Here is a 57,671-nt window from a genome sequence, read left to right on the forward strand (position 1 = left end):
CCTCCTGTACTTTCCATGCCAACAGCTTGTACTTGAAAAGATGTGAGAAAATCATGACATTGTTGTAAACCTTCTGTCGTTGTATCAAAGCGAGCCTTTTCACGTTTGGGACGAATACTAGTGAGAGAGCCGTGTAAGATACAGACAGCTATCATAGCTTGGTGAATATCTATGCCTGCACAAGATGTATAGATGATATCCATAGTCGTTTCCTCCTAACTAATGATGAGGACTTGTCTCTCTAATAGTAGTCGTATTTTTATACTCATGCTTCTTAGGCGATACTTTGGGGTTCTCGTAGATAGAGTGGATTAGTTTGTCCCTAGATAGATTTTATCATTAAGTTATCAACCACAAAGCCCTCACTAAGAGTATCGCACTTAGCGAGGGCTTTGCCTATTGGTTATCATTGTTTTGTGGGTGTGGGATCTGCCATCGTGCTGGTTTGTCCCACTCTCTTTGATTATTTGTGCGCTCCACACATCCACTTCTCTTAGCTTTGACCAATTTCTATTAGCTATAGCTTGATTGAAAAAGGGATAGGACGATTCAAGAAGCTGCTGAAAGAAAAAGAACTAGAGTTTATCAAATTGACTTAACGATGTTCTAACCTTATTCAACTCACTATAAAAACCGTCTGGAATCACCAGACGATTTCTTTTAGGGTAGTATGATTAAGCCCAAAGAGCCTTAACCTTAGCTTGAACTTCTTCATTTTCAAGGAATTCATCATAGGTTTCACCAATTCGGTCAATAACACCGTTTTTAGAAATCACAACAATGTGGTTAGCAATCGTTTGAATAAATTCATGGTCATGGCTGGCAAAGATAACCGATTCTTTGAAATCTTTAACCCCATCATTCAAACTAGAAATAGACTCTAAGTCCAAGTGGTTCGTTGGATCATCAAGAATGAGCACGTTTGATTTAAGTAACATCAATTTAGACAACATCACGCGCACTTTTTCCCCACCAGAAAGAACATTAACAGACTTCTTAACTTCATCTCCTGAGAAGAGCATGCGGCCAAGGAAACCACGCAAGAAAGTATCATCATCTTCACCTTTAGCAGCAAATTGACGAAGCCATTCCAAAATTGGCTCACCTGAAGCAAAATCTTTCGTATTATCCTTAGGAAGATAAGACTGAGAAGTGGTTACTCCCCATTTAATGGTTCCTTCGTATTCAATATCCCCCGCTAAAGCTCGCATAAGAGCTGTCGTTTGGATATCATTCTCACCGATAATCGCAGTCTTATCTCCTGGACGAAGAATAAAGCTGATATTATCAATGATGGTTTCTCCATCAACTTTAACAGAAAGGTTTTCTACAGTTAGCAGGTCATTACCAATTTCACGCTCAGCTTTGAAATTGATAAATGGGTACTTACGACTTGATGGAACAATTTCTTCCAATTCAATCTTATCAAGCATTTTCTTACGAGAAGTCGCTTGTTTTGATTTAGATGCATTTGCAGAGAAACGTGCAATGAAGTCTTGAAGTTCTTTGATTTTTTCTTCAGCTTTGGCATTACGGTCTGCTTGAAGTCGCGCAGCCAATTCAGAAGACTGTTTCCAGAAATCGTAGTTACCGACAAATAGTTTAATTTTACCAAAATCAAGGTCAGCCATGTGGGTACATACTTTATTCAAGAAATGGCGATCATGGGACACAACAATAACGGTATTTTCAAAATCAATTAGGAAATCTTCAAGCCATGAAATAGATTGAATATCAAGACCATTGGTCGGCTCATCTAAAAGAAGAACATCTGGCTTGCCAAACAGTGCCTTAGCAAGCAAAACCTTAACCTTATCACCATTAGCAAGTTCACTCATATTTTGGTAATGAAGGTCCTCAGGAATATTGAGGTTTTGCAATAATTGAGAAGCTTCACTTTCTGCTTCCCATCCACCAAGTTCTGCAAACTCGCCTTCAAGTTCTGCAGCACGAACGCCATCTTCATCTGAAAAATCTTCCTTCATGTAAATGGCATCTTTTTCCTTCATGATGTTATAAAGTTTTTCATTCCCCATGATGACAACATCAATTGCACGTTCTTCTTCATAGTCAAAGTGATTTTGACGAAGAACCGAAAGACGCTCATCGGGTCCAAGAGATACATGACCAGTTGAAGGCTCGATATCTCCAGCAAGAATTTTTAAAAAGGTTGATTTTCCAGCACCATTGGCACCAATCAATCCATAGGTATTTCCTGCTGTAAACTTAATGTTTACGTCATCGAAAAGTTTTCTATCGCTAAAACGTAGCGACACATCTGAAACTGTTAACAATTATATTACCTCGTTTTTTAATATCTTATCTATCCCTAACATTTTATCGAATTTACCTATTTTTTTCAACGAAAATTACTAGCCTGGAAGTAAAATATCATCGTTCTCACGAATATAGTGCTTTGTCAAACTAAAACCACGTCCCATGACTTGGCTAGCAGGCATTACAACAACAAAGGCTGTTTCATCTATTTCTATAATTGCCTGTTGCATTTTTGGCAATTCATGGCTCGTTATTGTTGTCATCAGCATGATTTTATCGCAAAAATCTAAGCCTCCCTTAACAGGAATTTGTGTTACCCCGCGATTAGCTTTTTGAATGATGTAAGATCGTATAGCCTCGCTATTATTTGAAACAATCATAATGGTTTTTGAAGAATTAAAACCATTTTCCATAATTCCAACGACATATGAAATAACAACTAAGGCTATAATGGAATACATCACTGTATCAGAATCAAAAGCCAAAAAACCCATAGCAACACTGAAACCATCGACAATTGTCATTGCTACCGCTAATGATAATGGAGTGTACTTATTCAAAATCTGTGTTGGAATGCCTGTTCCCCCTGTTGAAGAATTTCCCCAAAAGACCAATCCTAAACCGATTCCTACAATCACTCCTCCGAAGATTGCTGCAAGCAATGGATTATGTGTTAACGTTGGTAAATTTGATGTCAACTTTATAGCAAATGGATAGATCCAAGAACCATAAAAGGTCTTAACAAAGGTTTCTTTACCCAAAAATACTAAACATAGTATCAAAAGAGGAATGTTAGTTAGCAACAAAAAAGTTGAAGGATTCCAGCCAAATATTTCTTTAAAACTAACTGCCAACCCTCCCATTCCTCCAGAAGCTATATTATTCTCTAAAAACATCGTATTAAATCCAATAGCTACAATAAATGAGCCAATTGTTACTAATCCGAAATCAACTAAACGTTTTTTCATGATAACCCACTTTCTCTATTTTTCAGCTCCTCTATTATCCCTTAAATCCAAGTTCTTGACAAGATAGAAACTTGACAAATTTGAAGGGATTTCATAAAATATGAGTATTCAGAAGAGTAATTTTAACTTTACTTTCAAAGAGAACTGGCGGTTGCTGAAAGTCAGTAGTGAGTTAGAGTGAATGGGCTGATGTTTCACGTGGAACCAATACATACGTTTCAGGTTTGGTACACCTTATCGTACTAGAGATGATACTTTACTGAGTTGACAACTAATTGTAAAATTTTTTTACAAAAGTTGTAAAGTTATCAATTGAGGTGGTACCGCGTATCAATATGATTATGCCCTCACGCTTTTTAAGCGTGAATTTTTCTTTTGGAGGATATATGGAGAATATTTACCAAGCATTAGCTAAATTCTGCTCTATAGAGACGGATAGACTTCACCTAAGACCTGTACGGCTCGAAGATGCTGATGATATGTTTGCCTATGCATCTGATGAAGAGAATGTTCGTTGGACCTTTCCAGTTAATAAAACTCTTGAAGAGACCAAAAATAATATTGCTTCGTTGTACCTAGCTAATCCTCTAGGGCGTTGGGGCATCGTTATCAAAGAAACTGGTCAATTTATTGGAACCGTTGATTTAATGAAAATCGCCGAAGATGTGCGTCGAGCTGAAATAGGATATACCTTAAATAAACACTATTGGGACAAAGGATATATGACCGAGGCAGTCACAAAAATACTTCAAGTCTTTTTCGAGGACTTACAAATGAACTGTTTAATCGCACGACACGATAAAGAAAATCCTGCTTCTGGGCGTGTCATGCAGAAGTCAGGAATGTTGTTTAGCCATGAAGAACCATATGCAAAGATTGACAAGAAAGTTGATGAAAGAATGGTTACAATGGTTCATTACAGATTAACCAAGGAAGATTACTTCCGCAAAGTTGACAACGCTGTAAAATAAAGTTGACAAAAAAGTATAGGAGATAACATGTCTAAACCAATTATTTTAACAGGGGATCGTCCCACCGGAAAACTACATTTAGGTCACTATGTAGGGAGTTTAAAAAATCGTGTATTACTTCAAAATGAAGAGAAGTACGATATGTTTGTTTTTTTAGCAGACCAGCAAGCCCTCACTGACCATGCCAGAGAATCTGCAGCTATCAAGGAATCCATTGGAAATGTTGCCTTGGATTATTTATCTGTTGGTCTTAACCCTACTAAATCAACCATTTTTATTCAGAGTCAGATTCCCGAGCTAGCAGAATTGACCATGTACTATATGAACCTTGTCTCGTTAGCACGTCTTGAACGTAATCCAACGGTTAAAACTGAAATTGCTCAAAAAGGTTTTGGAGAATCTATTCCAACAGGTTTCCTAGTTTATCCAATCTCTCAAGCCGCAGACATCACAGCTTTTAAAGCTAATTTTGTGCCAGTCGGTAACGACCAGAAACCAATGATTGAGCAAACACGGGAGATTGCTCGTAGCTTTAACCATACCTACAATTGTGAGGTTTTGGTGGAGCCAGAAGGTATTTATCCTGAAAATGAAAAGGCTGGTCGCCTCCCTGGTCTTGATGGTAATGCTAAAATGTCGAAGTCTCTCGGAAATGGCATCTACCTGTCTGATGACGCTGAAACTGTTCGTAAAAAAGTCATGAGCATGTACACCGATCCAAACCATATCCGTGTGGAAGACCCTGGACAAATTGAAGGCAACATGGTTTTCCATTATCTTGATATTTTTGGAACAGAATCAGATAAGGATGAAATTGAGGCGATGAAAGAACATTATCAACGTGGCGGTCTTGGAGATGTCAAAACCAAACGTTACCTTTTAGACATCTTGGAACGTGAATTAGCTCCTATTCGTGAACGCCGTCTAGAATACGCTAAAGATATGGGAGAAGTCTTCCGTATGCTTGAAGAAGGCAGTCAAAAAGCACGTCAAGTAGCAGCTCAAACCTTATCAGAAGTAAAATCTGCGATGGGAATTAATTACTTCTAAAATTGAAAGGATGGGAGTGGGCGATATCGCTACATTCCCTTTTTGATAAACACATGAAAAAATGTTTCATAAGATTTACATTAATTTTACTGAGCATGATTGTCAGTTACCTTATTATCTCTCAGTTTAAACCTCAAGCAGTAAAAAATGCACCTACTAGTTCTGAGGCACCTGTTTCAATCGTTGTAGCAACAGATTTACACTACTTGTCGCCGTCTTTACATGATGATGGTAGCTTTTTTACCGACATGGTTGATAATGCTGACGGTAAAAATATGTATTTCATCGAAGAGATAACGGAAGCTTTTGTTGATAAAATGGTGGCAGATAAACCTGAATTTTTGATTATCAGTGGAGATTTGACCTTTAATGGTGAAAAACAAAGCCATATAGATTTAGAAAAGAAATTAGCTCGTATCAAGAATGCGGGAGTAACTGTACTTGTTATGCCAGGAAATCATGATATTGATCGTTCTAGCGCAGCAAAATTCAAAGGTGAGAATTACGAATTAGTTGATTCGATTTCGAAAGAAGAATTTGCAAAGATTTATAAGAACTATGGATTACAAGAATCTTTACACAGAGATGACAAATCGTTGTCTTATGTTTACAGTGCTAGAGGGGATTTATGGTTTTTATTTGTTGACAGTAATAGCAATGCTGACAATAAACTTTCTTCTGATACTCTAAAATGGATTGAATCAATGTTGAAAGAGGCTGAAAAAAATAAAATTAAGGTGATTGGTATTAGCCATCAGAATTTACTTCCACACAATCCTGATTTTAGCTCTGGATTTTTAATTGATCAATCTCCTAAATTATCTGCTTTATATCAAAATTCTCAAGTTTTTTTAAATCTTAGTGGTCATATTCATATCCAGCACATCAGCGAGGGGCAACCCACTGAGATAATAACATCTTCATTGGCTGTTTCTCCGCACCAGTATGGAAAGATAGCAGTGGATGCTAAAAATTTGGATTATCAAGTAGAGCAAGTAAACGTCGAGAACTGGGCTAAGAGTAACGATATAAATAATGAAAAATTGTTACACTTTTCAGAGTATTCTCGAATTTTTATGGAAGAGCTGGCTAAACGTAAAAGTAAAGAATGGACTTCTGATTCGGAGCTTCCGCAAGAAAAAATAACATTAGTTAGAGATACTTTTGCTAGTTTAAATGCTGATTATTTTGCTGGAAAATCAAGTAATTTAGAAGAGTATTCAGAGGGAATTAACCTCATAGAAAATCAATTTGATGGTTTTATCATCTCATATTTGAAAAACATTATAGCTGATTCTAAAAAAAATCATCAGGAATTATCTTTACCTATTGACTGATAATTTTTGATAAATGTTTGTTATTTTTAGCAAATAATAACTATTTTTCTATAAATAACTATTTTTATTCGGAATAATTGACAAATAATTTTAGAATGATATCATAGAAAAAATAATAAGTTTAATAACTTAAAAAAATAAAAAGAAAAGAGGCATAAGAAATGTCAAATTGGGACACAAAATTTTTGAAAAAGGGATTTACCTTTGATGATGTATTACTTATTCCAGCAGAAAGTCATGTTTTACCAAACGATGTTAATATGCAGACAAAACTTGCTGACAATTTGACATTAAATATTCCAATTATTACTGCCGCTATGGATACAGTAACAGATAGTAAGATGGCTATTGCTATTGCTCGTGCAGGTGGTCTCGGTGTTATTCATAAAAACATGTCTATTGAGCAACAGGCTGAAGAAATTCGCAGAGTTAAGCGTTCAGAAAATGGTGTTATTATCGATCCATTCTTCTTAACACCAAATAATAAGGTCTCAGAGGCTGAAGATTTAATGCAAAGCTATCGTATATCAGGTGTTCCAATTGTTGAATCTGTTGAAAATCGTAAATTGGTAGGTATTATTACTAATCGTGATATGCGCTTCATTTCTGACCTTAATTCTCTCATTTCAGAACATATGACATCAGAGGAGTTGATTACTGCTCCAGTTGGTACTGATTTAGCAACAGCAGAAAAAATTCTTCACCAACATCGAATTGAAAAATTGCCTTTAGTTGATGAAAATGGGCGTTTATCAGGTCTTATCACAATCAAAGATATTGAGAAAGTTATTGAGTTTCCAAATGCAGCCAAGGATGAATTCGGTCGTCTTCTAGTAGCAGGTGCTGTTGGTGTGACATCTGATACTTTCGAGCGTGCAGAGGCTCTTTTTGAAGCAGGTGCTGATGCTATTGTTATTGATACTGCACATGGTCATTCTGCAGGTGTACTTCGTAAAATCGCTGAAATCCGTTCTCATTTCCCAAATCGTACTTTGATTGCTGGTAACATTGCCACAGCTGAAGGAGCACGTGCTCTTTATGAAGCGGGTGTTGATGTAGTAAAAGTTGGTATTGGTCCAGGTTCGATTTGTACAACACGTGTTGTTGCAGGTGTAGGTGTTCCTCAGGTAACTGCAATTTATGATGCTGCATCTGTTGCTCGCGAGTATGGAAAAACAATCATCGCAGATGGTGGTATTAAATATTCAGGTGATATCGTAAAAGCTCTTGCAGCCGGTGGAGATGCTGTCATGCTTGGTTCAATGTTTGCTGGTACAGATGAGGCACCAGGGGAAACAGAAATTTACCAAGGACGTAAATTCAAAACTTACCGTGGTATGGGCTCAATTGCAGCAATGAAAAAAGGTTCAAGTGATCGCTATTTCCAAGGAACCGTTAATGAGGCTAATAAGCTTGTTCCAGAAGGAATTGAAGGCCGTGTAGCCTATAAAGGAGCTGTTTCAGATATTGTTTTCCAAATGATTGGTGGTATCCGTTCTGGTATGGGGTACGTTGGTGCAGCAAATCTAGAAGAACTTCACGATAATGCTCAGTTCATTGAAATGTCAGGAGCAGGTTTAATTGAAAGCCATCCTCACGATGTTCAAATTACGAATGAAGCTCCAAACTATTCTATGAAATAAAAAGAATGTCGCTGTATTCTCTAATAATTCTTAGTAAATAATTAAGTCTGAGTTGAGATAGATAATATAGTAACAAAAAATGAGTCTGGACAAAAACTAAACACTAAAACAAAAAAACGAGAGTGGGAAAGAAGTCATGATTTCGAAATGTTGACTTCCCCTCGCTCTCTGATTTCTAAGCTCAGGCTGAAACTGTCCACTGGACACTTTCACTCCCACCTCCGCACAGCTTCAAAGATCTCCCAGACCTTTGGAGGTTGGAAATAAGATGAACGACGTTCATCACATTCGTATAGGATGGCCGCTAACGATTGCGTGGTACTAAAATAGTCCAGTGGACTATTTTAGGTGGACACTTGAAAAAGAAGAAGTATCCAATTGCAGACTTCTAATCCACCAACTGCGTCTATCTGTTATTACTATCAAAAAAGAAGGTTGAGATATTTTTTGTGTCTCAACCTTCTTTTTTGATAAGTATAATCTATATTTTTGAATTAAAGTTCATGTAACCACAATTATTATTCACGTACAGATCCATTTTTGACATAAAATACTTTCAAATTTTTTGGTAATTCCTTTAAGTGTTCTAAACTTGTAGTTGTTATAAAAGTTTGGACATTTTCTGAAATAATATTATAAAGTAGCTGAGATTGACGATTGTTGTCAAGTTCACTCATAACATCGTCAAGTAAAAGAATAGGATTATCGCCAGTGACTTTTTTAAATAGAGCGATTTCAGCCATTTTTAGAGATAATATGAGACTCCGTTGTTGTCCCTGACTACCAAATATAGCGTTAATTTCATTTATATAAAACTCTAAATCATCACGATGAGGTCCTACTCCTGTATTTTTTTTATAGATATCACGAGAACGACTTGTTTTTAGTTGTTCAATAAAGTTTACAGATATGTCAAAATTATCTGTAAACTTTATTGATGAGATATAGTTTAATTTTAAATTTTCAATTTTGTTAGAGATGCTATAATGATGTTTATCAGCTTCTTTTTCTAAGTCTTTAACAAAGTCAAATCGGTGCTCCATAACTCGAGTACCATAGTAAACTAATTGTTCATCAAGAACGTCAAGAAAGGTGTCATCAATTGTTTGAGAGTTTTTTAGATAGGAGTTTCTTTGTTTTAAAATATGGTTATAGTTTGAGAGATCAGAAAGATACAAGGGTTTGATTTGTCCTAAATCAATATCAATAAATTTACGTCTTAAAGCAGGTGCCCCTTTTACCAATTGTAAATCTTCTGGTGCAAAGAGTACAACTGTCATTGTCCCGATATAATCAGAAAGTTTTGCTTGTTTGAGGTGATTAACTTTTGTAGTACGACCACGACCGTTTAAGATAATATCAAGTGAAACTTTACCGTTTACACGATTGACAACACCTGTCAATTTCAAGTCAACTTCATTGAAGTGTACTAATTCTTTATCAGAACGTGTACGGTGACTACGTGTCAGTGAAAGGAAATAAATCGCTTCTAAAAAATTTGTTTTTCCTTGAGCATTTTCACCAATAAAAAGATTAAGACCAGGGGAAAATTCTGCATTTAGTGTTCTGTAGTTTCTATAATTTGTTAGTGATATACTTTCAATCCACATATCTATGTTCCTGGAAATCTAACCGGACGGATGTCTTTTATCTCTTTACTTTGACTTTTTTTAGAAGGTAATTTTTTCTTTGATTTGTTAGTTTTATTGAGTTGTTTGACTAGGGAAGCAACTCGTTTTTTTTCAGCTAAATCTTCAAGATGATGTTGTATTTCTATTTCATCTGGTTTTCTTAATGTGATTATAATATTTTGTTCTGGTAATTCAATAATATCTCCTACACGAATTTTTTTTCCGCGACGTTCTTCTTTCTCACCGTTAAAAAGTACAATGTTATTAGTTAAAAAACTTTTTATTGCCCCACCACTTTGAATAATACTTAACTCCTTCAATAGAGCTTGTAAAGTAATAAAATCATCAAATAATGTATATTCCATAAAAACCTCGACTTTCTGTAAAGATAATTATATCATAAAATGTTATAATAGATGAGATTAAATTTAGATAGGAAGTGCCATGAAATTAGCAGAGGGTGTAGACTTACATTTTATTAAAAACCAGCAATTTAAGACAAATCATCTTACTTTTCGTTTTTCGGGTCATCGCCAGATAAAAACAGTTTCTCGGAGAGTTCTTGTAGCACAAATGTTAGCGACAGCTAGCGAAGCTTTTCCAAACAATAAAATTTTTCGTGAACGTTTAGCTAATCTTTACGGTACAAGTTTTTCAACTAATGTTAGTGTTCGAGGAAATATTCATATTGTTGATATTGATATTTCTTTTGTCAGTAATCGCTATGTGTTGGGACAAGAAAATCTTCTAAGTGAGGTGTTAGCTATTCTTGGAGAGGTTCTATTTCGTCCATTAATTTCATTAGAAAAATATCAAACTAAAACTTTTGATATTGAAAAAAAGAATCTTATTAGATATCTTGAAATAGATGAGCAAGATCAATTTTATAATAGTAGTATTAGTTTACAAGAACTTTACTATGAAGAACAGGCACTTCAAATTTCAAAATATGGGAAAAAAGATTTAATTCAAAAAGAAAATGCTTTTACAGCTTATCAAGAGTTTCAAAAGATGCTCAAGGAAGATAAAATAGATATTTTTCTTTTAGGAGATTTTGATGATTATCAAGCAACGCGTCAGCTGATTCATTTTCCGTTAGTAGATAGACAGGTAAATTTACAAAAAGTTTACAGTCAGGAGTTTATAAATATTGTTAGAGAAAAAGTTGTTACTAAAAAAACGACTCAGTCTATTTTGCAATTAGGTTATCATATTCCAATTTACTACGGTGGCAAAGACTATTATGCTATGCTTGTTGCTGAAGGAATGCTAGGAGGTTTTTCACATTCTAAATTATTCTCTGTGGTTCGAGAAAAAGAAAGTTTAGCATATACTGTTGGAAGTCGATACGATGCTTTTTCAGGCTTTTTGAGAATTTATGCCGGTATTGAAAAAAATAGCAGAGCAAAGACATTCAAGGTAATCAATCAACAAATTAATGAATTAAAATTAGGACGTTTTTCAAAACAATTAGTGGAGCAAACTAAACAAATGCTTATCGGAAATGCTAAGATGTCCATGGATAATCCTAAGTCCTTAATTGAACAAATGTATAGCAGTGTTATGTTTGATAAAGAAAGTCCTAGTATTAAATTATTTATTGATAACATTGATAGAGTCTCAAAGCGTGATATTGTCGCTGCGGTTGGTCTGATGAAGTTACAGGCTGTTTATTTTTTGGAGGGAGAATCAGATGAGTCGCTTAGAAAAGATTGATTATCCATTTTTAAACCAAGAAATATACTTTAGATATATGGATAATGGAATGAAAGTTTACTATCTTCCCAAAAAAGGTTTTCAAGAACGTTTGGCAATGTTGACGATAGATTTTGGTTCTGTTGACACAAATGTTACAATAGATTCTAATCCAAAAAATTACTCTTCTGGTATTGCTCATTTTTTGGAGCATCAATTATTTAGAGACAAAAAAGGTGAGGACGTTGGAAATCATTTTACCAATATGGGGTCAGACAGTAATGCTTACACGACATTTGACCAGACCACTTACTTTTTTTCAACAGTAGAATCTTTTGAGGAATCTTTACAGTTGCTATTAGATTTTACATCAAGTTTACATATAGATGAAGAGAGTATTAACAAAGAAAAGGCAATCATAGAACAAGAGATTGCAATGTATCAAGATGATCCTGATTTTCGTCTGTATAGTGGAGTCTTGACTAATTTGTATCCGGATACTCCTTTATCCAGTGATGTTGCAGGAACTAGAGAATCAATTAAAGAGTTATCTTTATTAGATTTGAAAGAAAATTTTGATACGTTTTATAGACCAGACTTTAAGACATTAATTTTAGTAGGAGATTTTGATGTTAAGGTGGTTGATAGAATTGTTAGGAAAAAAGAGACAAGGAGACGGAAAACATTACCAGAAATTTCGAGACCTCCCCTTAAATTATCAAAGCCTATTACGAAGTCATCTATTCAAATCGATGTAACAACTCCAAAACTAGCTCTTGGTTTTAGAGGACAAATAAGGCCTGAATTATCCTTAGTAGAACAGAAGTTGGCTCTAAGACTATTTTTGGCAATGTTATTTGGTTGGACATCTCAGCGTTATCAAGAATGGTATGACAAAGGTAAAATTGATGATTCTTTCGATATTGAAATTGAAATTTCTAACAGATTTAGTTTTGTTATTTTGATGCTAGATACAGAACAACCAATTGCTACAGGAACTCAACTTCGTAAAAATTTAACCAACATTAGGGAAAATAAAGATATTAATCAAGAACACTTAATCACAATAAAAAATGAAATTTATGGTGAGTTTATTAGAAGTTTAGATAACATAGAGGAATTAGGTCATCAATTTTTACAATATCAAGATGATGAGTATTCTTATTTTGATTTTCCACACTTACTGACCAAATTAGATTTAGAAACTATTGTTACTTTTGGAGAACATTTCTTTAATTTTGCAGAAAAAACAGAGTTCATTGTTTTTCCGAAATAACATGAAAACATCATATTTTTTGCTATAATAATAAAAGTACTTAAACTAGGAAGGAATTTTAAATGATATGAATGGTAAAATGATTGGTGATATTTTGCGTGAAGCGCGTTTAGCCAAACAATTTCAATTAACAGATATTGAACATCAAACAGGTATTGCATCTCACCATCTTCTAGCACTAGAGTTGGATCAATTTGGTTTGATACCAACCGATCAAGTTGAATTATATTTGAGTAGTTATGCAGAGTCGGTTGATTTGGAGGCTAGTGAGATTCTTATTCAATACCGAGAACAAAATTTATTTCAAAATACCTTATCACAAATGAGAGAAAATGAATCAGTTTCAAAATTAACCTCTACAGATGAAGAAAATATTCCTATGGAACGTATGGCTCATAGGAGACGTCGTAGCCACCGTGAAAAAACTCAAAAAAAATCAATTTTACCTAAAGTAATTATTAGTTTTTTGAGCTTAGCAATTGTAGCATTAGCTGGTTATTTTGTTATTAAGCAATTGCCATGGCCTTTTACTAATGCCACAACAGAAATAACAGAAACGTCAGAAACAGTTACCGAAACGGAAATAACAACCTCAATAGAGACAACAACTTCAACAATTACTGAACTTCCCTCAACAATTAAAGCAGTAGCTCAGGAAGATGGTAATTCTGTTGTAGCATTTCAAACCGATAAAGAGGTAGTTGATGTTACTTTTACACTTAAAGATGGTGAAAGTTGGGTAAGTTTAAATGATACTCTAAATGGAGAACGAGCAACTACCTTGACACAAGAACAAAAAGAGTTTACAGTATCTGTCAACAAAGGGTCATTATCACATGTTACAATAGGTATACCTCAAGCTGCACAGATTACAGTCGATGGTCAGAAAATTGATTTATCCTCACTTGTCAACTCTAGCCCAGCTATCTTTACATTAATGGTAGAATAGGAAAATTGAAAATTTATGTTTAATAAAAAAGAAAATATCCCCAATTTACTCACAGTTGGACGCATTATCTTAATACCCCTATTTTTATTGTTAGCCTCTATTCCAAATAATATTGTATGGCACATTATTGCAGCTTTTGTATTTGCAATTGCCAGTATAACAGATTATTTAGATGGTTATCTTGCTCGAAAATGGCATGTAGTTACTAATTTTGGTAAGTTTGCAGATCCGCTTGCAGATAAGATGTTAGTTATGTCTGCTTTTATTATGCTAGTTGGTTTAGATTTAGCGCCAGCCTGGGTTACTGCTGTCATTATTTGCCGAGAATTAGCAGTCACAGGGCTCAGACTTCTTTTGGTTGAAACAGGAGGTGAGGTCCTAGCTGCTGCTATGCTGGGTAAAATTAAGACAGCTACTCAGATGCTTGCAGTTGTCTTGTTGCTTTTTCATTGGGCCTTTGTAGGAAATATTATGCTTTATATTTCTCTATTTTTCACCCTATATTCAGGATATGACTATTTTAGGGAGGCAAGTTTTTTATTTAAGGATACATTTCGTAAATGATTGAGTTTAAGAATATTACATTTCGCTATGTGGAAGGACAAGAATCCCCAACACTTGATAATGTTTCGTTTCACGTGAAACGCGGGGAATGGCTATCAATTGTGGGCCATAATGGTTCTGGAAAATCAACTACAGTTCGTTTAATTGATGGATTGTTAGAGCCAGAAACAGGTGAAATCTGGATTGATGGTGAACAATTAACGGAGAAGAATCTTTGGACTATTCGTCATAAAATTGGGATGGTTTTTCAAAATCCTGATAATCAGTTTGTTGGTGCAACGGTTGAGGATGATGTTGCTTTTTCTCTTGAAAATAAAGGAGTTTCTCATGAAGAAATGGTATCTCGTGTCAATGAAGCTCTCGAATTAGTGGGAATGATTGATTTCAAAACTAAGGAACCTGCACGATTATCTGGTGGGCAAAAACAGCGAGTTGCTATTGCAGGTGCACTTGCTATGAATCCTGATATTTTAATTCTTGATGAAGCGACTAGTATGTTAGATCCAGAAGGTCGCTTAGAATTGATTGATGTAATGCAAAAAATTCGTGAAGAGCATCAAATGACTGTTATTTCGATTACTCATGATTTAGATGAAGTAGCACTTAGTGATCGAGTGATTGTTATGCAAGGTGGGAAGATTGAATCAGATTCAGTTCCGCGAGAACTTTTTGCCCGCGAAGAATCATTGATTGACCTAGGACTGGACATTCCCTTTACAACAAGTGTCATTAAAGATTTATCAGAAAAATTAGACTTTAGCGCAGCTTATTTAACAGAAAAGGAATTAGAAGAGGAATTATGGGGATTACTCTCGAAAATGTAAGTTATACATACCAAGCAGGGACACCCTTTGAAGGAAGAGCACTGTTTGATGTCAATCTTGAGATTATAAAAAAAAGTTATACTGCTTTTATTGGGCATACTGGTTCTGGAAAATCTACTATTATGCAGCTTTTAAATGGTCTTAATATTCCAACGTTAGGGAGTGTTTCAGTTGATAAACATGTGATTACATCAACTTCTAACTCAAAAGATATCAAACAACTTCGTCAAAAAGTTGGTTTAGTCTTTCAGTTTCCCGAAAGTCAATTATTTGAAGAGACTGTTCTGAAGGATGCAGCCTTTGGTCCTCAAAATTTTGGTATTTCTCAAGAAAAAGCTGAGCAAATTGCTCGTGAGAAACTAACTATGGTTGGGATCTCTGAGGAACTATTTGAAAAAAATCCTTTTGAATTGTCCGGTGGACAGATGCGTCGCGTGGCCATTGCTGGAATCTTAGCAATGGAGCCAGAAATTCTTGTTTTAGATGAACCGACAGCTGGACTGGATCCAAAAGGACGTAAGGAATTGATGACTTTATTTAAAAATCTTCATCAATTTGGTTTAACTATTGTATTGGTAACACATTTAATGGATGATGTAGCAAATTATGCAGATTTCGTTCATGTTTTAGAAAAAGGAAAAGTTGTTTTATCTGGAACTCCAAAAGATGTTTTTCAGAAAGTGGAGTTATTGGAAGAAAAACAACTTGGTGTACCAAAAATTACAAAATTGGCGTATAATTTAAGAAAACGAGGCTTTTTGATGGAAGAACTTCCTGTTACTTTAGCTGAATTCAGGGAGGGAATTGTTTATGGATAAATTGATTTTAGGTCGTTATATTCCAGGTACTTCGATTATTCATAGATTGGATCCAAGAAGTAAATTATTAGCTATGTTAATTTATATTGTTGTAATATTTTGGGCTAATAATATGATAACAAATGCGTTACTTTTGTTTTTTTCTCTTTTTTCTATTTGGTTATCTGGTATAAAGTTGGGTTTCTTTTTACGTGGTGTTAGACCAATGATAGGGATTATCTTATTTACTACTATTTTCCAGCTTTTTTTTACTGGTGGAGGAGAAGTGTTTTTCCATTTTGGTTTTCTGCAAATTACACGTGTTGGTTTAAATCAAGCAGGAATCATTTTTATGCGATTTGTCTTGATTATTTTCTTTTCAACTCTACTAACTTTAACAACCACCCCTTTAAGTCTTGCAGATGCAGTTGAATCTTTATTGAATCCGTTGAAACCTTTAAAGGTTCCAGCACATGAAATCGGATTAATGTTGTCACTTAGTTTGCGTTTTGTTCCTACTCTGATGGATGATACTATTCGGATTATGAATGCTCAGAAAGCACGGGGTGTTGATTTTGGAGAAGGTAATCTGATTAAAAAAATAAAGTCAATTATTCCAATTTTAATTCCCCTTTTTGCTTCTAGTTTTAAACGTGCTGATGCTCTTGCCATTGCAATGGAATCACGTGGTTACAAAGGTGGAGATGGTCGGACGAAATACCGTTTGCTCAAATGGAAATCAATAGACACTTTTGCTATCTTAGTGATATTAATAATAGCTATGTTGCTATTTATACTGAAAAAACCTTAGTATACCTTATTTTTAGGTGTTCTAAGTTTTTTTTTATTAGATGATCACTCTTGACTTTGTAGGTGCAAAATAAATAAGCTATTCACTATGCGAGTTATTGGTCATAGTTTGAAAAAACAACTTATATTCATTTCGATAGAATTTTTTAAATGCTATCTTCTAGAATCTTTTGATCTTTTTATAGACTAATAGTTCAAGAATCTAAAACACAATGATATTTACAAAAAGTTTACATGATAGACAACCTTTTATAGAGTTTTAGCTATAATTTTATAAATGAAGCATTAAAAAAGCAGATATAGTTCTCTATATTACAAGATGTTGTATATATACGCTATTTTTAAACATAGGTGTAAAGTAACTGTAACAATTGTATGTTAGACTAGATGAGGTTAAAATTAAAAAAGGGAAGAAATTCATGTCAAATAGCAGAGTCACACGACGTTCGCTAAAGAAACAAAAATCTAAACAAATTGTTTTAGGATTATTATTTACAAGTTTGTCAATTGTTCTGACAACACAATCTGTTAATACTGAATCTTATGTAACATCAACTAAAAAAGAAAATACAGTTGAAAATTTTGAAATTTCTAGTTTAGAAACAAGTGTTCCACTAACTATTAAAGCAACAACAGCAGTTTCAACTGAAGCAAACGCTATTGCTTTTGAAACTACAAATTTGTTAAAATCAGTTCATTATGAAGAACTTGCTTCAACGGTTTCAGTGCCAACTGAAAATCTTGTTAATGAAATTATCCCGCAAGTCAATCAGACAGCTAATCATTACAACTCTCAGTTAACTGCGACTTCTTCAGTATCTTACTCAGGTGTTTTGGCAAATGGTAACACAGCTGGCGTGATCGGAACAGAAGCTGCAGCTCAAATGGCGAAAGCAACTGGTGTACCCCAGTCAACTTGGGAGTATATTATTGCACGTGAGTCTAATGGGAATCCAAATGTAGCGAATGCATCAGGTGCGTCTGGACTTTTCCAAACGATGCCTGGTTGGGGATCAACAGCCACTGTGCAAGATCAGATAAATTCAGCTCTAAATGCTTATAACTCACAGGGTTTAGCTGCTTGGGGCATGCAATAAAAAAGAGTTTGAGACAAAAAACTCTGGACAATAAAACAAAAAACGAACAAAAATTATCTCTTATATATTTAAAGAGTATCTTTGTTCGTTTTTATATACAGTTTATTAGAAATTTAGATTTATTGGTATAAATTTTCTAAACTAAAAATCTTTTTATGCGAAAACTTGAAAAAGCCCTCACTAAGAGTATAGCACTTAGCGAGGGCTTTGCCTATTGGTTGTCATTGTTTTGTGGGTGTGGGCTCCGCCATCGTGATGGTTTGGTTTGTCCCAGACTCTTTAAAATATCTTGAGGCTTATGGCAAATAGCATCAGAACCTACCAATAAAAGTTCTTCTTCTTCTAGACAAATCCCCAGGTTATGTCGAGTGTTTTAATATTATTATTTTTACCTCCAATAATATCAAATTTAGTATCACCAATAATAATAGCATCTTTTGATTAATATTTTCTGATAGGAGGCATGCTTCGATGACCTTTATTTTGTTATTTCTATCACAAGTATGACCATAGATACCTGTAAAGAATCTGTCAATATTTAAGTGTTTTAGCATGACATGAATCATTGGTTCATTTTTACTACTTGTAATATAAAGGTTAAAATGATTAGCTACTAATTCTTTCAGCAGCTGTTCAATGCAAGGATATAATTTAACGTCAAAAACTCCAATATTTTTGTAATAATCTCGATAGACAGTGACGGCTTTGTCAACATCATCAACATATTGTCTAAAACTATCTTCTAGAGGTGGACCTATAAAAGTTCTCGTCATTTTAGGTCTAGGCAATGGTACCCCTAGTGCTGCAAAAATATGAACAAATGATTATTTGATTCCAGAACTAGAATCAACGAGTGTTCCATCAAGATCAAATAGAATAGATTTCATGACAAGCTCCTGTAAAGATATTATGAATGGAGATTGATTGGCAGTCTAATTTATTAAATTGAAATTCGGCAATATAAGGCATTAATGATTTGATATTTTCAAAATCTTGGTAGCCATAAGATTTGAAAAAAAAGTTTATAATGGTCGAAATAGCTGTACCGTGAGATCCGATAACAAGAGATTGCCCATCTTTATCAATGAGTAATTGATTGAGAGCTCTCATGTTTCTTTGTTGAACATCATGTAAACATTCCCCATCAGTTAATTTATAGGAAAAGTCGAACCATTGTTTTTGTGTAAATGATTTAAAATCTTCAATCCAAACATTGTCAATTTTACGTTCTTTGAAGTCGTCAACCGTTATGATGTTAAGTTTGTGTTGCTTTGCTAGAGGTAAAACAGTATCAAAAGCCCTTTTATAAGGACTTGAAAAAATATGATTGATTAATTTATTTTCAAAAAATTTGATAATAAATTGACGATCTTGTAAACCTTTTTGAGTCAATTCACGACTTGAATCATCATGATTTTTATAATTTGGCTCGCAATGTCTAACAAAATAAACTGTTGTGGACATCATATTTCTCCAAAAATTTCTTTAGCATATTGACGACCTGTAGGAGTTGTTGCTAGGCCACCTTCAGCTGTTTCACGAAAGGCAGTTGGTAAAGCTGATCCGACCTGATACATAGCATCAATAACTTCATCAACTGGAATTTGTGAATTAATGCCTGCAAGTGCCATATCAGCTGCTATTAAGGCAAAACTTGAACCTAGGGCATTACGTTTAACACAGGGAACTTCTACAAGTCCAGCAACTGGATCACAAATAAGACCTAACATATTTTTAATGACAAATGCAATAGCTTGACTAGCTTGGTATGCTGTACCACCTGCCGCCATTACAACAGCTGCTGCTGACATAGCAGAAGCAGATCCTACTTCGGCTTGGCATCCTCCTTCAGCCCCTGAAATGGATGCATTGTTACCAATAACCAAACCGAAGGCACCGGCTGTAAAGAGAAAGTCAAGTTGCTCTTTTTCGTTTAACCCTAACTTGTCAATTGCTGTTGACAGAACAGCAGGCAAACATCCAGCAGATCCTGCCGTTGGTGTAGCACAAACTAATCCCATTTTAGCATTTAATTCATTGACGGCCATTGCATTTCGAACTGTAGATAAGATTGTGTTGTCTGAGAGTGTTTTTCCCAGACGGATGTAAGTGTCCATTTTGAGTGCATCTCCGCCTGTAAGTCCAGAAATTGATTTAGTAGGCGTTAACCCTTCTGTTACGGATGATTTCATGACTTGTAAATTACGAGACATGATGCCAATAATTTCTTCTCGATTACGACCAGTCATTTCAACTTCTGTCGCAATCATTAATTCAGCAACATTACCATCATATTGTTGCTCTGCTTGTTCTACAAGGTCCTCTATAGTATAAAACATCACTGTCTCCTTTAATCAAAGAAATTAGCATTATAAAGATTAGGGATTTTTTCAATCTCTTTGACACAATCTTTACAGTTACGTGAATCAACTTCAATAATCATAATAGCTTTTTGTCCTTGACTTTCACGGGTTACAGTCATTTGAGCAATATTGATATCATATTTTGAAAGAATATCAGTAACCTTGGCAATCATACCTGGAATATCTTTATGAACGACAATGATAGTAGGTGTATTCATCGATAGAGATACTGAGAAGCCATTTAATTCTGTCACTTGGATATTGCCCCCGCCAATTGAAATACCTGTGATACTCATACTTTTATCACCTTTTTTGACAGTAATTTTAGCTGTATTTGGGTGCGGAGCATTGCTATCTTTCAGAATTTCCCAATAGATTTTTATCCCATGTTGATGAGCAATTTCAAGAGAATTTTTGATGTCTGGATTATCTGTATCCATGCCCATAATGCCTGCAACAAGCGCCTTATCAGTACCGTGACCTTGATAGGTTTTAGCAAAGGAATTATACAAAGCAAAGGTGACACTTTCTGGAATTTCACCAAAGATTGAATGAATAACTTTACCAATTCTTACCGCTCCTGCAGTATGACTTGATGATGGTCCAATCATAACTGGTCCAATAATGTCGAAAACCGACTGAAATTTGAGTGTTTTCATATCTTGCTCCAAAATTAAATTTGCTAGACTATTATAACAAATTGAAGATAAATTGAAAGTGATAATGTGATAATAAGTATTTTGAAAACAATCAAATTGTTGGTATAATAAAGATTGCGCAATTGGCGCTTCAAAATCGACCTTCAAATCGTTTTTTGAATAACTAGACCCTCCAAGTCTACGTTAAATAATATATTTGATGGGAGGATTATCATGAATGATAATTCAAAAATTCGTGTCGTAGTTGGCATGAGTGGAGGAGTTGACTCCTCTGTAACAGCTCTGCTATTGAAAGAGCAGGGGTATGACGTTATTGGTGTTTTTATGAAAAATTGGGATGACACCGATGAAAATGGTTTCTGTACTGCTACGGAAGATTACAAAGATGTGGCTGCGGTTGCGGATCAAATTGGAATTCCTTATTATTCTGTTAATTTTGAAAAAGAATATTGGGACCGCGTTTTTGAGTATTTCCTAGCAGAGTATCGTGCTGGACGTACACCAAATCCAGATGTTATGTGTAACAAAGAAATCAAATTTAAGGCTTTTCTTGATTATGCAATGACACTTGGTGCAGATTATGTGGCAACTGGTCACTACGCTCAGGTTATGCGCGATGAAGATGGCACAGTCCACATGCTACGTGGAGTAGATAACGGGAAAGACCAGACTTATTTCTTGAGTCAATTATCTCAAGAACAATTGCAAAAAACTATGTTCCCTTTGGGACATCTTGAGAAGCCTCAGGTCCGTGAAATTGCAGAGCGTGCAGGTCTTGCAACAGCTAAGAAAAAAGATTCTACAGGCATTTGCTTCATCGGTGAGAAAAATTTTAAAGAATTTCTAAGTCAGTACCTTCCAGCTCAAAAAGGGCGTATGATGACCATAGATGGCCGTGACATGGGTGAGCATGCAGGGCTAATGTATTATACTATCGGTCAACGTGGTGGTCTTGGTATCGGTGGTCAAATCGGTGGTGATAATGAACCTTGGTTTGTTGTCGGTAAAGATTTGTCAGAAAATATTTTATACGTTGGTCAAGGTTTCTATCATGAGTCATTGATGTCAACTTCTCTTGATGCTTCTTCAGTTCACTTTACACGTAAAATGCTTCAAGAATTCACGTTAGAATGCACAGCTAAATTCCGTTACCGTCAACCAGATAGTAAAGTTGTTGTAAAGGTGAAAGGTGATAAGGCAGAAGTCATTTTTGACGAGCCACAACGTGCTATTACTCCAGGTCAGGCAGTTGTTTTTTATGACGGTGACGAATGTCTTGGTGGTGGAATCATTGACATGGCCTATAAAAATGGAGAAGCTTGTCGGTATATTTAACACATTAAGGAGTAACATATGAGAATTGCTGTTATTCAAGCTAGTACACGGACAGATATTAATCAGCTTCTTTTTGAAGCTGTAAAAAAAGCTGCGGGGAAAGATAACGATATTATTAATCTAGGTATTTTCCCAGAAGAAACTGAATCTTACTCATATGTTGAAGTAGCAGTCATGATTAGTTTATTAATTGAGACTGGCTCAATAGACTTTGTTATTACTGGCTGCTCCTCAGGTCAAGGAATGATGATGGCTTGTAACAGCTTGCCGGGTTTACGTGCAGGTTTTATTCAAACACCTCAAGATGCTTTTCTATTTGGGCGTATTAATAATGGAAATGTTGCATCCTTAGCTTTAGGATTGAATTTTGGTTGGGCTGGAGAATTAAATTTACAGTATACTTTGGATAAACTATTTGAAGGTGACTTTGGAACAGGGTATCCCCTAGAAGTTGCAGATAGAAAACGTCAGGAATCCGAGGATGTAATTTATATAAATAGGTTAACGAAACGATCTTTTATTGAAATATTTGATAAATTTGATAAAATTATGATTAATAAGATTTTATCAAGAGAAGTATTTTACCAATATTTAAAGGCTCAATCTAAAAATCAAACATTGTTTAGTAAATTACTGTCAGTAAAATCTTGAAATTACTTCTGAAATCTGTTAAACTTGTCTTGACAATAACATGATGGTCAAAGCTCATGGGAATTGTATGTCTTTTGGCGTACAGTTTTCGAGAGTTTTGGCTATTTTTATGTTATTTAAATTGTGTAAAGATGTCGTAAAGTCGCTAAGTATAGAGGTTCGGGGATTTAGCATAAGTACTAGTTCTCAGTGGTGTAATTAGCCAAACAACGTTTTCTAACACTGTAAAAAGTCAGTGAAGGACTGTGTGAATTGATAAGTTTTACTCGACTAATTCTCGTAGCTTCTTTTCATCGTTATATAAGAGAAGAATTGACAAGAACTGTCAATATTATTATCAGTGAAGAAAGGAATAAATTATAAAATGGAACATCGTTTTATTGAAAATTATGATATTATCGTCATTGGGGCAGGTCATGCTGGAGTGGAGGCTAGCCTTGCAGCAGCTCGAATGGGATGCAAGACTTTACTAGCAACTATCAACCTGGACATGTTAGCTTTTATGCCTTGTAATCCTTCAATTGGAGGATCAGCTAAGGGGATAGTTGTCCGAGAGATTGATGCTCTTGGTGGAGAAATGGGGAAAAATATTGATAAAACCTATATCCAGATGAAAATGCTCAATACTGGTAAGGGCCCTGCTGTCCGTGCTCTCAGGGCTCAGGCTGATAAGGTACTCTATGCTCAAGAAATGAAGAACACTGTAGAACGTCAAGAGAATTTGACTCTTCGTCAGAGTATGATTGATGATATTTTAGTTGAAAATGGTAAGGTTGTCGGTGTGTTGACAGCTACTGGGCAAAAATATGGTGCAAAGGCAGTCGTTGTCACAACAGGGACAGCGCTTCGTGGTGAGATTATCTTGGGAGAGCTCAAGTATTCATCTGGACCTAATAATAGTTTAGCATCAGTTACCCTATCAGATAATTTGAAAAAACTAGGTTTGGAAATTGGGCGTTTCAAAACAGGAACTCCACCTCGTGTCAAGGCATCGTCAATCGACTACTCAGTCACAGAAATTCAACCTGGGGATGAGAAACCAAATCATTTTTCATTTATGTCAAAAGACGATGATTATTTACAGGATCAAATTCCTTGCTGGTTGACCTATACGAATAAGACTAGTCATGATATTATTAATAAAAATTTACACCGTGCACCGATGTTTTCTGGTATTGTTAAGGGAGTTGGACCCCGTTACTGTCCGTCAATTGAAGATAAGATTGTGCGTTTTGCGGATAAAGAGCGCCATCAACTATTTCTAGAGCCTGAGGGACGAGACACAGAGGAAGTTTATGTTCAAGGGTTGTCAACAAGTTTACCAGAAGATGTTCAAAAAGAGCTCTTGCATTCTATCAAAGGCTTGGAAAAAGCAGAATTGATGCGTACTGGGTATGCGATTGAGTACGATATTGTTTTGCCACATCAGTTGCGTGCGACTCTTGAAACGAAATTGATTTCTGGACTCTTTACAGCAGGTCAAACCAATGGGACATCTGGTTATGAAGAAGCGGCAGGTCAAGGTCTTGTTGCTGGTATCAATGCAGCGCTCAAGGTACAAGGTAAGCCAGAATTAATTTTGAAGCGTAGTGATGCTTATATTGGAGTTATGATTGATGACCTTGTTACTAAGGGAACTTTGGAACCTTATCGTCTATTGACAAGTCGTGCAGAGTACCGTTTGATTTTACGCCATGACAATGCAGATATGCGATTGACGCCAATTGGTCGAGAAGTTGGTTTGGTGGATGACTATCGTTGGAACCATTTTGAAATTAAGAAAAAACAATTTGATAAGGAGTTGACAAGGTTGTCAAGTGTCAAACTAAAACCTGTCAAGAAAACAAATGAAAAAATAGCGGAACTGGGGTTCAAACCATTGACAGATGCCTTGACAGCTAAAGAATTCATGCGCCGTCCTGAAATCAATTATCAGGTGGTTACTGATTTTGTTGGTCCAGCTTCAGAAAATTTGGATAGTAAGATTATTGAACTCTTAGAGACTGAAATCAAATATGAAGGTTACATTAACAAGGCACTTGACCAAGTTGATAGGATGAAACGCATGGAAGAAAAACGTATCCCTGCTAATATTGATTGGGATGCTATTGATTCTATTGCAACGGAAGCGCGTCAAAAATTTAAGAAAATCAATCCAGAAACAATTGGTCAAGCTAGCCGTATTTCAGGTGTCAATCCAGCAGATATTTCTATTTTGATGGTTTACTTAGAAGGAAATAATAAAGCTCGTAGAAAAACTGAATAGGGTATAGGACATTCTTTATTTTAGAGTTGGTTTGTGTTATAATGGGGCATCAAGAGGTCTAAGATGAAAAAATTTCGTTTCGCCACCATTCATTTGGTCTTGGTCGGTTTAATTTGCTTTGGTATTTTGGTAGCCAGTTTACGTTTAGTTTCCAGTAATACAGGGAGACTTGTTGTTTTTTTAGCTGTAGCTATTTCAGTCTATGCTCTGCTTTTTTTCCAAAAAAAGGGATATGAGGAATCTGACTTAGAACGCATCGAGCGTCTAAATGAGAAAACTGAGCTAAGTTTAAAACACTTATTAGACACTATGCCTGTCGGCGTTATTAAGTTTATTCCTGATTTGTGGTCAGTGGAATGGTTTAATCCTTATGCGGAGTTGATTTTAGCAGATCAAGAGGGAGACTTTAGCACTTCTTTAGTGATGGATATACTGGTCAGTCAAAAAGAGGCTCCAGCGGCTATTTGTGATATCAATGGTAAAAAGTATAGTTTAACAATTGACTATCCAGGTGGTATATTATATTTTTATGACAATTTATCTGAGGTTAGGGCTGGTGAGGCTGTGTCAGCTACAAGTCCTGTAATTGGGATTATATCTATTGACAACTACGATGACGCAACGGAAAGCTTGGCTGATGCAGAGGTGTCTCGCTTAAATAGTCTTATCGTAAAATTTGTAGCAGAATTTACTCAAAAATATAATATTTTTTACCGTCGTGTAGACATGGATCGTTTCTATTTTTTTACAGATTATAGAGTGCTTAGTCAGTTGATAGACTCTAAATTTACTGTTTTAGAAGAATTTAGACAAGAAGCAAAGGATTTTGATTTACCTCTGACGATGAGTATGGGCATATCCTACGGTGATGGGAATCATGATGAAATTGGTTCTATTGCTCAAAAAAATCTTAATATGGCTTTGGTGAGGGGTGGAGATCAAGTTGTTGTTAAAGAAAATGATGAGCATAAGGATTTTATTTATTTTGGTGGTGGAACCATTTCGACGGTCAAACGTTCTCGTACTAGAACACGAGCAATGATGACGGCTATTTCTGACAAAATCAAGTTGGTTGATCAAGTTTTTGTAATGGGACATCGTAATCTTGATATGGATGCCTTGGGGGCAGCTGTCGGTATGGAATTTTTTGCTTCAAATATTATTTCTAATACTTATGCTATTTATGATGATAAGCAAATGGCACCAGATATTGAGCGTGCAGTTGAGCGACTCCAAAATGATGGTAATAGCCAATTAATTACTGTTGACGAAGCGTTAAAAAAAGTTACTAATGAATCCTTATTGATTATGGTTGATCATTCCAAAACATCCTTGACTTTATCAAAAGAACTTTACAGTAAATTTACAGAAGTTGTTGTGGTTGATCATCATAGACGTGATGATGATTTTCCTAATAATGCGGTCCTAACCTTTATTGAAAGTGGAGCAAGCTCAGCAAGTGAACTTGTAACGGAATTAATTCAGTTTCAAAATGCTTCTGTCAAATTAAGTAAACTTCAAGCAAGTGTACTTATGGCAGGAATAATGCTTGATACTAAAAATTTTTCAACACGTGTGACGAGCCGGACATTTGATGTAGCCTCCTACTTGAGAACTTTGGGAAGTGACAGTGTTGAAATTCATAATATATCAGCAATTGATTTCGATGAGTATCGTGTTATCAATGAATTGATTTTACGTGGGGAAAAGATTTGGAAGTCGGTCATTATTGCTAGTGGTACTGAAGATAAAACCTATAATAATGTTGTGTCAAGTAAAGCAGCAGATGCTTTACTTGACATGTCAGGAATAGAGGCAGCGTTTGTTGTTACTAAAAATAGTCAAGGAAACATTGCTATCTCAGCAAGAAGTCGTAGTAAAATTAATGTGCAACGCATTATGGAAGAGATGGGTGGCGGTGGGCATTTCAATTTGGCTGCTTGTCAATTAGAAAATCAATCGGTATCAGAAGCTCTGCTATTACTTAAGGAAAAAATAAAAGAAGAATTAGAGGAAGAGTGAGATGAAAGTTATTTTTCTACAGGATGTTAAAGGTAAAGGAAAAAAAGGTGAAATCAAAGAAGTACCAACAGGATATGCTCAAAATTTCTTAATTAAGAAAAATTTTGCGAAAGAGGCAACCAATCAAGCAATTGGGGAACTTGTTGGCAAGCAAAAGTCCGAAGCTAAACATGCTGCTGAAATTTTGTCAGAAGCTAAAGCCTTGAAGGATGAGCTAGATAAAGAAGAACATCGCGTGATTTTTACAGAAAAGGTAGGTCCGGATGGGCGCACTTTCGGTTCAATTACAGCTAAAAAAATAGCGGAAGGGTTACAAAAACAATTTGGATTGAAAGTTGATAAACGTCACATTGATTTGGATCATCCGATCCGTGCAATTGGATTGATTGAGGTTCCAGTAAAGCTTCATAAAGAGATTCAAGGACAGATTAAATTACAGATTAAAGAATCTTAAGTTGATAATAAGTTTACAGTTTATAAATTGTAGAGGAGGCAGGTTTTGTCAGAAGTCCAAGAATTGAGAGTTCAGCCGCAAGATTTACTGGCAGAGCAGTCGGTTTTGGGGGCAATTTTTATCACACCTGATAAGCTTATTTCAGTTCGTGAGTATATTGAACCTGAAGATTTTTATAAGTATGCTCATAAGGTCATTTTTAAAGCAATGATATCTTTAAATGATCGCAACGATGCTATTGACGCTACAACAGTCAGAGCTATTTTAGACAGTCAAGGTGATCTTCAAAATATTGGTGGGATTTCTTATTTAGTAGAGTTGGTTAATAGTGTGCCGACTTCTGCTAATGCAGAATATTATGCTCAAATTGTTGCTGAAAAAGCATTGTTAAGAAATATCATCAATAAGTTGACAGACACTGTCAATCAAGCATATGATGGTAGTAATCCTTCTGAAAATATTATTGCAGCAGCAGAGCGTGCGCTGATTGATATTAATGAGCGTAGTAATAGCAATGGATTTCGTAAAATCTCAGATGTTTTAAAAGTTAATTACGAGAATTTGGAAGTTCGTTCTCATCAAACATCCGATGTTACAGGATTGGCCACTGGTTTTCGTGATTTAGACAAATTGACAACAGGTTTACATCCCGATCAATTAATCATTTTAGCTGCTCGTCCAGCGGTCGGAAAGACAGCATTTGTATTGAATATTGCACAAAATGTTGGAACAAAACAACAAAGGCCTGTGGCAGTGTTCTCACTTGAGATGGGTGCAGAGAGTTTGGTAGATCGTATGTTAGCTGCAGAAGGAATGGTTGATTCACATTCTCTTCGAACAGGTCAATTAACTGATCAAGATTGGCAAAATGTGACGATGGCTCAGGGAGTTCTCGCAGAGGCACCTATTTATATTGATGATACACCTGGGATTAAGATTACAGAAATTAGGGCTCGTTCTCGTAAATTGGCCCAAGAAGCAGGTGATTTAGGACTTATAGTAATTGACTATTTACAACTAATCACAGGTACTCGTCCAGAAAATAGACAACAAGAAGTATCGGATATTTCACGTCAATTAAAAATCTTAGCTAAAGAATTAAAGGTTCCAGTGATTGCTCTTAGTCAGTTATCTCGTGGTGTTGAACAGCGTCAAGATAAGCGACCAGTTCTATCAGATATTCGGGAATCGGGTTCTATTGAGCAGGATGCTGATATTGTTGCTTTTCTGTATCGCGATGATTATTATCGCCGTGAGGGGGATGACCAAGAAGAAGCAATTGAGGATAATACTGTTGAAGTTATTCTTGAGAAAAACCGTGCTGGAGCCCGTGGAACTGTTAAATTGTTGTTCCAAAAGGAATATAATAAATTTTCAACAATTGCACATTTTAGTGAATCATAAGATGATGTAAGAGTTGATATAGAAGAAAGAGAGAATATATGAGTGATGCATTTGCTGATGTAGCAAAAATGAAAAAAATTAAAGAAGATATCAAAAACCATGAAGGACAGTTGGTTGAATTGACGTTGGAAAATGGTCGTAAGCGTGAGCGTAACCGTATTGGTCGTTTAACTGAGGTTTATCAATCATTGTTCATCGTTGAATTTACAGATGATAGCAATGTTCCTGGTGCTATTAATAACACTACGGTGGAGTCATATACCTATTCTGATATTTTAACAGAAAAGACCCTTATCCGTTATTTGGATGTTGCCGAACAAGCTGACTTGGGGAATAAGTGAGAAAAATGGGCTTTACATAGCCTTTTTTTCATGCTATAATATATTTTGTGTGAAATAGCAGCAGGGCAAAATAAAGCTCGTCAACAGATATCTTGAAAGATAAGTAACCTTGGCTGTTTAGGCGAAGGGTATCTGCACGAATTAGGTTTGTCTAAAACGTTATTTCCTAAAATTTTTAAATTATAGGAGGACATGCAAATGTCACGTTATACAGGTCCATCATGGAAACAGGCACGCCGTCTTGGTTTGTCACTTACAGGTACTGGTAAAGAGTTGGCACGTCGTAACTACGTTCCAGGTCAACACGGTCCAAACAACCGTTCTAAACTTTCTGAGTACGGTTTGCAATTGGCAGAAAAACAAAAACTTCGTTTCTCTTACGGTATGGGTGAGAAACAATTCCGTAACTTGTTTGTACAAGCTACTAAAGTTAAAGGTGGGACACTTGGTTTCAACTTTATGGTTCTTCTTGAGCGTCGTCTTGACAATGTTGTTTATCGTCTAGGTCTTGCAACTACTCGTCGTCAAGCTCGTCAATTCGTAAACCACGGTCACATTCTTGTTGACGGTAAGCGTGTTGATATCCCATCATACCGCGTTGAAGTTGGTCAAGTGATTTCAGTTCGTGAAAAATCAGCTAAGGTTCCAGCTATCCTTGAAGCAGTTGAAGCTACTCTTGGACGTCCAGCATTCGTATCATTTGATGCTGAAAAACTTGAAGGTTCATTAACTCGCCTTCCAGAGCGTGATGAAATCAATCCAGAAATTAACGAAGCACTTGTCGTTGAGTTCTACAACAAAATGCTTTAATTTTAAAATATATCTTACAGAAAGCCTACAACAGTGGGCTTTTTGTTTTTGAATTACGAAACTAAAAAGAGGCTGGGACAAAACTCTGAACAATAAAACAAAAAACGAACAAAGGTTATCTCTTATATATTTAAAGAGTATCTTTGTTCGTTTTTATGTATATTTTATTAGAAAAGTAGATTTATTGCTATAGATTTTCTAAACTAAAAATCTTTTTGTCCCAGCCTCGGTAGAATAATTTTTAATTTAACCCAGTTATCTTTCTTGGTAAGAGTCATATGCCCTTGATATTTTTCGCAAATGTACCGAATACTTTTGAGTCCAATACCATGGTTTTGTTTATCTGATTTTGACGTCTGAGGGAGGGACTCAGTGGTAAAATGAAGTTCTGATAAGTCATAATTATCAAGTTTGATAATAGCAAATTGGGCATATTTACTTATTTTTAAGGTGATAAGACGCTGGTCCTTGTTAGGAATTTTTTCCACGGCTTCAATGGCATTATCAATGGCATTGCCAAAAAGAGAAGATAGGTCCATTACATCAAGATGGTTAAGCAATTCACCTTGGACTAGACAAGTAAAAGTAATGTCATGTTGTAAGCAATAACGACTTTTCTGTGAAATGATAGTATCTAACACAGGATTTCCTGTATCAACTTTTGATTCAAATTCGCGAATGCTAATTTCCATATCGTGGAGGTAAGATGCACGCTTCTCATCATTGGCCTCATCTTTTATGATACCAATTTGATGTTTTAGGTCATGTACCTTGCGACTTATGATGTCACTGTTTTCTCGGTAAGCCTGGTATTGATTGTATTGGAGTTGAAAAGCATTTTGCATAGCCAAAAGTTCTTGACGAAGGTATTCATCTCGTCTGAAGGCTTCTTGAGTTAATAGAATGAGTAGGCCAGAAAAATTCATCATACTTCGCAGAATAAAAATATTACTTGAATCATTAAATCCCAAAGATGCTTCTGTTAGTAGAAATCCAATATTACTAAACAGAAAAATTGACAGAGCTGTAAAGGCTGCAATCAAAACTTCTTTTTTGCCAATCATTTTCTCGGTATCATTACTATCTGCATTTCTTTCAACTAATGCAAGGCTGATAAAACATAAGGCATAGCTAATTCCCATGAAAATGATTTCACTAGTCAATGAGAATTTTCTAACCTTATAAGCTAAGAGACAATAAAGATGCCAACTGAGTGCAGCTGTCAGTTCAGCTGCAACAAAACTTTTAGCAGTTAAGTAGAAACTAATCTTGATGCTATTTTTTAAGAGATAGAGGCTGAGGTACATCCAAGTAATATTTAAAAACATTCCTAGTATCCATAAATACAATGGAAACTTGTCTGCTATGAATTGTAAAAAAACTTGACCAATTAAAATGATTGCTCCTTTGATAATAAAGGAGTGAAGGGAGCTTTGTTTTTTGAGAATGGGGAGACTAACAATTATAACTGCAAAGGTTTCTGCTAGTGCGGTATAGATGCGTGGAATATCTGGGAAAATCATAAAATCTCATCTCCAATAAAGTTGGTTAAAGCCTCCATAAAGGCTTTTTTGCGTGGTCTGCTGATTTGCAGCCTTTCTCCTTGGATGTAAGAGAGATTACCGTCTACTTTTTCAATATGGGATAGATTAACGATATAGCAGTTATTAGAACGGAAAAAAAGTTTCTTATCTAAAAGTTGTTCCATATTTTTCATGGAATTGAGAGTAGTGATGATTTCTTTATTGGTGTGGATGTAGATATAATGCCCTTCATTCTCAACATAAAGAATATCATTTTGTTTGATTTTGATAGTCTGTCCTTTACTTTTAACAAAAATAACCTTTTCTTCTTGATTAGGCAATTTACGAAGAATTTTTTTGAAATGTTCTTCAAAAACGAATTGAGTTAAAGGTTTTAAGAGGAAATCAATCGCTTCAACGGAGTAACCATGTATGGCTACTCCTGAGTGATTGGTCACAAAAACAATTAAAACATCTTTATCATATTCACGAATTTTTCTAGCTGCGGACATGCCATCTAGTACTGCCATCTCAACATCAAGATAAATGACATCGTATTTAGGGGTGTAATCACTGATAATGTGAATACCATCATTAAAAAAATCTACTTCAACTGAAATATTACGAGTACTGCAGCTTTTTTTGATATATGAAGCGAGAATTTCTTGTTCTTTTTTTTGATCTTCAACAATAGCAAATTTCATATCGGCCTCCGTTCAATTGTTTAGTATATCAAAATTTATGAGTAAATGACAAATTATGAAATAAAAAATACAACTTATGAAGAAAGGGTTTTTGTCTTATTCATGATGTGATATTCTTATTCTAAGAAAAGGCTTACATTTGTTTGAAATTTAGGAGATTTTACAAGTGATATTGGAAAGTATTATAGGTGATGGATGATGAAAAAATGGATTAAACAGCATCCGGATGTTTGGGAGTTTATTAAATTCAATATTCTATCTAATATTGCTACAATTACTAATTTTATTGTTCTTTGGATAGGTAGTAACTTATTGTTTACTTCTTTCTCAAATAGAACCTTTCGTTGGTTGATTTTTAAATATTCAATTTCTAATGGTGGTTTGAATGGATTTTTATCATTTTTATTAGCTTATGTGATAGCTCAGATAGTTAATTATATTATTCAGCGAAAATTTGTATTTGGGGTACAAAATGATATTTCGAAGACACTTCATTGGTATATTTTAACTGTTATAGTAGCAGGCATTATATCAATTGTGTTGCCTCCTTATACGACAGCTATTTTTCAAACTTTGGGAATAAGTTTGAGTTTTGCTCAAATTTGTGCGAACATTATTAATGTTATCATTCAAGTATTGATTAATTATCCAATGATGAAGTTTGTTATTATGAAATAAGGTTTAAGGAAGGAATTAAAATGAAAAAAGGATTTATATTGATAAAGAAAATTTTTGGAAGCTTTATTAAATTATTATCGTTTGTATTAGGAGTGGCTATCGTTGGAGCTTTATTGGGTGCTAATCACTTTGCTCCTCGCTATTCAGCTCTCATTTCAAACTTTTTAGGCCATACTAGTAGTAAGATTGTCTCCAATGGGGGGAAAGAAGCTGATAAAAAATATTTTACTTCTGATTTTGCTAGCGATGATGATTGGAAAAAATCTGGTGATGCCTTGGTACGTGAGGTAGAGCAAGAGGGAATCGTTTTATTGAAAAATAATGCTAAAAGTTTACCTCTACCTGCTGATATCAAGATTACTCTTTTAGGTCAAAACTCGGTTGATTTCATCTATGGTGGAGGAGGTTCAGGGTCTGTAAATGCCAAAGGTTTACCGACTTTGAAAGATAGTTTAGAGTCCTCTGGTTTTAAAGTCAATGGAACTGCTTGGGATTTTTACACTAAGGGCCCTGGTAAAGATTATCGTAAAGAAGTTACTTCTGTGACTGGACAAGGAGAATTTGCGGTTAATGAAGTTCCACAGTCTGCCTATACCGATGAAGTTCTCAAGTCTTTTGATGATTATCAAGATGTAGGTATTGTTGTTATTGGACGTTCGGGTGGTGAGAGTGCAGATTTGCCTATCAAACCTCTTAAAACAGGGGTTCATTACTTGGAATTAGATAACAATGAAAAAGATCTTTTAAAATTAGCGAAGGAACGTTTTGACAAAGTTGTTGTAATTCTCAATACTGTCAATGCGATGGAACTTGATTTTCTAGATGCTGAAGGTGTTGATGCAGTGCTTTGGGTTGGAGCTGTTGGACAGTCAGGGATTCTAGCTATTGGAGATATTTTGTCTGGAGAGGTTAATCCATCTGGCCGTCTCGTTGATACCTATGCCTATGATGTCTTTTCTGCTCCTGCTATGGCTAACTTAGGAGACTATACATTTACTAATAGCAAGATTAAGAACGGTGACAAATTCATGGTTTATAGTGAAGGTATCTATGTTGGTTATCGTTATTATGAAACACGTTATGAAGATGTTGTCTTAGGGCGTGATCAATCTGGTCAGTATGACTATAAAGAAGCTGTTCAATATCCTTTTGGATACGGTCTGTCTTACACAGATTTTACCTATGGAGATGTTAAGTTAACTGAAAAGAATAATCAATTTGAACTTTCAGTTAAAGTAACCAACAGTGGAGATGTGGCAGGTAAGGAGGTTGTTCAGGTTTATTTACAATCACCTTACACAGATTATAACCAACAGAATAATATCGAAAAATCAGCAATAGAATTAGTTGGTTTTGAAAAAACTAAAAAATTAGCTGTTGGAGAATCAGAGACAGTTACTGTTCGAATTCCTAAAGAAAGCTTAAAAGTTTACGATAGTCAAGGATATAAAACCTATATTGTAGATGCAGGTAACTATCATTTTACAGTAGGGAAAAATGCTCACGATGCACTTAATAATATTCTAGCTAAGAAAGGTAAGTCAATAACTGATGGAATGACCCACAATGGTCAGGAGAATTTGGTTGCGACTTACCAACAAACGGAATTAGATGCTAAAACATACTCTGTTTCTCAGGAAACTGGTGAAACCATCACTAATGCTTTTAATGATGTTGATATTCGAGCATACGATGAAAAAGCAACATACCTTTCTCGTCGTGATTGGACTGGTTCGTGGCCAGCAACTTATCGTGAAGGTGCTTGGCAAATTGATGATGAGATGCTTAAGGAATTGGATTTGATTGTCGCAGAAGATGATAAATCCGTTCAAATGCCAGTTACAGGGACTGTAGATAAAGAAATTGGTAAGTTAGATATTTTAGACCTCAAAGGATTAGACTTTAATGATCCATTATGGAGTACCCTACTGGATCAGTTGACGGTTGAGGAAATGGATAAATTAGTACGCAATGGTGGTTATGCAACAATACCATTAGAATCGATTAATTTACCATCAACTATTATTAAAGATGGACCAGCGGGTATTTCTAGTACCTTGGTAGGAGGAAAATCAGGTACAGCCTACCCAGTACAAGTTGTTATGGGTTCAACGTGGAACACAGACTTAATGGAGCAAGTTGGGGTTTCTGTTGGTAATGATACCTTACATGTTGATGTTAATGGCTGGTATGCACCAGGTGCTAATTTACATAGGGTTGCTTTTGGAGGCCGTAACTTTGAGTATTTCTCAGAAGATAGCTTCTTATCTGGAGCAATGAGCGCTAGTGAGATTAAAGGAGTCCAATCTAAGGGAACGTTTGTAACTATCAAACATTATGCATTAAATGATACAGAAACTAACCGCATTGGTGGTAGTATGTTTGCTAATGAGCAAACGGTTCGTGATTTATATTTAAAACCTTTTGAAATTGCTATTCGTGAATCTGATGCAACTGGAGTTATGACAGCGATGAATCGTTTAGGTACAACCTGGGCTGGTGCGGATAAAGGATTGATGACGACTACATTAAAAAATGAGTGGGGCTTTAAGGGAATTGTTTCGACAGACCAAGCATCATTTGATAATTTTGCCTATGCCGACTTACGAGAAGGGTTAGCAGCTGGTACTAACTTATGGCTTAATACTAATGCAAATCTTTGGAAGTTAGAAGAATCGGAATACACTCCTGCTGTAGTTAAACAACTCCGCGAATCTAGTCATGCTATTCTTTATACAATTGTTAATAGCAATGCAATGAATGGTCTTGGTGAAGGAGATTCTGTTAAAGAAGTCTTACCTCTATGGCGATATTGGTTAATAGCAGCAACTGCAATATTGGGACTTTTAGCTATTGTACTTATTTATTTCCCAATTCGTTCAGTATGTCGTCTCATTAGCAAATTATTTCGTAAAAAGAAATAATCTAACACGAATTTTTTAGAGGTTGGAGGGGTGCTTCCAACCTCTTTGTAAAATAGGTGTATAGGAGAAATTAATGAAACATCAAACAATTATTTCACAATTGACTTTAGAAGAAAAAGCTTCTTTGATGTCTGGAAAATCAGTTTGGGAAACGAAGGATTATCCAGAGAAAGGAATTCCATCAATCTTTTTATCCGACGGACCTCATGGTATCCGTAAGCAAGAAGGAGCAGGTGACCATCTGGGACTAAATGCCTCAGTTCCTGCCACTTGTTTTCCAACAGCTGCAACTTTAGCCAATAGCTGGGATGAAGCATTATTAGAAGAAGTTGGTACTGCTTTAGGAGCAGAAGCTAGTCAATTAGGGGTACATGTCGTTCTTGGTCCAGGACTTAATATCAAACGCAACCCAATGTGTGGACGAAACTTTGAATATTATAGTGAAGATCCTTATCAAGCAGGAAAAATGGCAGCTGCTATGATTCGAGGTATCCAATCAAATGGCGTGGCGGCCTGTCCAAAACACTTTGCTGCTAACAGTCAAGAATTGAAACGCATGTCATCAGATTCAATCGTTGATGAAAGAACCTTCCGTGAAATCTACACAACTGGTTTTGAAATTGCGGTTAAAGAAGGAAAAGCAAAATCCATCATGACGGCCTACAATAAAATCAATGGCACCTATGCTAATGAAGACGGTCACCTCTTACGTGATATTCTTCGTGAAGAGTGGGGCTTTGATGGATTTGTTGTTTCAGACTGGGGAGGATCAAATGACCACGTTCTGGGTGTCCAAAATGGTAGTCACTTAGAGATGCCTAGTACTGGCACTGTTGGTCAAAAAGAAATTATTAATGCTGTGAATTTTGGTCAACTTGATGAGGTTATTTTAGATGAGCGCGTGGATGAGTTACTAACAGTTGTCTTAGAACTTTCTAAAACTAGCAAGAAGTCCGTTAATACAGAGAGACAACATCAATTGTCCCAAAAAGCAGCACGTAATAGTATTGTTCTATTGAAAAATGAGGATAGGATTTTACCTTTGGCTTCTAAAACAAAAGTGGCTCTCATTGGTGAATTTGCGTTTGAACCTCGCTATCAAGGAGCCGGGTCTTCTTTTATCAATCCCACACAACTTGATAAAACTGTTGATGTTATCAAAGACTATGATCTTGACGTAGTAGGAACTGCTAAAGGTTATGAGCGTACGGATGTGGATAATCAGGCTCTTTTAACAGAGGCCATTGATGTGGCTAAGACAGCAGATGTTGTTCTCCTTTATTTAGGGCTTGATGAAATCAGTGAGAGTGAAGGACTTGATCGCCGTCATATTTCTCTTCCTAAAAATCAATTACGGTTGCTTGATGAGATTTCTAAAGTTACAAATAAGGTTATTGCAGTATTATCTGCGGGCTCAGTTATTGATTTGAATTGGGATGACAGGGTAAAAGGTTTAGTACATGGCTATCTATCAGGACAGGCGGGGGCGCGTGCCATGCTAGATGTGCTGACAGGTAAGTATAATCCAAGTGGTAAACTCAGTGAGACTTATCCTCTAGCCATTATTGATGTTCCTTCATCAGCAGATTATCCTGCTGAAGGTGACTACTCGATCTATCGTGAAGGGCTTTATGTTGGTTACCGATATTTTGAAACAGCGAAATCCCTTGTTAAGTACCCTTATGGTTTTGGTCTAAGCTATACAGATTTTTCTTACAATGATTTGATTGTTGAGGAAAATGGCGTCCGTTTTACTCTAACAAATACTGGAAGTGTTGCAGGAAGTGAGGTTGCTCAGCTTTATGTAGGTATTGATACAAGTAAACTCTACCGCGCGAGCAAAGAACTTAAAGGATTTGCTAAAGTTTATCTAGAACCAGGTGAGAGCAAAGAAGTCTTCATTGCTTTTGATGATAAAACTTTCCGTTATTATAATACCTTGACTAGTAGTTTTGAAGTGGAAGCAGGGACTTATCGTATTATGATTGGTACAAATGTTTCTAAGATCACTTTACAAGGGCAACTCTATAAAGAAGGTACAACGGCTAATCTTCCTGAGCTTGACTTACCAAGCTATGCTGAAGTGGATATTTTAACCGTTTCTGATGCCGAATTTGCTCGTCTATTGGGACGTCCTGTGCCAAAGGAAAATTGGCAGAAAGGACAAGAACTTCGTCTTAATGATGCCCTATCTCAAATGGCTTATGCTAAGAGTTGGTTGGCACGAGCTGTAGCAAGTATTTTACGCATTCTTCTTAATAGAGCTGAAAAGAAAGGTAAACCTGATCTTAATCTCCTTTTTCTTTACAATATGCCTTTCCGAGCACTTGCAAAAATGACTGGTGGCACCATTAATATGGCTATGGTTGAAGGAATTTTAACGATTGTTAATGGCCACTTTTTCCGAGGTCTTGGTCAAACGGTTAAAGCATTTCGACAAAAACGTCAAACGGACAAGAGCCTAGTAGCAAAAAAAGTGTAATTATGGTACTATAAAAGGCGTATGTTTAACCTTTTAAGGCTTTTTGAAAATTAGAATGATATGCTAGTGGGCCTCTTTTGTGAAAGTGTGTTTTTGGGCTTGCTAGGTATCTCTTGATGTTCATTGAGTATGATAAGGGTTACAAAGGAGTATCGTATGACGTTGTTAACTATTGCTATTCCATCTTATAATGCGAGTGAATACTTACACTATTGTGTGAATTCCTTAGTTATTGGTGGCAATCAGGTTGAAATTTTGATTATTAACGATGGTTCGAGTGATGAGACAGCGTTAGTTGGAGCTCAGCTTGAGGCACAATTTACGAATGTTCGTTTGGTTAATCAAGAGAATAAAGGACACGGTGGTGCTGTTAATACAGGGATTCATGAGGCCAAAGGTCAATATTTTAAAGTTGTTGACAGTGACGACTGGGTTGATAGCAGGGCCTATCTCAAGATTTTAGAGACCCTTAATCGTTTGAATGAAGAACAGGCACCTGTAGACGCTTTTATTTCTAATTTTGTTTATGAAAAAGAGGGCCTTTCTCGTAAAAAAAGCATGCGCTATGATGGTATCTTACCAGAAGGGCGTGTTTTTGGATGGGATGAGGTTGGTGATTTTTCAAAAGGTCAATACATGATGATGCATTCTCTCATTTATCGAACAGAGCTCTTGCGTGAAGTACATTTTGAATTACCAGAACACACATTTTATGTTGATAATCTGTTTGTCTTTACACCCTTACAGGCTGTTCAGAATATGTATTATCTACCTGTAGATTTTTATCGTTACTTTATTGGTCGTGAAGATCAGTCGGTTAATGAGAAAGTCATGATTAAACGGATTGATCAACAACTGAAGGTTAACAAGCTGTTGGTTGATCAGTTTGATGAGGAGACGCTTGATCATCCAAAGCTAAGAACTTATTTGCTCAATCATTTAGAAATTACGACGGTGATTTCATCGGCTCTTCTTAATCGAGCAGGCAAACCTCAACATTTGGCTAAAAAGCAAGAACTTTGGGATTACATCAAAGAAACGAATCCAAAACTCTATCGTGAAATCCGTAATGGCCTTCTTGGACAGTTAGTAAAACCATCTGTATTTCCAAGTCGTAAGGTGGCTAATGGGGTTTACCGTGTTGTCAGACGTATCTATGGTTTCAATTGATACATAAAAAGAAATGGTAAGCAGTCGCCATTTTGAAATCTTGACTTCCCTTGGCTATTCAAATGTTAAGCTTAGGCTAGATTAATTGTTTTTATTGTAAAATTTAAGAGGTTGGACACAGCTTAATTTCTAATATGCTTGTTAAAAATTAAACAATATTTATTTAGTATTTTTTATTAGCACTTGTCCTAATGTAGTGTGGGGCGGAAGCGACCTCCTGTGGAGTTCCATTTTATAAGCTCAGTCTGAAACTGTCCACTGGACAATTTCACCCCTCTTGAGGTTGGACAAAAAGTCTTAAAAAATAAATGGCCTAGATAAAATCATTAAGAAACGTCTATTCTAAGCTATTTTATACTATTCAATTTTTATGGGAAAGGTTAAAAATCGAGTTTTATACGAAAATTAAAAAGAGTGCAAAAATTACCTTCCTATGATATAATCAAAGCCAAAGAATTTTTGTATTTAGGCTACTAGCTCGTCCCTAGTAGTCTTTTTTTGAGCTAAAAATTTCTGCTCTTTCACCACTTCAGAAAGTGCTAGTTGAGACGGTTTCACCGCCTGTAATGATTGCAGAAAATACCAGTAATAGGGCGTTAGGAAACAACCATTTATTGAAGGGAAGTGAATTGTAACTCTGCGACAATTTATCTAAAAAAGACTACTATAGTAAATTGAAAATAGATTAGGACAAAGCGTGGAATAACTAATAGTATTAACTCCTATCAAAATGATTCATCTATGTCCTATTATTAATTCAAATAACTATATTTAAAAACTAAAATAATATAAAACAGCTTAGAGTGACGCTTCTTAACAACATCATTCTAAGCTATTTTCTGTTTTTAAGACTTTTTGCTTAGTCCCTATTTTTGTTTGTTATCGAATGGAAATATAGCCACCTTTACTCTTAATAATCAAGTCTGCTTTAGCTTTGTCTATTTTTTTCTGATAGCTACTGTCAGTAGTATTAGTAACGGCATTAGCATTTTTTGATATTTCATTGTCAATACTAATCGTACCGTGGCTTGCAAAGAGTTCCAAAGATGTTGATTTTAGGATTTCTGAGGTTAATTTGAAATCGGTTGATAGAAAAGTGCCAGAAAGATTGATTTTACCAATTAAGTTGACATTGCGGCCTATTAACTCACCTGCCCCTGTATAAGTAACATTTTCTAGCGTTCCACTATTGATACTAAGATGTCCATAGAGAGGATTATCGTATTGATCATACCAATAGTCTGTTTCAATTTCGTCTTGATCTTCTATTTCTGAATCATCAATCTGTGTTGCCTTGAAGGTAACATTTTTGAAGTGAGAGTTTTCCAAAGATAGACTGGCGTGAAAGTTGTCAAATGTACTATTTTCAACGGTACTGTTATCAAAGGATAAATGATTAATATCAGTATCAAAAGTGACATTGCTGAGATGACTGTTATCAATTTGAGAATTGTAAGTACTTATTTTACCACTGTCAATTGTCACATTTTCAAGATAGCTCATTCCATGCACATTAATATTCTTAATTTTTAAATCGATTAACTGTGAATGATGAAAATTGAATTGACCGTTTAAGTTTTCAATGACTAAATTTTTTGGGACGGTGATAATTGTTTCAGTATAATCTTGATTTCCAGTACGTTCATTGAGAAGATAGCCCCCGGTCTCCATAAAACCAGTGACAAAGGAGTCAGCTATTTCTTGTCTCACAGATAAAGTGTCGCCAGATTGATTTAATAGGGTTTTAGGTCTAAATTTTTTATGTGTATAGTAAGTTACGGTCACGTTATCAACATCACCTGCTTTAATCGTCAGATTGTAAAAACTATTGATGTCTAAATTTTTCACCTTATCAAACGTTTTGACTTCTTTGATTGCCTTGGTATTATCTTTGATGCCTTCGATACCGCCAGTAGCTGCTCCGAAGGCTAGGAGGGAAAGTCCGACAACGACACTTCCTAGGCCAAAGAAAAGTAAATATTTCCACTTGGTATTTGATTTAGTATTCATGAGATTTCCTCCATTTACGTTTGTTCCAGAGGTTTTTGAGTGAGTTGCTCAGCCATTTTCCAAAAGCCATAAGACCTCTGCCGTAAAGTTTTGTTAAATAAAGGCTGAATAAGAAAATGAGGACGCCGCCACCGATTGCTGCAAAGAATCCACCGAAGCCCATGGTCATGGCTGGCCAAGAACTATTAAAGATAGTTAGGCTTTCTCCGAGTGTCACAAAGGCGATGATAATGGCTGCTACAGAGAGAAGGAAACCTGTTAGTAAGAGGCAGGCGATCAAGATAATCATGGCAATCACAAATCCAGCTAGTCCAATGAGTAAGGCTATAGCTGCTAAGAGAAGACCTAGAAGAACACCAGCTACAAGAAATAATACAGGTGATGCCATCAGGATTAGACCAACCAAAAGAGCAATTTCTTTACCACTACGTGGGCGTTTGAAGAATTTATTGGATTGGAAGTCTTCTTTGCCGATAACATTTACTAGGATATCACTGGCTGCTTCTTGTGGTGTGCCTAATTCAGCCATAAGGTCGGCTTCGTTTTCTGGACCAGCTTCGTCAAAGTATTCGGTGAAGTAATCCATGGCTTCTTGAAAATCTTTTTTGGGGAGCTGCCGTAATTCTTTTTCTAGCTCCGCTAGGTACTCAGTCCTTGTCATGTCTTAATCTCCCTTCGATAATATCATTGACTGCTGTGGTGTAGCTCAGCCATTCTCCTTTTAGAAAAGACACTTGAGCTCGCCCTAAATCTGTAATGGCATAGTATTTGCGTTTACGTCCTTGGTGCTCCTGGGTATAGGTCGTGACAAAGTGTGCACTTTCTAGTTTTTTGAGGATAGGATAGAGCGTGGACTCTTTTATGTTTGCGATGAGTTTGACGGTTTGGCTAATCTCGTATCCATAGGAATCTTCCTTTTCGACGATGGCCAAAATGAGAAACTCAATCAGAATAGCTGAAGTTGGAAAATACATAAGGCCCCTCCTTCTGATATGTGATTTCTTTATATATAAAATATATACCTATAAAGAAAAAAAGTCAATGATTTATGTGTAAAAATTTTATATAATTTTGAACAAGTTATTTTTCTGACATTTGCGACTAAAACTTTTATAATAAAAGACATGATGGATAAGATAAAAGAAAAGTTAGAAGGCTATACGGCAAAGCCTCTTGGTGTGACTAAACACTATGCAGTGCTACTTCCTTTGATTTGGGAAAATGACGAGTGGCAGGTATTGTACCAAATTAGGAGTTACACTATTTCTCAGCCGGGTGAGGTAGCTTTTCCAGGTGGGCGCGTGGAGGCTGGTGAAGCCTTTTCTCAAGCTGCGGTTCGTGAAACGATTGAAGAACTTAATTTGTCTGCTGATGTCATTGAGCTTGTTGGAGAAATTGATTATTTTGTTTATCAAGACAGGGAGATTCATTGTTTTATAGGACATCTAATGATTGAAAATTGGCGTGCTATTACGCCTAATAATGAAGTGGAAAGGCTGTTTACCATTCCTTTGCGCCAGCTTTTGGAAACAGCCCCTACTTATTACAAATTGAAAGCAGATTTTCGTAAGGATTCTGATTTTCCTTTTGAGCGAATCAATCAGGGGGAAAATTATCGTTTTGGTCATCAAAATCGAAAGATTCCCTTTTATGAACACGTGGGAGAAAACCTTTGGGGAATGACAGCACAGTTTACCCATCGCTTTGTTGAAATTTTACAAGGTAAGTAATCGTTAGGGGTGGTTATGCTATGGGAGGTAGGTCGGAATGATTGCGCTGATTTTTACAAAAAAAGTCAGACTGTTACAATTTAGAGACAGCAAGATTAAATGTCAAAAATAGGAGACTATTTTGAACTTTTCATGCTCCCTTTATGATATGATGGATGTAGTTATTAATTGAAAAAGGAAATATTCACATGAAATTAACTAAAAAAACGTTGGTTACTTCGACGACAGTAGCTACTCTTTTTGTAGTATCTGGTATGGAAGTTAGTGCTCAAGAAAACTCATCGCTTAATTGGACTCCGCGTACAATAGCTGAAATTCAAGCTGATGCCGCCAAAACGAGTAATAGTAAAACTTATACAATTAAATTTGGTGATACGCTCAGTACAATTGCAGCAGCAACGGACGTGGATATGTATATCTTAGCTCAAATCAATCAGATTTCTAATTTGGATTTGATTTTCCCAGATACTGTCTTGAAACTTAGCTATGATGCTAATAATCAATTAACAGCCGTTGAAGTGACACCACCAGTATCTACTGGGGCTGTATCAGAAGTGGTTGATGAAATCCCAGTGACAGTGATTAATGAGACAGAAGTAACACCTAACACATCTGAGGCAACTCTAGTTGTAGAGGAAGTAACAGAAGCGTTTATTACTGAAGAAGTTACTGTTAAACCAGAAGAAACCACTCAAGCTATTTCTGAAGCACCTGTTTCAGAGGAAACAGAAGGAGAAACGACTACTCCAATAGTAGAAGAAACTACAGAAGTAGCTGTAGTGGAGACAACAACCGAAGAGACAACAATTGCGGCTACGTCAGTTGTTGAGACTGTCACAGAAGCTGTTACAGCAGACGAGACTTCAATTCCAACAACGTCACAAGCGCCAGCACCAGAAGTTTACACGGTTGTATCAGAAGCGGTTGAAACAACAACTGAAGCGACAACAGTTGCGGTAGCACCATCTTCATCAGCCGTATCCAAACCAGAAAATGCTGGTTTGAAACCACATGTTGCTGCTTATAAAGAAGAAGTTGCAGGTCTTTATGGCATTACGTCATTTAGCTTATACCGTCCAGGAGATTCAGGAGATCACGGTAAAGGGCTTGCTGTTGACTTTATGGTACCAGTTGGTTCTGACCTAGGTGATAAAGTTGCACAATATGCTGTTGATACGATGGGAGCTCGTAATATCTCATACATTATTTGGGAGCAAAAATTCTATTCACCATGGCCAAGTATCTATGGACCTGCTTATACATGGAACCCAATGCCTGACCGCGGTGGTATCACAGCTAACCATTACGACCATGTGCACGTATCGTTTAATGAGTAAAAATAAATAAAAAGAGTATGGGACAAACCATCACGATGGTGGAGAGCCTACACCTACAAAACAATGACAACCAATAGGCAAAGCCCTCGCTAAGTGCTATACTCTTAGTGAGGGCTTTGTGGTTGATAACTTAATGATAAAATCTATCGAGGGACAAACTAATCCACTCTATCTACGAGAACCCCAAAATATCGCCTCAGAAGCATGAGTATAAAAATACGACTACTATTAGAGAGACAAGTCCTCATCATTAGTTAGAAGGAAACGACTATGGATATCATCTATACATCTTGTGCTGGCATTGATATTCACCAAGCTATGATAGCTGTCTGTATCTTACACGGTTCTCTCACTAGTACTCGTCCCAAACGTGAAGAACTCGCTTTGATACAACGACAGAAGGTTTACAACAATGTCATGATTTTCTCACATCTTTTCAAGTACAAGCTGTTGGCATGGAAAGTACAGGAGTCTATTGGAAACCCGTTTGGCATGCGCTCTGCCAAGACTTTGAGCTCATTTTAGCGAATCCAGCACATATGAAAGCCATCCCTGGTCAAAAAACAGATAAAAAAGATGCTTTCTGGATTGCCAAATTGACTCGTATCGGACTGCTCCCAAGAAGTTTTGTTCCTGACGAAAGGATTCAAGAATTACGAGAACTAACACGTCAACGGAAACATCAAGTTGAAACTCGTAACCGTGACGTGAACAGAATTCATAACATTCTTCAATCAGGAGGAATCAAATTAACGACTTACATTGAAGATATTATGGGCAGTTCTGGGCGTAACTTGATGACTCTTTTAGTCAATGGAAAAACCATCACACCAGAAGTTATTCGTGCTAATGTTTATACGACTCTGAAACAGAAAATTCCTCAACTAGAAAAAGCCTTGGATGGTTATTTTTCAGCTCATCATCGGTTTATGTTATAACAAGCAATAGAAACTTATGATTGTTATAATGCTAAAATCCAACAGTTAGAAAATCGAATAGACAGTTATCTCAAAGACTATGAGCGAGAACTAGAGATATTGGATAGTATTCCGGGTATCGATCAGATTACAGCCTCTGTTGTTATCACTGAAGTTGGTGTTGAGATGAACCAATTTCCAACAGTTGGTCAATTAAGTTCTTGGGCTGGGTTATGTCCAGGAAATCATGAGAGTGCTGGTAAAAAACGAAGTAGCCGAATAAGACATGGTAATGCTTACCTGAAAAAGTGCCTTTGTCAAGCTGCCTTTGCGGCTAGACGACAAAAAGGGAGTCCTATCAATTAACTTATTCTGAATTTTGCCAACAAACAAAAAAGATTGTTAGAGACGAGCTAACAATCCAAAACTAAAAATTTTTCGCCTATATTGTAACATAGAGGAGGAAGTTTTGCACTTTTTTTGAAGTTTTCGTATAAGAAGTCATGATTTCGAAGTCTTGACTTCTGTCCCACTCTCTTTTCTATGTTAGTAACAATTTATACTCATTCAAAATCAAAATTAGAATTTTAGAACCCCTAATATCATTGAGATAGTGACGAGCATAGCGAGAAAAAATGTTTCTTTCGCTATAGTGGTATTCAAACTGTCCAGTGGATAGTTTCAGTCTGAGCTTAGAAATACAAGAGCTCAGAGTAAACTCTTGCTAAGAACGGGCTTTTTGGGAGAACTACAGAAATTGAGAATCAATTTCGTAGTAGTTCCCCAGCAAGGATGATTAGCTAGTAGTCGACAAGTACAGCCAATCATCTACTGCAATAGAGGGACTCAAAAAGTAGCAATGACACTCCAAAGGAGGTTTTGATGTTGACTATGTCAACTCTATTTCCCACCTCAAAAGGTTCCCCAAACCTTTTGAGCGTCCGCACTTTTTAGAAAGAAGCAAAAAAGTAATTTTTGAATTTAGTTAAGTATTAATGAAAAAAACTATCGAAGTCAAAGAAAGATAGAAATGTCTTATTTTCAGAGATTCTCATGATAATTTAACAGAAAAAATGGTATAATAATAATATCATAACCAAGAGGAGGCACTGATGGTAAAACGAGATCTGATAACGATGATTTTTCTGACAATGATAGCCTTCTTATTGGCTGTTGGTCTGAGGATATTTGTGTTTAAACCTTACACCGTGACGAAAGAACAGTCAAATAGTTATCTAAAGTCAAATGATTATGTGGTAGCTAGTCAGTTATCTACTCCTGAGTACAAGAAGTTTGTTCTTTATGAAGTTGATGGAAAAGAATATATAGGTCGTATTGTAGCTAAAGAAGGTGATGTTCCAATCTATATGGATGATATTTTTTACCTCAATAATCAGGTTGAAAGTCAGTCATACTTAGATGATTTAAGGAAATCTCATTTTGATTTACATTCTGTGGATATTCCTTTTACAGCAGATTTTACCTTGGCGAGTTTAACTAACGGTGCTGAGGAGAAGATTCCAAAAAACCAATTTTTAATTTTGAATGATGACCGTCAAAATACTCAGGATAGTCGGACGTTTGGGCTCATTAAAAAATCTCAACTCAGAGGGGTTGTTTCATTTAGACTCCTACCTTTAAAGGACTTTGGTTTTGTCGAAGTCGAGTAATTTAAGCGAAAATGATGAGTTATTGAAATGGGTCAAGTTATTTTTGATAATGAGAACAATTTAGAGAGCAACAGAAATTCATTTAAACATGGATTTTTGTTGCTCTCTTTTTAATTATCGTTTGAAATGGAAGCACCTGACGTGACGTCTGACCAGCCGACCAGGGCCTGACCAGAATTTTCTAAGTAGGAGGAGAGGAGTGGTTTGAAATCTTGTACCATTTCCATGACCCCTTGGAAATCACCTGAATCATCATACAACATGGTGTAGGACTGCATATAAATTTTCCCAAAAGACTCATTTGGAATATCTAGATGTAGGCTTTTTTCTGTAGAATGGCGGAGCTCCTGCCAAATCCAATCGGGCAGTTTATCGCAAGATTCTGGAAAAAAAGTCCCATCAGGCTTATGGTTACTGTAAGTGAGTTTTAAATCTTTATCATAAAAGGCTGTTTTATATGGAAAATAATCAAGATAATTCATGGTTTAAATGATAACTTTTTTCATCAGAAATAGCAAAAAATGAGTTTCTTAAGTAATTGTTTAAAGAAACTTCAAAAATTTTTATTTAAATGTTGACTTAATAAAAATAAAGTATTAGACTGTGTGCATAAAGTTAATTAAATATCAAGTAATGAAAAAATTGTAGTAATTATTGGACTTGGGATGGTTGGAAGCTCCTTAATCTATTATTTATTACGATAGGAATGGAGGAATTTATGCTATAGAGAGGAAGTTGAAGGAAGAAATTTATATCATCAATTTTTTGAAATAACAGATATTGGTAAGAAAAAAGAGAAGTGATATCTAAAAACGTATCTCAGTGTAGCTGCCTATATAGTTTTTTTGAATATTTTACAGGTACCAATATTTAAATCGTTTGATGAAAAAGAATGAGATTGTTATGTTGTTGAGTTTTGATTATTTTGACGGAGAACTTTTTAAATTATTAGAGGAGGTATTATGTTTTATATCAAAAAAATATTTCTTCATATACTCACTCAATCAAATAATTGAGTTCAGAGATTGTTACAGAGCATTATTAAGAAAATTGAATATGGTTATAGAACTTATTCTGATAATTCAGGTATAGGTATATTGAGGAATGTGGTATCTCAACAAATTGTTCGAATATAGTTGCAAGTTTTGTAGTAACGATGCAACATATTATTTTTAGAAAAAAGGGTATATAGGGAGAATCAAATGAAAACTATTTTGCAAGTCAGAAATTTAACTGTCCAAAATGAAAAAGGAGTTTTGTTTGAAGTTCCAGCTTTTAAAATCGCATCAGGAGAAAAAATTGGTTTTGTTGGTGAAAATGGAATAGGGAAGACTACACTTTTTTGTCAATTATTTAATCAAGAGAGTTCTAATATAAAAAGAGCTACTTCAATTGGTTATCTAGAACAAATACTGCCTCTTAACTATTTGAGTGGTGGACAACAGGAAAGAAAACAGTTAGAAAAGTTTATGTTTTCAGATAATGAGTTAATACTTCTTGATGAACCTACAACAAATCTTGATGATGAAAATATTGAGTGGCTAATAAATGTTATTAATGCATCTAATAAAACATTTTTAATCATTTCACATGACAGAGATTTTCTTGATCGAACGATTGATAAAATAATTTTTGTGGAAAACGGTCAATTGCAGAGTTTTTATGGAGATTATTCAGAGTTTCAATCTTGGACAGTGCATAAAAAAGAAAAACAAACAATTCAATATAAACAAGATATTAAAAAGAAAAAACAACTTGAAAGAGCTTTGAGAGAAAAGAAAGAAAAATCCGCTAGATTATTGAAAAAAAAGAAAGGAGTATCTCAATCGGAATGGAAGATGCGTTCCTATGTTGGTGATTATGAGAGTAAAGCTAAATCGCTAGCTAAAAGTGCAAAAAGTATAGAAACTCGTTTGTTAAGAGAGACGGTTACTACTCAGCCTCATCGCCTTAAGCAATTAACAATTAAAGTACCTGATATGTTATTAATCAAAAAAGGAAAGTCATTACTTAGAATAAATGATAATATTTATGAGAATTCGAATAATATTAATTTAAAGATAAAAAATTTCAATATTAAAGCAGGTGACAAAATTTCTTTAGTAGGTAAAAATGGATCAGGTAAAACTCAATTTCTTGAATTAATTTATTCACTTAAAGACCTTATTTCTAAGGAAGACTACATAAGTAATAATATATCTATAGGTTATTTTAAACAATCATTAAACTTATTCAATAAAAATGATGTGTTATTAAAAGTATTACTAATGGAATCAGAACAACCCAATCAAGTTGTATTTGATACATTAGCAAGTTTAGGTTTCAGAAATGAAGAGATGAAACGAAGATATGAACAATTAAGTGGTGGACAGAAAGTTAAAGCGAATCTGGCTAAAATTCTATTGGGAAATTATAATGTTTTATTTTTGGATGAGCCCAATAATTACTTAGATATTATTGCTATGCAGGCATTGGAAAATTTTTTGAAGGCATATGATGGGACATTTATTTTAGTTACACATGATAAGAGGCTTAGAGATTCAGTCTGTACAAGAGAATTTATCGTTGATTCCTTGACAATAAATTCTCAGGAATCTCTCAGATTTTAAAGATGTTAATATTGAAGAGAGACGGGAGAATAATAAAGTGATAGAAAATACAAAAAATCAATAGAAAACCATAAAGGGCATGGCATACGCACAAAGAAACTGCATGTAACGATTTTCTAGCTACATGCAGTTTTTTAATATTTTCGAAAAAATTACATATGAGTATTGGTTTATCCTCTCTTTCGCCTACATCGTAGTAAAATTTTATGATAAAAGGGTTAGTAATAATAAATGGTTTATAGTGTTAAGTCAAGAAGGTGGACTGTTTTATATGGAAAATAATCAAGGTAATTCATGGTTTAAATGATAACTTTTTTATCAGAAATAGCCAAAAAGTATTTTTAAGTAATTGTTTAAAAAAACTTCAAAAAAACGTTTATTTAAGTATTGACTTAACAAAAATAAAGTATTATACTATATACAAAGTTAAACAGATGCTTAAAAAAATATAAATGGAGTTATTGGTATGAAAAAGGCACTTAAAAATAAACTTTTCTTGGCAACCTTTGTTTCTGACATGTTATCAAATTTTGGTGACAGTCTTTACTATTTGGCTTTGATGAACTATGTCTTACTCTTACCAAATGCTAAGTTTGCGATTAGTTTGGTAACTTTATCTGAAAGTCTCCCAATTCTAACACGGTTTATGATGGGAATTTGGGCGGATAAGACGAAAAACAAATTGGATACCATCATGGTAACTCAGATTTTCCGTGTCCTACTCTATATTATTGTAGGTGTAGCAATGGGATTTGAACCTGCCCTTTGGGTAGTTTTAGTTGCTGTTGTAGCCAATCTTTTCTCTGATATTTCTGGCCAGTATGAATCTTATCTCTTTTCTCCCATTAGTTTAAGGGTCATTTCGAATGATGATCGTGAAGGGGCAATGGCCTTTCGTCAAGCGGCGAGCTCCATTTTACAGATTGGTTTCCAAGCCAGCGGAGCAGTGCTCATTGGTTTTATGACCTATCAAAATCTCGCTTTCTTTAATGCTGGTACCTTTCTTGTAAGTATGTTAATAATGCTAGCTTTACGCCCTGCTTTATCGAAACTCCTAAAAGAAAATCCGATTAAAATGGAAGATGTGGAAACCTCACAAAGTTTAGTGACAGAACTAAAAACTTCCTTTAAGGGAGCAATGGAAGTCATCAATACTATTCCTATTTTGAAAGCCAGTTTGATTACCATTATGGGAATTAATGCTATTGGATCAACATTGGATCCTATCATAATGGCAACTATAAAAGATTTTAAGGAATTTATCATTATCAATCCTGCCACAACAATTGCAATGGTTTCAATCGTTTTCTTTGTTGGGAATATTGTTGGCTCTGTCCTTTGTACAACACTTTTCAAAAAAGTGGATTTGTTAGGAATGATTAAATTGACCTTGGCGCTATTAGCAGGATTTTTTGCTGCATTGGTCTTTCATAATAGCTATGTAGCATTAGTAATCATTTTTGTAGCAGCAGTTGTTTCAGGTGGTGTTAATCCGAAATTTAGTGCCATGATCTACCGTGAAATTCCAGAGGAAAAGCTAGCCACAATTGGTTCTGGTATTGATACGCTCTTAACACTAGGCATGATTATTAGTCGCTTGGCTTTGTCTGGTATGGTTTTGATTTTACCAGCACAGCTCATTTCAAGCATTTACCTCTTGATTGCTCTTGCCCTTATGGTTTATACTATTAAAAAGACCTTTAAACAAAGTGAAGCAAGTATTGAACCTGTTTCTTAGAAAGAAGAAATCAATGGCTTATAATTATAATCAACAACGTTCTGAAATTTTTGAAATGACAATGCTACCTGTCTTGTCATACAGTAGGGATGAGAGTGAGTGGGATTTTACGCAAAAGGAGCTCAGCATTTTAGCAAAAGACCTTGATACTCTAGAAGAAATTTATCAACTCTTTTTACCCTATCAAGAAAAACTGCGTAGCTATTATCTCATGGGTGCTGGCTGGTCATTCCTAACAACGTGCTATTTCTACCTACTCAACGAAGGTAAGGAGCCTTCTTCTATCGAAGAATTACATGACTTGGTTTTAGACCTTTCAGAAGAAGAGTTACATTATTGCTTACGACTTTTTTTAGTGGATGACTCCACTAGCCAGACTAAAAATAAAGATTATTGGGAAATCTTAGAGGAGAAATCCTTTAAACCTGAAGAAAAATGGCACATTTTAACCTTTAGTCAGCATTTAAAAGAGAATGCCACCAAAATGGTAGGACTGTCGCGTGAATTGGTCAATCTATACGCCCCTTATTTTGAAAAAGCTAGGATAGAACGAGAAACTTACGCTAAAAACTTGAATCTTGAAGCTGTTTTTAAAGATACGCAAGCTTTAAAAATGATTCAGGGAACCTTGCAGAAGGAATCGTTTGAACTCTATATTGTGAGCCCTTGGATTATTCGATTATCAGTGATTACATTGGAGCCTTTATTTGAGAAGTACAATAGTTTTCTTATTCTATCTTGTAAGATTGATGAGGTTCTCAATAGCCACAATGAATTAGATGAAGATAATTTCTCATCAGCCTTAAAAACATTGAGTGATTTAACACGTTACAAGGTTTTAGTTGCACTAACGCAGCCTCATGCTAAGAGTAAGGATATTGCTGAGGAGTTAGGAATTACCAGCGCAGCTGTTTCTTTCCATAGACAAAAATTGCAAAATGCCCAGCTTTTACTGTTTAATAGCAGTGAAAAACACACTAAATATGACCCAAACACTGAGTTAATTCAGGCGGTTGTTGATAAATTAAAAGACGACTTTAACTTAAAATAGTGAATAATGAGGAGATTTTTATGAACATTAAACATAATGACAATGGTTGGTATGATGAAACTGGCCGCAAATTGACTGAAGACGAAAAAGAAGTGTTGAAAAATCAAGTCAAGGATGAGCTTGATGGTGAGCTGAAAGATACAGGTTTTGAGGGGTGGATTAAGAAATTCATTAGTAAACAGTTTGATAAAACGTCAGGTGTGGTTCATGTTAACCAGGCTGAGGCTCAAGATACTGATGATGATAATGGAGAACTTGGCGGAAAACAATCAGCTGATGAGGCCATTGATTTAGCCATCAACAGTCTAGATTTGGCTATAACTGAGTTATCAGAGAGGTTGGAGAAATTAAAAGCTGAGCGTGATAAGCTTATCGCCAAACGTGATAGTTTGTAGTGTTAAGGGAGAGGATTTTTCTCCTATTTTTGATTTGTTCGGAAATAACGAACTTTTAAAAATAATTTGAGGTAAAATTTGACAAAACAAAAACGAAAGGATAGAATATCTATGGAAGGGTGGGAAATCCACTTAGCGATGCTCTGTTTGTTGCTTGTAAAAACAGAGTTATAGGAAGGTCATCATAGTAAAGGCTGCTCGGCTGGAGATGACTTTTGTGATACACAAAAAATCCTTTTTCAGTCCCAGTGGCAGAAAGAGGATTTTTATGTTTAATGATATGCCCGTTTTTGACTACGAAGATATTCAGTTGATTCCTAACAAATGTATCATCAATAGCCGCTCTGAGGCAGACACATCAGTCACTTTAGGAAAGCATACGTTTAAACTTCCTGTTGTCCCTGCTAATATGCAAACCATCATTGATGAGGATGTGGCGGAAATGCTGGCTAAGGATGGTTATTTCTACATTATGCACCGTTTTGATGAAGCGTCGCGCAAGCCATTTATCAAACGCATGCATGAGCAAGGGCTGATCGCCTCAATCTCAGTAGGTGTGAAAGACTATGAGTATGATTTTGTAACGAGTTTGAAGGATGATGTGCCAGAGTTTATCACGATTGATATTGCGCATGGTCACGCTGAGAGTGTTATTAAAATGATTAAACACATCAAGGCTGAGCTTCCAGAAACATTTGTTATTGCAGGTAACGTTGGAACGCCTGAAGCTGTTCGTGAGTTGGAAAATGCTGGTGCAGATGCGACGAAAGTAGGTATTGGCCCTGGTAAGGTATGTATCACTAAGGTTAAGACTGGCTTTGGTACAGGTGGCTGGCAATTAGCGGCACTTCGCTGGTGTGCAAAAGCTGCGCGTAAGCCAATTATTGCAGACGGTGGTATCCGTACACATGGCGACATTGCTAAGTCAATCCGTTTTGGTGCTAGCATGGTCATGATTGGTTCTCTCTTTGCGGGTCACATTGAAAGCCCAGGTAAATTGATTGAAGTCGATGGCGAAACCTTCAAAGAATACTTTGGTTCTGCTTCAGAGTACCAAAAAGGTGAGCACAAAAATGTTGAAGGTAAGAAAATCCTCTTGCCAACAAAAGGCCATTTGAAAGATACTTTAATTGAGATGGAACAAGACCTTCAAAGCTCAATTTCGTATGCCGGTGGTCGTGATGTGGAAAGTTTGACACGTGTCAATTATGTTATCGTGAAAAACTCTATCTGGAATGGCGACTCTATTTAAATCTCTTGAAATTACCTTTTAAAATGATATAATAAGGAACAATAATAAACTTATTTATGTTGTGAATTGGCACAACGTTTCTACATGGCACCGTAATGTCTAACAATAAGTCTGCTTTGCTATCCTATAAAGGGAGAGATTTACTGTTTTATTCAGATTACGGAGGTGTTTACCATGTGTAAGCATCTCTTTGTATTTTACGGCTAATGTTAGAATTGACTAATTGATATTAAAAGGAGTTATGATGCAATTATTAGAAGACCGTATTTTAAAAGATGGAAATGTCCTAGGTGAAAATATTCTAAAAGTAGACTCTTTTTTAACCCATCAAGTTGATTACAAATTGATGAAGGAAATGGGGAAGGTATTTGCAGATGCTTACAAGGATTCTGGTATTACCAAGGTTGTAACCATTGAAGCTTCTGGCATTGCTCCAGCGGTTTATGTTGCAGAAGTTCTTGATGTGCCGATGATTTTTGCGAAAAAGCATAAAAACATTACCATGACAGAAGGTATTTTGACAGCAGAAGTTTATTCCTTTACTAAACAGGTTACAAGCACAGTTTCAATTGCTGGTAAGTTTCTCTCAGCTGATGATAAGGTACTTATCGTCGATGACTTTTTGGCAAATGGCCAAGCTGCTAAAGGGCTTATTGATATTATCCAGCAAGCAGGTTCAGAAGTTGTTGGTGTTGGGATTGTCATTGAGAAATCATTTCAAGATGGTCGTAGCCTTTTGGAAGAACAAGGTGTACGTGTGACTTCATTAGCTCGTATTGCTAAATTTGAAAATGGTCAGGTTGTTTTTGACCAAGCAGATGCTTAAAGAATAAAAAAGAGTTTTAAAAACAGAAAATGGCTTAGAGTGACGTTATCGAGAAACGTTGATTCTAAGCCATTTTATAGTGTTAAAATTTTTAGAGAAGCTCATCTTCATTCTTTTGAGGTTTTCATAAGATAAAGAAAATAGGGAGCGCCGATGAGGGAGACAACGAGCCCAGTTGGAATACCTGTTCCGACAAGGAAGACACGGCCAATAGTATCTGCAATCAAGAGGATAATCATGCCCATTAAGAAAGTTATGGGGAAAAGGATAAGGTGATTTCCTCCAACAAATCGTCTACTGATATGACCTGAAATCAATCCAATGAAGGTTATATTGCCAACAATAATCACGCTAAGGGAGGCAAGTGCTGTTGAGAGAAGGAGTGTTATCAACCGTTCTTTTTGAAGATTGAGCCCAAGTGTGGTAGCGGTTTGTTCGTTAAGGGTCATGATATTGAGAGAACGGCTACGGCTATAAGAGAGCCCCAAAAGTAAGATTAGGAAAGGACTAAGAAGTGCTAAGGTTTTCCAGTTATCGCCAGAAATCTGCCCACTGAGCCAATTGATGATGTAATCAACTTTGAAACGGTCGATATTTCCGATAATGGACACCATAAGTCCAGATAACATGATGGAAAGACCTACACCAGTGATAATGAGACGGATAGGATCAATATCATGATTTGGTTTTCGGCTAATAAAATAGACAATCATAACAGTTGCCAATGCTCCCAGCATAGCCATCAATGGTAAGAGCGCAATAAACTGGGGAGCTATCGTCTTAAAAATAGAAATGGCAAGGGCAATGATGAGCCCAGCGCCAGCATTTATGCCTAAAATCCCAGAATCGGCAAGAGGATTTCTAGTCAGTGTCTGCAATAATAGACCGGAGATAGCCAATGAAGCCCCTGCTATTAGAGCAGCAAGTATGCGAGGAAGACGGATATTTAAGATAATCAGTCTTGTTTTGGCGTCTGTTTGCCCTAGCAATGTTTTGATAACTGTTACTAAAGATAGATGACTACTCCCTAGAGATAGGGAGAGGAGGGCAAAAAAGAGTGTTACTAGGATTAAGAGAATGAAAATGCGTTTAAAGTGAGTGGATGTTTGACTCATAGTGACCTCCGTTTCATCAGCCATAAGAAGCAGGGCAGACCAATCAGTGAAACCATAGCACTTAGCGGAGTTTCATAGGGTGGATTGATGGTGCGACAGAGAAGGTCAATCCAAAGCATAAAGGTTGCCCCTAAAAAAGCAGTCATTGGCAGAATTTGCCGGTAATTATGAGGACAAAAGAATTTGACAATATGAGGAATAATCAGTCCAACAAAGGCAATAGTTCCAGCTAAAGCTACTGCAGAAGCAGATAATAAGATAACAAGACCTAACCAGAAGAGGGTCATGATAACAGTTTTTTGTCCAAGACTTTTTGCGACGGTCTCATTGAGACTAAGAATGGTTAGTTGGTGGGAGAAGAGCTGCGCTAAGATAAGGCTTACCAAGATGATAGGAGCGAGAATACTAAGCATTTTCCAATTGACAGCAACAAGTCCTCCAGATTGCCAGCCGATAATGGTAGTAGCAAGGTTGAAGGTGATGGTGAAAATCTGACCTAGTGCTGTAAAGAGGGCTGAAATCATTGTCCCTGCCAAAATCAACCGTAATTGATTGTAGCCTCTTTTGGGATCGTAAGAAAGTGCGAAAACCATAAGGGCAGCAAGTGTAGACCCTAGTAAACAAATCAGGACAATCCAAGTGTAATGAAGTTGTCCGAAAACGGCATAGGCTATCACTAAAGCAAGTCCAGCGCCAGCATTGATTCCTAAAAGACCAGGATCGGCGATTGGGTTTCGGGTAACGCCTTGTATGATAGCACCGGCTTGAGCAGTAGCAGCTCCGACCAAAAGACTGCCGATAATTCTAGGTAGTCGAATATCAATCATGACATCTTGAAGGTCAGAATTGGTAAAAGGCTGCCTAAAGGTTATCAGAAGATCTTGGTGTGAGAAATTGATAGCACCAAAGCGTAAGCTTGCGTAGCCTCCTAATAGTAGCAAGAGACTAGTGATGAAAAAAACAAGCCAAAAGAGATGTTTTGGCTTATTGAGTATTTTGTATAGAGAAATCATTTTTCTTTTCTATTGTTATTAGTCAGGAAAACTCTAGCGTTAGGCAAGTTCTGTGAAATGAAGGCATTATTTTTGTATTTTTGAGATTGCTTCGGTTAACACCTCTAGCTCATGTTCAAGGCTAATAGGATCTGTAAAGTAGAAAACATTAGCATCCACCTTAATGACATGATTTTTTTGTACTGCAGGGATATTTTTCCAAAGGTCACTTTCGTAGAGGCTAGCCCCTGTCTCTTCATTTTCAGCGGCTACAAGCACATAATCGCCAATGTAGTTTGGAAGAACTTCACGTGAGACTTCAAGGTAACCGGTAGGAAAGACTTCTTTTTCCAC

At 35.9% G+C, this 57,671-nt stretch carries 50 protein-coding genes, 2 pseudogenes and 1 riboswitch (1 of these 53 only partly in view); of the genes and pseudogenes, 34 read left to right on the top strand and 18 right to left on the bottom strand.

Features of this window, described 5'->3' with window-relative positions; all coding sequences use genetic code 11:
- The 3 genes and pseudogenes from ACFPQ3_RS03420 to ACFPQ3_RS03430 form a co-directional block, all read right to left on the bottom strand.
- Positions 1–203: pseudogene (locus ACFPQ3_RS03420) on the bottom strand (IS110 family RNA-guided transposase); the annotation flags it as partial.
- Between the two features lie 471 nt (positions 204–674).
- Positions 675–2,294, bottom strand: a complete 1,620-nt coding sequence (locus tag ACFPQ3_RS03425) for an ATP-binding cassette domain-containing protein (protein WP_156805763.1) — start codon at positions 2,292–2,294, stop codon at positions 675–677.
- Between the two features lie 78 nt (positions 2,295–2,372).
- Positions 2,373–3,245 carry a YitT family protein gene (locus ACFPQ3_RS03430; RefSeq protein ID WP_156805764.1) on the bottom strand — a complete coding sequence of 291 codons (873 nt, stop codon included), beginning with the start codon at positions 3,243–3,245 and terminating at the stop codon, positions 2,373–2,375.
- A 386-nt stretch (positions 3,246–3,631) separates the two neighbouring features.
- Here ACFPQ3_RS03430 and ACFPQ3_RS03435 point away from each other — a divergent pair, with 386 nt between their 5' ends.
- From ACFPQ3_RS03435 to guaB, 4 genes are all read left to right on the top strand, one after another.
- Positions 3,632–4,216 carry a GNAT family N-acetyltransferase gene (locus tag ACFPQ3_RS03435; protein WP_156805765.1) on the top strand — a complete coding sequence of 195 codons (585 nt, stop codon included), beginning with the start codon at positions 3,632–3,634 and terminating at the stop codon, positions 4,214–4,216.
- A 27-nt stretch (positions 4,217–4,243) separates the two neighbouring features.
- On the top strand, positions 4,244–5,266 hold the full coding sequence (trpS, locus tag ACFPQ3_RS03440) for a tryptophan--tRNA ligase (RefSeq protein WP_156805766.1): 1,023 nt from the start codon (positions 4,244–4,246) through the stop codon (positions 5,264–5,266).
- Between the two features lie 53 nt (positions 5,267–5,319).
- On the top strand, positions 5,320–6,603 hold the full coding sequence (locus ACFPQ3_RS03445; protein WP_156805767.1) for a metallophosphoesterase: 1,284 nt from the start codon (positions 5,320–5,322) through the stop codon (positions 6,601–6,603).
- Between the two features lie 161 nt (positions 6,604–6,764).
- Complete coding sequence (gene guaB / locus ACFPQ3_RS03450) at positions 6,765–8,246, top strand: IMP dehydrogenase (RefSeq protein WP_156805768.1); 1,482 nt, start codon at positions 6,765–6,767, stop codon at positions 8,244–8,246.
- Between the two features lie 518 nt (positions 8,247–8,764).
- Here the strand turns inward: guaB and recF are convergent.
- The gene (gene recF, locus ACFPQ3_RS03455; RefSeq protein ID WP_156805769.1) at positions 8,765–9,856 is read right to left on the bottom strand and encodes a DNA replication/repair protein RecF; all 1,092 of its coding nucleotides are present in this window, start codon (positions 9,854–9,856) and stop codon (positions 8,765–8,767) included.
- Positions 9,857–9,858: 2 nt separating this feature from the next.
- Positions 9,859–10,242, bottom strand: coding sequence for a S4 domain-containing protein YaaA (yaaA, locus tag ACFPQ3_RS03460; RefSeq protein ID WP_156805770.1), 384 nt, complete (start codon positions 10,240–10,242; stop codon positions 9,859–9,861).
- Positions 10,243–10,321: 79 nt separating this feature from the next.
- Between yaaA and yfmF the strand changes: the two genes are divergently transcribed.
- The 8 genes from yfmF (at position 10,322) to ACFPQ3_RS03500 (ending at position 17,889) form a co-directional block, all read left to right on the top strand.
- Entirely contained in the window at positions 10,322–11,593 is a 1,272-nt protein-coding gene (yfmF, locus tag ACFPQ3_RS03465; protein WP_156805771.1) for an EF-P 5-aminopentanol modification-associated protein YfmF, read from the top strand.
- On the top strand, positions 11,571–12,848 hold the full coding sequence (yfmH, locus tag ACFPQ3_RS03470; protein ID WP_156805772.1) for an EF-P 5-aminopentanol modification-associated protein YfmH: 1,278 nt from the start codon (positions 11,571–11,573) through the stop codon (positions 12,846–12,848). The genes yfmF and yfmH overlap by 23 nt, the downstream gene beginning before the upstream one ends.
- Before the next feature lie 67 nt (positions 12,849–12,915).
- Positions 12,916–13,797: a helix-turn-helix domain-containing protein gene (locus ACFPQ3_RS03475; RefSeq protein ID WP_156805773.1), complete on the top strand. Its 882-nt coding sequence runs from the start codon at positions 12,916–12,918 to the stop codon at positions 13,795–13,797.
- Positions 13,798–13,812: 15 nt separating this feature from the next.
- Positions 13,813–14,361, top strand: a complete 549-nt coding sequence (pgsA, locus tag ACFPQ3_RS03480) for a CDP-diacylglycerol--glycerol-3-phosphate 3-phosphatidyltransferase (RefSeq protein ID WP_156805774.1) — start codon at positions 13,813–13,815, stop codon at positions 14,359–14,361.
- Positions 14,358–15,185, top strand: coding sequence for an energy-coupling factor ABC transporter ATP-binding protein (locus tag ACFPQ3_RS03485; RefSeq protein WP_156805775.1), 828 nt, complete (start codon positions 14,358–14,360; stop codon positions 15,183–15,185). The genes pgsA and ACFPQ3_RS03485 overlap by 4 nt, the downstream gene beginning before the upstream one ends.
- The gene (locus ACFPQ3_RS03490) at positions 15,161–16,003 is read left to right on the top strand and encodes an energy-coupling factor transporter ATPase (protein ID WP_156805776.1); all 843 of its coding nucleotides are present in this window, start codon (positions 15,161–15,163) and stop codon (positions 16,001–16,003) included. The genes ACFPQ3_RS03485 and ACFPQ3_RS03490 overlap by 25 nt, the downstream gene beginning before the upstream one ends.
- Positions 15,996–16,793, top strand: coding sequence for an energy-coupling factor transporter transmembrane component T family protein (locus tag ACFPQ3_RS03495; RefSeq protein WP_156805777.1), 798 nt, complete (start codon positions 15,996–15,998; stop codon positions 16,791–16,793). The genes ACFPQ3_RS03490 and ACFPQ3_RS03495 overlap by 8 nt, the downstream gene beginning before the upstream one ends.
- Before the next feature lie 418 nt (positions 16,794–17,211).
- Positions 17,212–17,889 carry a transglycosylase SLT domain-containing protein gene (locus tag ACFPQ3_RS03500; RefSeq protein WP_156805778.1) on the top strand — a complete coding sequence of 226 codons (678 nt, stop codon included), beginning with the start codon at positions 17,212–17,214 and terminating at the stop codon, positions 17,887–17,889.
- Between the two features lie 359 nt (positions 17,890–18,248).
- Here the strand turns inward: ACFPQ3_RS03500 and ACFPQ3_RS03505 are convergent, their stop codons facing one another.
- The 4 genes from ACFPQ3_RS03505 to sdaAB all read right to left on the bottom strand — a co-directional run bounded on the left by ACFPQ3_RS03505 (position 18,249) and on the right by sdaAB (position 20,911).
- The gene (locus tag ACFPQ3_RS03505; RefSeq protein WP_232323194.1) at positions 18,249–18,677 is read right to left on the bottom strand and encodes an HAD hydrolase-like protein; all 429 of its coding nucleotides are present in this window, start codon (positions 18,675–18,677) and stop codon (positions 18,249–18,251) included.
- Positions 18,678–18,756: 79 nt separating this feature from the next.
- A complete protein-coding gene (locus ACFPQ3_RS03510) occupies positions 18,757–19,353 on the bottom strand; it encodes a histidine phosphatase family protein (RefSeq protein ID WP_156805779.1) in 597 nt (198 codons plus the stop codon).
- Positions 19,353–20,228 (bottom strand): L-serine ammonia-lyase, iron-sulfur-dependent, subunit alpha, encoded by an 876-nt coding sequence (gene sdaAA, locus ACFPQ3_RS03515; protein WP_156805780.1) that lies wholly within the window; start codon positions 20,226–20,228, stop codon positions 19,353–19,355. The genes ACFPQ3_RS03510 and sdaAA overlap by 1 nt, the downstream gene beginning before the upstream one ends.
- Before the next feature lie 11 nt (positions 20,229–20,239).
- Entirely contained in the window at positions 20,240–20,911 is a 672-nt protein-coding gene (gene sdaAB / locus ACFPQ3_RS03520; RefSeq protein ID WP_156805781.1) for an L-serine ammonia-lyase, iron-sulfur-dependent subunit beta, read from the bottom strand.
- Positions 20,912–21,124: 213 nt separating this feature from the next.
- On the opposite strand from sdaAB, the gene mnmA reads away from it, so the two are divergent.
- From mnmA to rpsD, 8 genes are all read left to right on the top strand, one after another.
- Positions 21,125–22,246, top strand: coding sequence for a tRNA 2-thiouridine(34) synthase MnmA (gene mnmA, locus ACFPQ3_RS03525; protein ID WP_198039890.1), 1,122 nt, complete (start codon positions 21,125–21,127; stop codon positions 22,244–22,246).
- A gap of 18 nt (positions 22,247–22,264) precedes the next feature.
- The gene (locus tag ACFPQ3_RS03530) at positions 22,265–22,897 is read left to right on the top strand and encodes an RpiB/LacA/LacB family sugar-phosphate isomerase (protein WP_156805783.1); all 633 of its coding nucleotides are present in this window, start codon (positions 22,265–22,267) and stop codon (positions 22,895–22,897) included.
- Positions 22,898–23,261: 364 nt separating this feature from the next.
- On the top strand, positions 23,262–25,163 hold the full coding sequence (gene mnmG / locus ACFPQ3_RS03535; protein ID WP_156805784.1) for a tRNA uridine-5-carboxymethylaminomethyl(34) synthesis enzyme MnmG: 1,902 nt from the start codon (positions 23,262–23,264) through the stop codon (positions 25,161–25,163).
- 63 nt (positions 25,164–25,226) lie between these two features.
- Positions 25,227–27,185 carry a DHH family phosphoesterase gene (locus ACFPQ3_RS03540; protein WP_156805785.1) on the top strand — a complete coding sequence of 653 codons (1,959 nt, stop codon included), beginning with the start codon at positions 25,227–25,229 and terminating at the stop codon, positions 27,183–27,185.
- Position 27,186: 1 nt separating this feature from the next.
- The gene (rplI, locus tag ACFPQ3_RS03545) at positions 27,187–27,639 is read left to right on the top strand and encodes a 50S ribosomal protein L9 (protein ID WP_156805786.1); all 453 of its coding nucleotides are present in this window, start codon (positions 27,187–27,189) and stop codon (positions 27,637–27,639) included.
- Positions 27,640–27,684: 45 nt separating this feature from the next.
- Complete coding sequence (dnaB, locus tag ACFPQ3_RS03550) at positions 27,685–29,043, top strand: replicative DNA helicase (RefSeq protein WP_156805787.1); 1,359 nt, start codon at positions 27,685–27,687, stop codon at positions 29,041–29,043.
- A gap of 38 nt (positions 29,044–29,081) precedes the next feature.
- Positions 29,082–29,384 carry a Veg family protein gene (locus ACFPQ3_RS03555; protein ID WP_156805788.1) on the top strand — a complete coding sequence of 101 codons (303 nt, stop codon included), beginning with the start codon at positions 29,082–29,084 and terminating at the stop codon, positions 29,382–29,384.
- 198 nt (positions 29,385–29,582) lie between these two features.
- Complete coding sequence (gene rpsD, locus ACFPQ3_RS03560; protein WP_121835319.1) at positions 29,583–30,194, top strand: 30S ribosomal protein S4; 612 nt, start codon at positions 29,583–29,585, stop codon at positions 30,192–30,194.
- Between the two features lie 203 nt (positions 30,195–30,397).
- Here the strand turns inward: rpsD and ACFPQ3_RS03565 are convergent, their stop codons facing one another.
- Together ACFPQ3_RS03565 and ACFPQ3_RS03570 are read right to left on the bottom strand one after the other, a co-directional pair.
- Positions 30,398–31,717, bottom strand: a complete 1,320-nt coding sequence (locus ACFPQ3_RS03565; RefSeq protein WP_156805789.1) for an ATP-binding protein — start codon at positions 31,715–31,717, stop codon at positions 30,398–30,400.
- Complete coding sequence (locus tag ACFPQ3_RS03570) at positions 31,714–32,421, bottom strand: LytR/AlgR family response regulator transcription factor (RefSeq protein WP_156805790.1); 708 nt, start codon at positions 32,419–32,421, stop codon at positions 31,714–31,716. Before ACFPQ3_RS03570 ends, ACFPQ3_RS03565 begins: the two co-directional genes overlap by 4 nt.
- Positions 32,422–32,619: 198 nt before the next feature.
- Between ACFPQ3_RS03570 and ACFPQ3_RS03575 the strand changes: the two genes are divergently transcribed.
- The 4 genes from ACFPQ3_RS03575 (at position 32,620) to ACFPQ3_RS03590 (ending at position 39,675) form a co-directional block, all read left to right on the top strand.
- Complete coding sequence (locus ACFPQ3_RS03575; protein WP_156805791.1) at positions 32,620–33,099, top strand: GtrA family protein; 480 nt, start codon at positions 32,620–32,622, stop codon at positions 33,097–33,099.
- Between the two features lie 20 nt (positions 33,100–33,119).
- A complete protein-coding gene (locus ACFPQ3_RS03580; RefSeq protein ID WP_156805792.1) occupies positions 33,120–36,023 on the top strand; it encodes a glycoside hydrolase family 3 N-terminal domain-containing protein in 2,904 nt (967 codons plus the stop codon).
- Between the two features lie 73 nt (positions 36,024–36,096).
- Positions 36,097–38,505 carry a glycoside hydrolase family 3 C-terminal domain-containing protein gene (locus ACFPQ3_RS03585; RefSeq protein WP_156805793.1) on the top strand — a complete coding sequence of 803 codons (2,409 nt, stop codon included), beginning with the start codon at positions 36,097–36,099 and terminating at the stop codon, positions 38,503–38,505.
- A gap of 156 nt (positions 38,506–38,661) precedes the next feature.
- Positions 38,662–39,675 carry a glycosyltransferase family 2 protein gene (locus tag ACFPQ3_RS03590; protein WP_156805794.1) on the top strand — a complete coding sequence of 338 codons (1,014 nt, stop codon included), beginning with the start codon at positions 38,662–38,664 and terminating at the stop codon, positions 39,673–39,675.
- A gap of 879 nt (positions 39,676–40,554) precedes the next feature.
- Here ACFPQ3_RS03590 and ACFPQ3_RS03595 read toward each other — a convergent pair.
- The 3 genes from ACFPQ3_RS03595 to ACFPQ3_RS03605 are packed head-to-tail and all read right to left on the bottom strand — an operon-like array spanning position 40,555 to position 42,659.
- Positions 40,555–41,685, bottom strand: a complete 1,131-nt coding sequence (locus ACFPQ3_RS03595; protein ID WP_156805795.1) for a DUF4097 family beta strand repeat-containing protein — start codon at positions 41,683–41,685, stop codon at positions 40,555–40,557.
- Positions 41,675–42,346, bottom strand: a complete 672-nt coding sequence (locus ACFPQ3_RS03600; RefSeq protein ID WP_156805796.1) for a DUF1700 domain-containing protein — start codon at positions 42,344–42,346, stop codon at positions 41,675–41,677. The genes ACFPQ3_RS03595 and ACFPQ3_RS03600 overlap by 11 nt, the downstream gene beginning before the upstream one ends.
- On the bottom strand, positions 42,333–42,659 hold the full coding sequence (locus ACFPQ3_RS03605) for a PadR family transcriptional regulator (RefSeq protein ID WP_121835285.1): 327 nt from the start codon (positions 42,657–42,659) through the stop codon (positions 42,333–42,335). Before ACFPQ3_RS03605 ends, ACFPQ3_RS03600 begins: the two co-directional genes overlap by 14 nt.
- Before the next feature lie 150 nt (positions 42,660–42,809).
- On the opposite strand from ACFPQ3_RS03605, the gene ACFPQ3_RS03610 reads away from it, so the two are divergent.
- The 4 genes and pseudogenes from ACFPQ3_RS03610 to lepB all read left to right on the top strand — a co-directional run bounded on the left by ACFPQ3_RS03610 (position 42,810) and on the right by lepB (position 47,339).
- Positions 42,810–43,415, top strand: a complete 606-nt coding sequence (locus tag ACFPQ3_RS03610; RefSeq protein ID WP_156805797.1) for an NUDIX hydrolase — start codon at positions 42,810–42,812, stop codon at positions 43,413–43,415.
- Positions 43,416–43,603: 188 nt separating this feature from the next.
- Entirely contained in the window at positions 43,604–44,752 is a 1,149-nt protein-coding gene (locus ACFPQ3_RS03615; protein WP_156805798.1) for a LysM peptidoglycan-binding domain-containing protein, read from the top strand.
- 270 nt (positions 44,753–45,022) lie between these two features.
- A pseudogene (locus tag ACFPQ3_RS03620) lies at positions 45,023–46,029 on the top strand (IS110 family RNA-guided transposase); the annotation flags it as partial.
- A 752-nt stretch (positions 46,030–46,781) separates the two neighbouring features.
- Positions 46,782–47,339, top strand: a complete 558-nt coding sequence (gene lepB, locus ACFPQ3_RS03625; RefSeq protein WP_156806069.1) for a signal peptidase I — start codon at positions 46,782–46,784, stop codon at positions 47,337–47,339.
- 110 nt (positions 47,340–47,449) lie between these two features.
- On the opposite strand, the gene ACFPQ3_RS03630 is transcribed toward lepB, so the two are convergent.
- Complete coding sequence (locus tag ACFPQ3_RS03630) at positions 47,450–47,821, bottom strand: PAS domain-containing protein (RefSeq protein WP_156806070.1); 372 nt, start codon at positions 47,819–47,821, stop codon at positions 47,450–47,452.
- A gap of 720 nt (positions 47,822–48,541) precedes the next feature.
- Here ACFPQ3_RS03630 and ACFPQ3_RS03635 point away from each other — a divergent pair.
- From ACFPQ3_RS03635 to ACFPQ3_RS03660, 6 genes are all read left to right on the top strand, one after another.
- A complete protein-coding gene (locus ACFPQ3_RS03635) occupies positions 48,542–49,948 on the top strand; it encodes an ATP-binding cassette domain-containing protein (RefSeq protein ID WP_156806071.1) in 1,407 nt (468 codons plus the stop codon).
- Positions 49,949–50,414: 466 nt separating this feature from the next.
- The gene (locus tag ACFPQ3_RS03640) at positions 50,415–51,686 is read left to right on the top strand and encodes an MFS transporter (RefSeq protein ID WP_156806072.1); all 1,272 of its coding nucleotides are present in this window, start codon (positions 50,415–50,417) and stop codon (positions 51,684–51,686) included.
- A gap of 13 nt (positions 51,687–51,699) precedes the next feature.
- Positions 51,700–52,737: an ArsR/SmtB family transcription factor gene (locus ACFPQ3_RS03645; protein WP_156806073.1), complete on the top strand. Its 1,038-nt coding sequence runs from the start codon at positions 51,700–51,702 to the stop codon at positions 52,735–52,737.
- A gap of 20 nt (positions 52,738–52,757) precedes the next feature.
- Positions 52,758–53,132, top strand: a complete 375-nt coding sequence (locus ACFPQ3_RS03650) for a hypothetical protein (RefSeq protein WP_156806074.1) — start codon at positions 52,758–52,760, stop codon at positions 53,130–53,132.
- Between the two features lie 268 nt (positions 53,133–53,400).
- Entirely contained in the window at positions 53,401–54,384 is a 984-nt protein-coding gene (gene guaC, locus ACFPQ3_RS03655; RefSeq protein ID WP_156806075.1) for a GMP reductase, read from the top strand.
- Positions 54,385–54,414: 30 nt separating this feature from the next.
- Positions 54,415–54,510: riboswitch (purine riboswitch) on the top strand.
- A 118-nt stretch (positions 54,511–54,628) separates the two neighbouring features.
- Positions 54,629–55,210: a xanthine phosphoribosyltransferase gene (locus tag ACFPQ3_RS03660; protein WP_156806076.1), complete on the top strand. Its 582-nt coding sequence runs from the start codon at positions 54,629–54,631 to the stop codon at positions 55,208–55,210.
- 107 nt (positions 55,211–55,317) lie between these two features.
- Here ACFPQ3_RS03660 and ACFPQ3_RS03665 read toward each other — a convergent pair whose 3' ends face one another.
- The 3 genes from ACFPQ3_RS03665 to ACFPQ3_RS03675 form a co-directional block, all read right to left on the bottom strand.
- Positions 55,318–56,325 carry a FecCD family ABC transporter permease gene (locus ACFPQ3_RS03665; RefSeq protein ID WP_156806077.1) on the bottom strand — a complete coding sequence of 336 codons (1,008 nt, stop codon included), beginning with the start codon at positions 56,323–56,325 and terminating at the stop codon, positions 55,318–55,320.
- Entirely contained in the window at positions 56,322–57,338 is a 1,017-nt protein-coding gene (locus ACFPQ3_RS03670) for a FecCD family ABC transporter permease (protein ID WP_156806078.1), read from the bottom strand. Before ACFPQ3_RS03670 ends, ACFPQ3_RS03665 begins: the two co-directional genes overlap by 4 nt.
- Before the next feature lie 66 nt (positions 57,339–57,404).
- On the bottom strand, positions 57,405–57,671 hold the final stretch of the coding sequence (locus tag ACFPQ3_RS03675) for an iron-hydroxamate ABC transporter substrate-binding protein (RefSeq protein ID WP_156806079.1). The gene runs 675 nt beyond the window's last position; 267 of the gene's 942 nt are visible here — the last part of the coding sequence; the start codon falls outside the window, past its right edge; its stop codon occupies positions 57,405–57,407.

It is taken from the genome of Streptococcus caledonicus (assembly GCF_042656225.1).
Lineage (GTDB): Bacteria > Bacillota > Bacilli > Lactobacillales > Streptococcaceae > Streptococcus > Streptococcus caledonicus.

Excerpts from the sequence above, each read along its gene's own strand:
- ACFPQ3_RS03430 (WP_156805764.1), bottom strand. The coding sequence starts at position 3,245 with ATGAAAAAACGTTTAGTTGATTTCGGATTAGTAACAATTGGCTCATTT.
- ACFPQ3_RS03435 (WP_156805765.1), top strand. The coding sequence starts at position 3,632 with ATGGAGAATATTTACCAAGCATTAGCTAAATTCTGCTCTATAGAGACG.
- trpS (WP_156805766.1), top strand. The coding sequence starts at position 4,244 with ATGTCTAAACCAATTATTTTAACAGGGGATCGTCCCACCGGAAAACTA.
- ACFPQ3_RS03445 (WP_156805767.1), top strand. The coding sequence starts at position 5,320 with ATGAAAAAATGTTTCATAAGATTTACATTAATTTTACTGAGCATGATT.
- guaB (WP_156805768.1), top strand. The coding sequence starts at position 6,765 with ATGTCAAATTGGGACACAAAATTTTTGAAAAAGGGATTTACCTTTGAT.
- recF (WP_156805769.1), bottom strand. The coding sequence starts at position 9,856 with ATGTGGATTGAAAGTATATCACTAACAAATTATAGAAACTACAGAACA.
- yaaA (WP_156805770.1), bottom strand. The coding sequence starts at position 10,242 with ATGGAATATACATTATTTGATGATTTTATTACTTTACAAGCTCTATTG.
- yfmF (WP_156805771.1), top strand. The coding sequence starts at position 10,322 with ATGAAATTAGCAGAGGGTGTAGACTTACATTTTATTAAAAACCAGCAA.
- yfmH (WP_156805772.1), top strand. The coding sequence starts at position 11,571 with ATGAGTCGCTTAGAAAAGATTGATTATCCATTTTTAAACCAAGAAATA.
- ACFPQ3_RS03475 (WP_156805773.1), top strand. The coding sequence starts at position 12,916 with ATGAATGGTAAAATGATTGGTGATATTTTGCGTGAAGCGCGTTTAGCC.
- pgsA (WP_156805774.1), top strand. The coding sequence starts at position 13,813 with ATGTTTAATAAAAAAGAAAATATCCCCAATTTACTCACAGTTGGACGC.
- ACFPQ3_RS03485 (WP_156805775.1), top strand. The coding sequence starts at position 14,358 with ATGATTGAGTTTAAGAATATTACATTTCGCTATGTGGAAGGACAAGAA.
- ACFPQ3_RS03490 (WP_156805776.1), top strand. The coding sequence starts at position 15,161 with ATGGGGATTACTCTCGAAAATGTAAGTTATACATACCAAGCAGGGACA.
- ACFPQ3_RS03495 (WP_156805777.1), top strand. The coding sequence starts at position 15,996 with ATGGATAAATTGATTTTAGGTCGTTATATTCCAGGTACTTCGATTATT.
- ACFPQ3_RS03500 (WP_156805778.1), top strand. The coding sequence starts at position 17,212 with ATGTCAAATAGCAGAGTCACACGACGTTCGCTAAAGAAACAAAAATCT.
- ACFPQ3_RS03510 (WP_156805779.1), bottom strand. The coding sequence starts at position 19,353 with ATGTCCACAACAGTTTATTTTGTTAGACATTGCGAGCCAAATTATAAA.
- sdaAA (WP_156805780.1), bottom strand. The coding sequence starts at position 20,228 with ATGTTTTATACTATAGAGGACCTTGTAGAACAAGCAGAGCAACAATAT.
- sdaAB (WP_156805781.1), bottom strand. The coding sequence starts at position 20,911 with ATGAAAACACTCAAATTTCAGTCGGTTTTCGACATTATTGGACCAGTT.
- mnmA (WP_198039890.1), top strand. The coding sequence starts at position 21,125 with ATGAATGATAATTCAAAAATTCGTGTCGTAGTTGGCATGAGTGGAGGA.
- ACFPQ3_RS03530 (WP_156805783.1), top strand. The coding sequence starts at position 22,265 with ATGAGAATTGCTGTTATTCAAGCTAGTACACGGACAGATATTAATCAG.
- mnmG (WP_156805784.1), top strand. The coding sequence starts at position 23,262 with ATGGAACATCGTTTTATTGAAAATTATGATATTATCGTCATTGGGGCA.
- ACFPQ3_RS03540 (WP_156805785.1), top strand. The coding sequence starts at position 25,227 with ATGAAAAAATTTCGTTTCGCCACCATTCATTTGGTCTTGGTCGGTTTA.
- rplI (WP_156805786.1), top strand. The coding sequence starts at position 27,187 with ATGAAAGTTATTTTTCTACAGGATGTTAAAGGTAAAGGAAAAAAAGGT.
- ACFPQ3_RS03555 (WP_156805788.1), top strand. The coding sequence starts at position 29,082 with ATGAGTGATGCATTTGCTGATGTAGCAAAAATGAAAAAAATTAAAGAA.
- rpsD (WP_121835319.1), top strand. The coding sequence starts at position 29,583 with ATGTCACGTTATACAGGTCCATCATGGAAACAGGCACGCCGTCTTGGT.
- ACFPQ3_RS03565 (WP_156805789.1), bottom strand. The coding sequence starts at position 31,717 with ATGATTTTCCCAGATATTCCACGCATCTATACCGCACTAGCAGAAACC.
- ACFPQ3_RS03570 (WP_156805790.1), bottom strand. The coding sequence starts at position 32,421 with ATGAAATTTGCTATTGTTGAAGATCAAAAAAAAGAACAAGAAATTCTC.
- ACFPQ3_RS03575 (WP_156805791.1), top strand. The coding sequence starts at position 32,620 with ATGAAAAAATGGATTAAACAGCATCCGGATGTTTGGGAGTTTATTAAA.
- ACFPQ3_RS03580 (WP_156805792.1), top strand. The coding sequence starts at position 33,120 with ATGAAAAAAGGATTTATATTGATAAAGAAAATTTTTGGAAGCTTTATT.
- ACFPQ3_RS03585 (WP_156805793.1), top strand. The coding sequence starts at position 36,097 with ATGAAACATCAAACAATTATTTCACAATTGACTTTAGAAGAAAAAGCT.
- ACFPQ3_RS03590 (WP_156805794.1), top strand. The coding sequence starts at position 38,662 with ATGACGTTGTTAACTATTGCTATTCCATCTTATAATGCGAGTGAATAC.
- ACFPQ3_RS03595 (WP_156805795.1), bottom strand. The coding sequence starts at position 41,685 with ATGAATACTAAATCAAATACCAAGTGGAAATATTTACTTTTCTTTGGC.
- ACFPQ3_RS03600 (WP_156805796.1), bottom strand. The coding sequence starts at position 42,346 with ATGACAAGGACTGAGTACCTAGCGGAGCTAGAAAAAGAATTACGGCAG.
- ACFPQ3_RS03605 (WP_121835285.1), bottom strand. The coding sequence starts at position 42,659 with ATGTATTTTCCAACTTCAGCTATTCTGATTGAGTTTCTCATTTTGGCC.
- ACFPQ3_RS03610 (WP_156805797.1), top strand. The coding sequence starts at position 42,810 with ATGATGGATAAGATAAAAGAAAAGTTAGAAGGCTATACGGCAAAGCCT.
- ACFPQ3_RS03615 (WP_156805798.1), top strand. The coding sequence starts at position 43,604 with ATGAAATTAACTAAAAAAACGTTGGTTACTTCGACGACAGTAGCTACT.
- lepB (WP_156806069.1), top strand. The coding sequence starts at position 46,782 with ATGGTAAAACGAGATCTGATAACGATGATTTTTCTGACAATGATAGCC.
- ACFPQ3_RS03630 (WP_156806070.1), bottom strand. The coding sequence starts at position 47,821 with ATGAATTATCTTGATTATTTTCCATATAAAACAGCCTTTTATGATAAA.
- ACFPQ3_RS03635 (WP_156806071.1), top strand. The coding sequence starts at position 48,542 with ATGAAAACTATTTTGCAAGTCAGAAATTTAACTGTCCAAAATGAAAAA.
- ACFPQ3_RS03640 (WP_156806072.1), top strand. The coding sequence starts at position 50,415 with ATGAAAAAGGCACTTAAAAATAAACTTTTCTTGGCAACCTTTGTTTCT.
- ACFPQ3_RS03645 (WP_156806073.1), top strand. The coding sequence starts at position 51,700 with ATGGCTTATAATTATAATCAACAACGTTCTGAAATTTTTGAAATGACA.
- ACFPQ3_RS03650 (WP_156806074.1), top strand. The coding sequence starts at position 52,758 with ATGAACATTAAACATAATGACAATGGTTGGTATGATGAAACTGGCCGC.
- guaC (WP_156806075.1), top strand. The coding sequence starts at position 53,401 with ATGTTTAATGATATGCCCGTTTTTGACTACGAAGATATTCAGTTGATT.
- ACFPQ3_RS03660 (WP_156806076.1), top strand. The coding sequence starts at position 54,629 with ATGCAATTATTAGAAGACCGTATTTTAAAAGATGGAAATGTCCTAGGT.
- ACFPQ3_RS03665 (WP_156806077.1), bottom strand. The coding sequence starts at position 56,325 with ATGAGTCAAACATCCACTCACTTTAAACGCATTTTCATTCTCTTAATC.
- ACFPQ3_RS03670 (WP_156806078.1), bottom strand. The coding sequence starts at position 57,338 with ATGATTTCTCTATACAAAATACTCAATAAGCCAAAACATCTCTTTTGG.